At 39.0% G+C, this 55,796-nt stretch carries 68 protein-coding genes (1 of these 68 running past the window's edge); 28 read left to right on the top strand and 40 right to left on the bottom strand.

Annotated elements, in window-relative coordinates; genetic code table 11:
• From AC1DUW_RS03920 to AC1DUW_RS03890, 7 genes are all read right to left on the bottom strand, one after another.
• Positions 1–23, bottom strand: the start of a protein-coding gene (locus AC1DUW_RS03920; protein ID WP_053348768.1) for an STAS domain-containing protein. The gene continues 667 nt to the left of window position 1, outside the view; only the first 23 of its 690 coding nucleotides appear in the window; the start codon lies at positions 21–23; its stop codon lies off the left edge, out of view.
• A 21-nt stretch (positions 24–44) separates the two neighbouring features.
• Positions 45–200: a hypothetical protein gene (locus AC1DUW_RS03915; protein WP_161804977.1), complete on the bottom strand. Its 156-nt coding sequence runs from the start codon at positions 198–200 to the stop codon at positions 45–47.
• Positions 201–432: 232 nt separating this feature from the next.
• A complete protein-coding gene (locus AC1DUW_RS03910) occupies positions 433–684 on the bottom strand; it encodes a hypothetical protein (RefSeq protein WP_477642025.1) in 252 nt (83 codons plus the stop codon).
• A 110-nt stretch (positions 685–794) separates the two neighbouring features.
• Positions 795–1,133, bottom strand: a complete 339-nt coding sequence (locus tag AC1DUW_RS03905; RefSeq protein ID WP_056525653.1) for a hypothetical protein — start codon at positions 1,131–1,133, stop codon at positions 795–797.
• 89 nt (positions 1,134–1,222) lie between these two features.
• Positions 1,223–2,416: an MFS transporter gene (locus tag AC1DUW_RS03900; protein ID WP_053348766.1), complete on the bottom strand. Its 1,194-nt coding sequence runs from the start codon at positions 2,414–2,416 to the stop codon at positions 1,223–1,225.
• Positions 2,417–2,564: 148 nt separating this feature from the next.
• A complete protein-coding gene (locus tag AC1DUW_RS03895; RefSeq protein ID WP_053348765.1) occupies positions 2,565–3,887 on the bottom strand; it encodes an APC family permease in 1,323 nt (440 codons plus the stop codon).
• Between the two features lie 375 nt (positions 3,888–4,262).
• Positions 4,263–5,090 carry an undecaprenyl-diphosphate phosphatase gene (locus AC1DUW_RS03890; protein WP_053348764.1) on the bottom strand — a complete coding sequence of 276 codons (828 nt, stop codon included), beginning with the start codon at positions 5,088–5,090 and terminating at the stop codon, positions 4,263–4,265.
• A 151-nt stretch (positions 5,091–5,241) separates the two neighbouring features.
• Here AC1DUW_RS03890 and AC1DUW_RS03885 point away from each other — a divergent pair, with 151 nt between their 5' ends.
• Complete coding sequence (locus AC1DUW_RS03885; protein WP_477642024.1) at positions 5,242–5,985, top strand: glycerophosphodiester phosphodiesterase; 744 nt, start codon at positions 5,242–5,244, stop codon at positions 5,983–5,985.
• A gap of 63 nt (positions 5,986–6,048) precedes the next feature.
• Here the strand turns inward: AC1DUW_RS03885 and AC1DUW_RS03880 are convergent, their stop codons facing one another.
• On the bottom strand, positions 6,049–6,252 hold the full coding sequence (locus tag AC1DUW_RS03880) for an alpha/beta-type small acid-soluble spore protein (protein ID WP_053348762.1): 204 nt from the start codon (positions 6,250–6,252) through the stop codon (positions 6,049–6,051).
• 168 nt (positions 6,253–6,420) lie between these two features.
• On the opposite strand from AC1DUW_RS03880, the gene AC1DUW_RS03875 reads away from it, so the two are divergent.
• Both AC1DUW_RS03875 and AC1DUW_RS03870 read left to right on the top strand, forming a co-directional pair.
• On the top strand, positions 6,421–7,707 hold the full coding sequence (locus AC1DUW_RS03875) for a glycoside hydrolase family 18 protein (protein ID WP_053348761.1): 1,287 nt from the start codon (positions 6,421–6,423) through the stop codon (positions 7,705–7,707).
• 547 nt (positions 7,708–8,254) lie between these two features.
• Positions 8,255–9,247, top strand: coding sequence for a potassium channel family protein (locus AC1DUW_RS03870; protein WP_083450959.1), 993 nt, complete (start codon positions 8,255–8,257; stop codon positions 9,245–9,247).
• Here the strand turns inward: AC1DUW_RS03870 and AC1DUW_RS03865 are convergent.
• The 4 genes from AC1DUW_RS03865 to AC1DUW_RS03850 all read right to left on the bottom strand — a co-directional run bounded on the left by AC1DUW_RS03865 (position 9,244) and on the right by AC1DUW_RS03850 (position 12,859).
• A complete protein-coding gene (locus AC1DUW_RS03865) occupies positions 9,244–9,648 on the bottom strand; it encodes a YugN-like family protein (protein WP_053348760.1) in 405 nt (134 codons plus the stop codon). The two genes, AC1DUW_RS03870 and AC1DUW_RS03865, sit on opposite strands and share 4 nt — an antisense overlap.
• A 71-nt stretch (positions 9,649–9,719) precedes the next feature.
• The gene (locus AC1DUW_RS03860; RefSeq protein ID WP_162878698.1) at positions 9,720–9,866 is read right to left on the bottom strand and encodes a hypothetical protein; all 147 of its coding nucleotides are present in this window, start codon (positions 9,864–9,866) and stop codon (positions 9,720–9,722) included.
• 330 nt (positions 9,867–10,196) lie between these two features.
• Positions 10,197–11,543, bottom strand: coding sequence for a glucose-6-phosphate isomerase (locus tag AC1DUW_RS03855; protein WP_053348759.1), 1,347 nt, complete (start codon positions 11,541–11,543; stop codon positions 10,197–10,199).
• 152 nt (positions 11,544–11,695) lie between these two features.
• On the bottom strand, positions 11,696–12,859 hold the full coding sequence (locus AC1DUW_RS03850; protein WP_053348758.1) for an iron-containing alcohol dehydrogenase: 1,164 nt from the start codon (positions 12,857–12,859) through the stop codon (positions 11,696–11,698).
• Positions 12,860–13,069: 210 nt separating this feature from the next.
• Here AC1DUW_RS03850 and AC1DUW_RS03845 point away from each other — a divergent pair, with 210 nt between their 5' ends.
• Entirely contained in the window at positions 13,070–13,303 is a 234-nt protein-coding gene (locus AC1DUW_RS03845; RefSeq protein ID WP_053348757.1) for a DUF378 domain-containing protein, read from the top strand.
• A 480-nt stretch (positions 13,304–13,783) separates the two neighbouring features.
• Here AC1DUW_RS03845 and yugI read toward each other — a convergent pair whose 3' ends face one another.
• Positions 13,784–14,188, bottom strand: a complete 405-nt coding sequence (gene yugI / locus AC1DUW_RS03840; protein WP_053348756.1) for a S1 domain-containing post-transcriptional regulator GSP13 — start codon at positions 14,186–14,188, stop codon at positions 13,784–13,786.
• Between the two features lie 482 nt (positions 14,189–14,670).
• Between yugI and AC1DUW_RS03835 the strand changes: the two genes are divergently transcribed.
• Entirely contained in the window at positions 14,671–15,024 is a 354-nt protein-coding gene (locus tag AC1DUW_RS03835) for a helix-turn-helix domain-containing protein (protein WP_053348755.1), read from the top strand.
• A gap of 165 nt (positions 15,025–15,189) precedes the next feature.
• Here the strand turns inward: AC1DUW_RS03835 and AC1DUW_RS03830 are convergent, their stop codons facing one another.
• Positions 15,190–16,356, bottom strand: a complete 1,167-nt coding sequence (locus AC1DUW_RS03830; protein WP_053348754.1) for an aminotransferase — start codon at positions 16,354–16,356, stop codon at positions 15,190–15,192.
• Entirely contained in the window at positions 16,353–16,853 is a 501-nt protein-coding gene (locus AC1DUW_RS03825) for an Lrp/AsnC family transcriptional regulator (RefSeq protein WP_053348753.1), read from the bottom strand. The genes AC1DUW_RS03830 and AC1DUW_RS03825 overlap by 4 nt, the downstream gene beginning before the upstream one ends.
• A gap of 324 nt (positions 16,854–17,177) precedes the next feature.
• Here AC1DUW_RS03825 and AC1DUW_RS03820 point away from each other — a divergent pair, with 324 nt between their 5' ends.
• Entirely contained in the window at positions 17,178–18,023 is an 846-nt protein-coding gene (locus AC1DUW_RS03820) for an alpha/beta fold hydrolase (RefSeq protein WP_053348752.1), read from the top strand.
• Between the two features lie 39 nt (positions 18,024–18,062).
• Here AC1DUW_RS03820 and AC1DUW_RS03815 read toward each other — a convergent pair whose 3' ends face one another.
• On the bottom strand, positions 18,063–18,323 hold the full coding sequence (locus AC1DUW_RS03815; protein ID WP_053348751.1) for a DUF1871 family protein: 261 nt from the start codon (positions 18,321–18,323) through the stop codon (positions 18,063–18,065).
• A 103-nt stretch (positions 18,324–18,426) separates the two neighbouring features.
• On the opposite strand from AC1DUW_RS03815, the gene AC1DUW_RS03810 reads away from it, so the two are divergent.
• The gene (locus AC1DUW_RS03810) at positions 18,427–19,602 is read left to right on the top strand and encodes a MalY/PatB family protein (RefSeq protein WP_053348750.1); all 1,176 of its coding nucleotides are present in this window, start codon (positions 18,427–18,429) and stop codon (positions 19,600–19,602) included.
• A gap of 48 nt (positions 19,603–19,650) precedes the next feature.
• On the opposite strand, the gene AC1DUW_RS03805 is transcribed toward AC1DUW_RS03810, so the two are convergent.
• From AC1DUW_RS03805 to AC1DUW_RS03790, 4 genes are all read right to left on the bottom strand, one after another.
• Positions 19,651–20,406 (bottom strand): TraR/DksA C4-type zinc finger protein, encoded by a 756-nt coding sequence (locus tag AC1DUW_RS03805; RefSeq protein ID WP_053348749.1) that lies wholly within the window; start codon positions 20,404–20,406, stop codon positions 19,651–19,653.
• 317 nt (positions 20,407–20,723) lie between these two features.
• Positions 20,724–21,338 (bottom strand): PH domain-containing protein, encoded by a 615-nt coding sequence (locus AC1DUW_RS03800; RefSeq protein WP_053348748.1) that lies wholly within the window; start codon positions 21,336–21,338, stop codon positions 20,724–20,726.
• 43 nt (positions 21,339–21,381) lie between these two features.
• Positions 21,382–21,858, bottom strand: coding sequence for a GNAT family N-acetyltransferase (locus AC1DUW_RS03795; protein ID WP_053348747.1), 477 nt, complete (start codon positions 21,856–21,858; stop codon positions 21,382–21,384).
• 210 nt (positions 21,859–22,068) lie between these two features.
• Positions 22,069–22,293: a hypothetical protein gene (locus AC1DUW_RS03790; RefSeq protein ID WP_053348746.1), complete on the bottom strand. Its 225-nt coding sequence runs from the start codon at positions 22,291–22,293 to the stop codon at positions 22,069–22,071.
• Between the two features lie 421 nt (positions 22,294–22,714).
• Here AC1DUW_RS03790 and AC1DUW_RS03785 point away from each other — a divergent pair, with 421 nt between their 5' ends.
• Positions 22,715–23,275, top strand: a complete 561-nt coding sequence (locus tag AC1DUW_RS03785; RefSeq protein ID WP_053348745.1) for a TetR/AcrR family transcriptional regulator — start codon at positions 22,715–22,717, stop codon at positions 23,273–23,275.
• A gap of 179 nt (positions 23,276–23,454) precedes the next feature.
• The gene (locus AC1DUW_RS03780; RefSeq protein ID WP_053348744.1) at positions 23,455–23,964 is read left to right on the top strand and encodes a DUF2798 domain-containing protein; all 510 of its coding nucleotides are present in this window, start codon (positions 23,455–23,457) and stop codon (positions 23,962–23,964) included.
• A gap of 74 nt (positions 23,965–24,038) precedes the next feature.
• On the opposite strand, the gene AC1DUW_RS03775 is transcribed toward AC1DUW_RS03780, so the two are convergent.
• Positions 24,039–24,572: a peptidylprolyl isomerase gene (locus AC1DUW_RS03775; RefSeq protein ID WP_053348878.1), complete on the bottom strand. Its 534-nt coding sequence runs from the start codon at positions 24,570–24,572 to the stop codon at positions 24,039–24,041.
• Positions 24,573–24,807: 235 nt separating this feature from the next.
• On the opposite strand from AC1DUW_RS03775, the gene kapB reads away from it, so the two are divergent.
• A complete protein-coding gene (kapB, locus tag AC1DUW_RS03770) occupies positions 24,808–25,194 on the top strand; it encodes a kinase-associated lipoprotein KapB (RefSeq protein ID WP_053348743.1) in 387 nt (128 codons plus the stop codon).
• A 40-nt stretch (positions 25,195–25,234) separates the two neighbouring features.
• On the opposite strand, the gene kapD is transcribed toward kapB, so the two are convergent.
• A complete protein-coding gene (kapD, locus tag AC1DUW_RS03765) occupies positions 25,235–25,858 on the bottom strand; it encodes a 3'-5' exonuclease KapD (RefSeq protein ID WP_053348742.1) in 624 nt (207 codons plus the stop codon).
• Between the two features lie 411 nt (positions 25,859–26,269).
• Here kapD and AC1DUW_RS03760 point away from each other — a divergent pair, with 411 nt between their 5' ends.
• A complete protein-coding gene (locus AC1DUW_RS03760) occupies positions 26,270–27,091 on the top strand; it encodes a transglycosylase domain-containing protein (RefSeq protein WP_477642023.1) in 822 nt (273 codons plus the stop codon).
• A gap of 112 nt (positions 27,092–27,203) precedes the next feature.
• Here the strand turns inward: AC1DUW_RS03760 and AC1DUW_RS03755 are convergent, their stop codons facing one another.
• Positions 27,204–27,581 (bottom strand): hotdog family protein, encoded by a 378-nt coding sequence (locus AC1DUW_RS03755; protein WP_053348740.1) that lies wholly within the window; start codon positions 27,579–27,581, stop codon positions 27,204–27,206.
• A 202-nt stretch (positions 27,582–27,783) separates the two neighbouring features.
• Here AC1DUW_RS03755 and AC1DUW_RS03750 point away from each other — a divergent pair, with 202 nt between their 5' ends.
• The 8 genes from AC1DUW_RS03750 (at position 27,784) to mnhG (ending at position 34,254) form a co-directional block, all read left to right on the top strand.
• Positions 27,784–28,005 (top strand): hypothetical protein, encoded by a 222-nt coding sequence (locus AC1DUW_RS03750; protein WP_152952404.1) that lies wholly within the window; start codon positions 27,784–27,786, stop codon positions 28,003–28,005.
• A 520-nt stretch (positions 28,006–28,525) separates the two neighbouring features.
• On the top strand, positions 28,526–30,931 hold the full coding sequence (locus AC1DUW_RS03745) for a Na+/H+ antiporter subunit A (protein WP_477642022.1): 2,406 nt from the start codon (positions 28,526–28,528) through the stop codon (positions 30,929–30,931).
• Positions 30,928–31,350 carry a Na(+)/H(+) antiporter subunit B gene (locus AC1DUW_RS03740; RefSeq protein WP_053348737.1) on the top strand — a complete coding sequence of 141 codons (423 nt, stop codon included), beginning with the start codon at positions 30,928–30,930 and terminating at the stop codon, positions 31,348–31,350. Before AC1DUW_RS03745 ends, AC1DUW_RS03740 begins: the two co-directional genes overlap by 4 nt.
• Positions 31,350–31,691 (top strand): Na(+)/H(+) antiporter subunit C, encoded by a 342-nt coding sequence (locus tag AC1DUW_RS03735; protein WP_057215265.1) that lies wholly within the window; start codon positions 31,350–31,352, stop codon positions 31,689–31,691. Before AC1DUW_RS03740 ends, AC1DUW_RS03735 begins: the two co-directional genes overlap by 1 nt.
• On the top strand, positions 31,684–33,165 hold the full coding sequence (locus tag AC1DUW_RS03730) for a Na+/H+ antiporter subunit D (protein ID WP_377428456.1): 1,482 nt from the start codon (positions 31,684–31,686) through the stop codon (positions 33,163–33,165). The genes AC1DUW_RS03735 and AC1DUW_RS03730 overlap by 8 nt, the downstream gene beginning before the upstream one ends.
• A gap of 6 nt (positions 33,166–33,171) precedes the next feature.
• Positions 33,172–33,648, top strand: a complete 477-nt coding sequence (locus AC1DUW_RS03725; RefSeq protein WP_053348734.1) for a Na+/H+ antiporter subunit E — start codon at positions 33,172–33,174, stop codon at positions 33,646–33,648.
• A gap of 47 nt (positions 33,649–33,695) precedes the next feature.
• Positions 33,696–33,932: a Na(+)/H(+) antiporter subunit F1 gene (locus AC1DUW_RS03720; RefSeq protein ID WP_376110396.1), complete on the top strand. Its 237-nt coding sequence runs from the start codon at positions 33,696–33,698 to the stop codon at positions 33,930–33,932.
• A complete protein-coding gene (gene mnhG / locus AC1DUW_RS03715; protein WP_053348732.1) occupies positions 33,916–34,254 on the top strand; it encodes a monovalent cation/H(+) antiporter subunit G in 339 nt (112 codons plus the stop codon). The genes AC1DUW_RS03720 and mnhG overlap by 17 nt, the downstream gene beginning before the upstream one ends.
• Before the next feature lie 59 nt (positions 34,255–34,313).
• Here mnhG and AC1DUW_RS03710 read toward each other — a convergent pair whose 3' ends face one another.
• From AC1DUW_RS03710 to AC1DUW_RS03685, 6 genes are all read right to left on the bottom strand, one after another.
• The gene (locus AC1DUW_RS03710) at positions 34,314–35,033 is read right to left on the bottom strand and encodes an MOSC domain-containing protein (protein WP_053348731.1); all 720 of its coding nucleotides are present in this window, start codon (positions 35,031–35,033) and stop codon (positions 34,314–34,316) included.
• Between the two features lie 129 nt (positions 35,034–35,162).
• Entirely contained in the window at positions 35,163–35,561 is a 399-nt protein-coding gene (locus AC1DUW_RS03705) for a hotdog fold thioesterase (protein ID WP_053348730.1), read from the bottom strand.
• Between the two features lie 150 nt (positions 35,562–35,711).
• Entirely contained in the window at positions 35,712–36,275 is a 564-nt protein-coding gene (locus tag AC1DUW_RS03700) for a 5' nucleotidase, NT5C type (RefSeq protein ID WP_053348729.1), read from the bottom strand.
• 16 nt (positions 36,276–36,291) lie between these two features.
• Positions 36,292–37,386 carry an FAD-dependent monooxygenase gene (locus AC1DUW_RS03695; protein ID WP_053348728.1) on the bottom strand — a complete coding sequence of 365 codons (1,095 nt, stop codon included), beginning with the start codon at positions 37,384–37,386 and terminating at the stop codon, positions 36,292–36,294.
• Positions 37,387–37,410: 24 nt separating this feature from the next.
• Positions 37,411–38,505 (bottom strand): bifunctional diaminohydroxyphosphoribosylaminopyrimidine deaminase/5-amino-6-(5-phosphoribosylamino)uracil reductase RibD, encoded by a 1,095-nt coding sequence (gene ribD / locus AC1DUW_RS03690; RefSeq protein ID WP_053348727.1) that lies wholly within the window; start codon positions 38,503–38,505, stop codon positions 37,411–37,413.
• Positions 38,506–38,519: 14 nt separating this feature from the next.
• The gene (locus tag AC1DUW_RS03685; protein ID WP_053348726.1) at positions 38,520–39,269 is read right to left on the bottom strand and encodes a GTP cyclohydrolase II; all 750 of its coding nucleotides are present in this window, start codon (positions 39,267–39,269) and stop codon (positions 38,520–38,522) included.
• Positions 39,270–39,505: 236 nt separating this feature from the next.
• On the opposite strand from AC1DUW_RS03685, the gene AC1DUW_RS03680 reads away from it, so the two are divergent.
• On the top strand, positions 39,506–39,901 hold the full coding sequence (locus AC1DUW_RS03680; protein WP_477642021.1) for a YuzC family spore coat inner layer protein: 396 nt from the start codon (positions 39,506–39,508) through the stop codon (positions 39,899–39,901).
• 67 nt (positions 39,902–39,968) lie between these two features.
• Here AC1DUW_RS03680 and AC1DUW_RS03675 read toward each other — a convergent pair whose 3' ends face one another.
• Positions 39,969–41,465, bottom strand: coding sequence for a leucyl aminopeptidase (locus tag AC1DUW_RS03675; RefSeq protein ID WP_053348724.1), 1,497 nt, complete (start codon positions 41,463–41,465; stop codon positions 39,969–39,971).
• Positions 41,466–41,747: 282 nt separating this feature from the next.
• Here AC1DUW_RS03675 and AC1DUW_RS03670 point away from each other — a divergent pair, with 282 nt between their 5' ends.
• Together AC1DUW_RS03670 and AC1DUW_RS03665 are read left to right on the top strand one after the other, a co-directional pair.
• On the top strand, positions 41,748–42,230 hold the full coding sequence (locus AC1DUW_RS03670; RefSeq protein WP_053348723.1) for a divergent PAP2 family protein: 483 nt from the start codon (positions 41,748–41,750) through the stop codon (positions 42,228–42,230).
• A 9-nt stretch (positions 42,231–42,239) separates the two neighbouring features.
• Positions 42,240–43,028: a cobalamin-binding protein gene (locus AC1DUW_RS03665; RefSeq protein ID WP_477642020.1), complete on the top strand. Its 789-nt coding sequence runs from the start codon at positions 42,240–42,242 to the stop codon at positions 43,026–43,028.
• A gap of 123 nt (positions 43,029–43,151) precedes the next feature.
• Here the strand turns inward: AC1DUW_RS03665 and AC1DUW_RS03660 are convergent, their stop codons facing one another.
• The 4 genes from AC1DUW_RS03660 to AC1DUW_RS03645 form a co-directional block, all read right to left on the bottom strand.
• The gene (locus tag AC1DUW_RS03660) at positions 43,152–43,844 is read right to left on the bottom strand and encodes a 3D domain-containing protein (protein ID WP_477642019.1); all 693 of its coding nucleotides are present in this window, start codon (positions 43,842–43,844) and stop codon (positions 43,152–43,154) included.
• Positions 43,845–43,981: 137 nt separating this feature from the next.
• Entirely contained in the window at positions 43,982–44,299 is a 318-nt protein-coding gene (locus AC1DUW_RS03655; protein WP_053348720.1) for a YuiB family protein, read from the bottom strand.
• Positions 44,300–44,407: 108 nt separating this feature from the next.
• The gene (locus AC1DUW_RS03650) at positions 44,408–44,887 is read right to left on the bottom strand and encodes an NUDIX domain-containing protein (RefSeq protein ID WP_180320490.1); all 480 of its coding nucleotides are present in this window, start codon (positions 44,885–44,887) and stop codon (positions 44,408–44,410) included.
• Positions 44,888–45,265: 378 nt separating this feature from the next.
• Positions 45,266–46,483, bottom strand: a complete 1,218-nt coding sequence (locus tag AC1DUW_RS03645) for an NAD(P)/FAD-dependent oxidoreductase (protein ID WP_053348718.1) — start codon at positions 46,481–46,483, stop codon at positions 45,266–45,268.
• A gap of 487 nt (positions 46,484–46,970) precedes the next feature.
• Between AC1DUW_RS03645 and AC1DUW_RS03640 the strand changes: the two genes are divergently transcribed.
• From AC1DUW_RS03640 to AC1DUW_RS03630, 3 genes are all read left to right on the top strand, one after another.
• Positions 46,971–47,963 carry an NAD(P)/FAD-dependent oxidoreductase gene (locus AC1DUW_RS03640; protein ID WP_477642018.1) on the top strand — a complete coding sequence of 331 codons (993 nt, stop codon included), beginning with the start codon at positions 46,971–46,973 and terminating at the stop codon, positions 47,961–47,963.
• Between the two features lie 214 nt (positions 47,964–48,177).
• Entirely contained in the window at positions 48,178–48,549 is a 372-nt protein-coding gene (locus tag AC1DUW_RS03635; protein ID WP_477642028.1) for an NAD(P)H-binding protein, read from the top strand.
• Positions 48,550–48,551: 2 nt separating this feature from the next.
• Positions 48,552–48,752, top strand: coding sequence for a hypothetical protein (locus tag AC1DUW_RS03630; protein ID WP_477642017.1), 201 nt, complete (start codon positions 48,552–48,554; stop codon positions 48,750–48,752).
• A gap of 52 nt (positions 48,753–48,804) precedes the next feature.
• On the opposite strand, the gene AC1DUW_RS03625 is transcribed toward AC1DUW_RS03630, so the two are convergent.
• Positions 48,805–49,167: a HesB/IscA family protein gene (locus AC1DUW_RS03625; protein WP_053348714.1), complete on the bottom strand. Its 363-nt coding sequence runs from the start codon at positions 49,165–49,167 to the stop codon at positions 48,805–48,807.
• 222 nt (positions 49,168–49,389) lie between these two features.
• Here AC1DUW_RS03625 and AC1DUW_RS03620 point away from each other — a divergent pair, with 222 nt between their 5' ends.
• The gene (locus tag AC1DUW_RS03620; protein WP_152952403.1) at positions 49,390–49,545 is read left to right on the top strand and encodes a DUF2225 domain-containing protein; all 156 of its coding nucleotides are present in this window, start codon (positions 49,390–49,392) and stop codon (positions 49,543–49,545) included.
• A 159-nt stretch (positions 49,546–49,704) separates the two neighbouring features.
• Here AC1DUW_RS03620 and AC1DUW_RS03615 read toward each other — a convergent pair whose 3' ends face one another.
• Positions 49,705–49,941: a YuzB family protein gene (locus AC1DUW_RS03615; protein ID WP_053348713.1), complete on the bottom strand. Its 237-nt coding sequence runs from the start codon at positions 49,939–49,941 to the stop codon at positions 49,705–49,707.
• Between the two features lie 309 nt (positions 49,942–50,250).
• Between AC1DUW_RS03615 and AC1DUW_RS03610 the strand changes: the two genes are divergently transcribed.
• On the top strand, positions 50,251–51,318 hold the full coding sequence (locus AC1DUW_RS03610) for an NAD(P)/FAD-dependent oxidoreductase (protein WP_053348712.1): 1,068 nt from the start codon (positions 50,251–50,253) through the stop codon (positions 51,316–51,318).
• Between the two features lie 85 nt (positions 51,319–51,403).
• On the opposite strand, the gene AC1DUW_RS03605 is transcribed toward AC1DUW_RS03610, so the two are convergent.
• Positions 51,404–51,727 (bottom strand): YuzD family protein, encoded by a 324-nt coding sequence (locus AC1DUW_RS03605; RefSeq protein ID WP_053348711.1) that lies wholly within the window; start codon positions 51,725–51,727, stop codon positions 51,404–51,406.
• Positions 51,728–51,893: 166 nt separating this feature from the next.
• Between AC1DUW_RS03605 and AC1DUW_RS03600 the strand changes: the two genes are divergently transcribed.
• Positions 51,894–52,130: a NifU family protein gene (locus AC1DUW_RS03600; protein WP_053348710.1), complete on the top strand. Its 237-nt coding sequence runs from the start codon at positions 51,894–51,896 to the stop codon at positions 52,128–52,130.
• Between the two features lie 215 nt (positions 52,131–52,345).
• Here the strand turns inward: AC1DUW_RS03600 and thrB are convergent, their stop codons facing one another.
• From thrB to AC1DUW_RS03585, 3 genes are read right to left on the bottom strand one after another with little or no spacing between them, the layout of a single operon-like run.
• Positions 52,346–53,290 carry a homoserine kinase gene (thrB, locus tag AC1DUW_RS03595; protein WP_053348709.1) on the bottom strand — a complete coding sequence of 315 codons (945 nt, stop codon included), beginning with the start codon at positions 53,288–53,290 and terminating at the stop codon, positions 52,346–52,348.
• Positions 53,287–54,348: a threonine synthase gene (thrC, locus tag AC1DUW_RS03590; protein ID WP_053348708.1), complete on the bottom strand. Its 1,062-nt coding sequence runs from the start codon at positions 54,346–54,348 to the stop codon at positions 53,287–53,289. Before thrC ends, thrB begins: the two co-directional genes overlap by 4 nt.
• The gene (locus AC1DUW_RS03585) at positions 54,345–55,643 is read right to left on the bottom strand and encodes a homoserine dehydrogenase (protein WP_053348707.1); all 1,299 of its coding nucleotides are present in this window, start codon (positions 55,641–55,643) and stop codon (positions 54,345–54,347) included. Before AC1DUW_RS03585 ends, thrC begins: the two co-directional genes overlap by 4 nt.
• Positions 55,644–55,796 lie beyond the last annotated feature (153 nt).

Genomic DNA, 55,796 nt, shown 5'->3' with positions numbered 1-55,796 from the left:
CCCGTTTTTTTCATACTTTCCATTGCTTGAGCTTTTCCATGAATTTACGCATCTGCATGAATTTGAATAAGCTGAGCCCGTACCTCTTTACTGGCTTCCAAATTAAAAGGAGATTCCTCTTCTTCAAACAACTCAATATGTTCCACTAAAATATATTTGAATTTCTCTATTTTCTCACCAATCAATTTTAGTTCTTCCATGTAGGCCTCCCACACAGGGCTTTTTTCACATTTTATCAAATTATAATTGAAAAAAGAAATAATATCCTAAAATTACCAATATGATAAAAGACGTTTACCTGAGTCTTCAAAAGGGTATTACGATATATGACATGGAGGGAATCCGATGAAAAAAAATCAACAAGACTATGAATCTGAAAACATGAGTGATTTAGTCGAACTCATAAATAGTAAAAACAACAAGCGTAGAATCTTAGATATACTTCAGCGCAATAAAAAGGACAAAAGTAAAACTAAGAAAAAAAAATAAAAAACCCAGTCCATTATGGTCTGGGTTTTTAAATAGATTGGATAAAAAGCCAAACTTTAAACGTATGAATGGTTGCATCTCATCTATTTCACCTTCTAATGTGCGTGGATGTTCAGCAATAGCACTAATCTCTTCAATGGCCGCCGATTGTTCCCCTGTAGCAGTAAAAGCGTGTCGCGTCGCTGCTTCTTCCACAATTTTTTCGAAATTGGTTCGAAATTCATCAAAGTAAAAAAAGCTGATTTTGTTAGTTAAACAAAATCAGCTTTACCGTTATTTTATGTATTCTGTGTGATTGACGAGCACTACCTTTTTCTTCGAATTTCCTTTACTTGTTTCCCATCAGAAGTAATATAGACTGTTTCATCAATTTTATATGTTAAATAACGGTCACAATCAATTTCCAACGTTTTCCCATTGTTGAATTTCATTGCGCAATTGGATCCCTCTTCGGTTTCCGTCACATCAATGACTTCGTTCGTCTTAAAACCGACCGCCTTGCCATCGGAAAAATGTGGGTAGTATTTTTCTACAATCTCTACCTTTTCCAAACGACTTGGACTTGTTAAGTATACAACGAATAATATAATTAAAACGGCTACTAAGCCAATGAGAATTACAGCTTTTTGTTTCACTCTATCCACTACCCTCTTCTCTTATCAATCTATTATTCTTTATCCGTTTTCACTAGATTATATTCAGAAATTCGGCAAATATGATAGAAAAGATACTTTTATTGAGCGATTTTCACCTTTTCAACCATCATGGCACACACGGCAGCGAGAATGATTAGGATCGATACAGCTGAAATGACCCCGCTCCAGCCGAACTTCATCAGAAATAGTCCACCCGATGCCCCTACGACACTAGACCCTGCATAGTAAAACAAAAGGTATAAAGAGGAGGCTTGTGCCTTCTCACTTTTTTTAGCTAACCTTCCGACCCAACTGCTCGCAATTGAATGAGCTCCAAAAAAACCAAATGTAAAAAGTGCCAGGCCCATTATTTTTAATATAAGTGGGCCTAATAAGGTTAAAAGGGCACCCATTAACATGATGGCTATTCCGGAAAGTAGAACGAGCCTTCGACTAAATTGATCCGCCAGCTTTCCCATCCACGTTGAACTAAATGTCCCGACGAGATAGATGATAAAAATGAAACCAATCAATGTCTGTGATAAATGATACGGCGGTCCCATTAATGGTATACCTACAAAGTTATAAACAGTCACAAACGAGCCCATTAATAAGAATGCCATGCCGAATAAGAGTACTAGTCTAGTATTCCTTAAGTTGTTTATAAGTGAATTTTTAATTCTCGACAACGATATTTTATTGCGAACAGCATGCTGTGAAGGAGGAAGCATCCACCAAAAGGCTAGACTAATAATCAAACTCAAAGCCCCAAGACTACCTATCGCTATATTCCATGAGAAGTGATCAGTCAGCACTCCTACAATGAGCCTGCCCGCCAGTCCGCCGATACTCGAACCGCTCACGTAGATTCCCATCACATAGCCCAGACTTTTCGGATGAAATTCTTCACTGATATAGGCCATTGCTATCGCGGGGAAACCTGCTAGCACCGCTCCTTGAACCGCTCTGATTGCGATCAAGATGTATAGGTCGTCTTGAATAAAGCTGACACAAATAGATAACAATGCAGACAATGTGAGCGCTGTACCCATTATCTTTTTCCTATCGATATTTTCAGAGAAAAAGGAAACAAGCAATAAACAAATAGCAAGCGTCCCTGTAGCGAAAGATAGTGTCAGGCTTGCCACCGCTGGAGAGACTCCGAATTGTTTTGCGAATACCGGAATGACTGGTTGAGTACTATATAAATCGGCAAATGTTACAAAGCTTCCAAGAAATAAAGCCAAGATTGTCTTTCTGAATGATTTACCAGCAGGCTCAATATAATTCACTGTTGTTCAAACCTTTCAATATTAAACTTTCTCTTATGTTAATACTATCTGCCTGAGTTGTCTATTTCGCCATAAGTTGTTGAACGGAAAGATTTTAGATTCAAAAAAAAAACCCTTCACCGCAAGAGCGAAGGGTTTTCTTAAATCATTAATTTGATTGCTTCTCATTCCGCTCATTTTTTGTAAGCAACCAGTATACCGGCATACCCACGATCACAATAATTACCGAGTAAAGAGCATCTAACGGTGTATCAATTAATGTGCTCACAACAATATAAACTGCACCAGCAATCGCTATAATAGGAACTAGCGGATAAAAAGGTACTTTATACGTTTTTGCATCCGGGTCTTTTTTGCGTAAGATGAAGACCGCAAAGAAGGCAAGCCCATAAAAACTAAAGACAGAGAATATTGCCATATTGGTAAGTTTGTCGGGATTTGTTACGACCATCATGATAATTGCGATGACCACTTGTAAAATGGTTGCATTAATAGGTGTTTTAAACTTGGGAGATATTTTACTGATTTGTTTATGACCAGGCATCATTTTATTATCCGCCATTGCTAGTGTTATACGCGGAAAGGTTAGAAGTTTCCCGTTCAAACAACCGAAAATTGAAACCAATATTCCGATCGCTATTAATTTCCCACCCAATTCTCCAAAAAGAAGTGTGGCCGCAACGTTTGCTGCATTTGTTCCATTAGCTATAATTCCCTCTGCACCCAATACATGAAGCATAGCAAGGTTTACAGCTAAGTAGGCAACCATGACCACAAGAATTCCCGTAATAATCGCTCGTGGCAAATTTTTCTGTGGATTTTTCATTTCGCCTGCCATGAAGCCGACATTCATCCAGCCGTCATATGCCCAAAGTGTAGCCAAAATGGCACCGGCCATACTGATTTTCATTGAACTTTCACTATCTATATTGAATACAGGCATCTCACCTTGTGCAATTCCGAATACTGCAATGAAAATAATCGGAATCAATTTACCAACCGTCGATAATGCTTGTATCATACCGCCGTATTTCGTCCCTAACAGATTCATACCGGCTAAAAATACAATCGTTAGAATTCCTATAAACAATGTATAATCCGTAGAGATATTAAATAGCCCTACCACTAACAACCCAAAATATAAACTGAGTGCGCCCATAACTGCAGGACCATATACTAATGTTTGAACCCAGCCGCACAGAAATCCCCATACTTTTCCGTACACTTCCTCTAAATAGACATATAAACCACCCGTTTTAGGAATGCGTGTACTTACTTCAGCAATTGTCAATCCGCTAGCTAGTGTAATTAAACCACCAATCAACCAAGCTAATAAAGCCATTGTTGAATTACCACTTAACTCAAGCACGTCACCAGGCTTCATGAAAATACCAGAGCCGATAACTGTCCCAACTACAATAGATGTTCCAACCCAAAAGCCAATCGTTTTCTTCAATTGGTCATTCCCCATGATGTCCTCCCGACGTGTACACATGTACTTATTTTATACTAAAATTATATCATAAAAATTATTCGGGAATAGTTTATGCAATAGTTGGAATATTACATCATCGTCTGGAACTGTTGGTATTCCTGCACTGAGAGCGTTTTATTAAAATTTATTTATTTTTTTCTAATTCTGAATTAGACACCTTAAAACCGAATATTTTTTAAACATTTAGGAATTAAACGATTATTTATCGACTAATTACGAATTAAAAATTATTTTATTATAAAATCGTTCGCTACATTTAAAGAAAACTTTCTGTATTATTTTAAAAAAACACAAAAAAACCACCCCTTATAAAAGGGATGGATGTGATATTCCTTAAGCATTAAGTTGGTATTACCAAAAAATAAACATAAGCACAACTGCCACGACAATCCGATAGATGGCAAAAGGAGTCAATTTAACTTTATTGATTAAAACCAAGAAAAAGCGGATACAGAATAACGCAAAAATAAATGCGCTGATAAAGCCTGCGATAAAAAATGGCAGAACTTCGGGTGTGAAAATATCCCAATATTTTATAATTTTCAACAAACTGGCACCAGCCATGATTGGAACTGCCATGATAAAAGTGAAATCAGAAGCCGCCCGGTAGCTCATACCTAAAAGCACACCACCTGATATCGTTGAACCTGAGCGGGAAAATCCCGGCCATAGGGACAAACATTGAATTAACCCGACCCCAAGGGCTTGTTTATAAGTAATTTGATCAACCGTTTCTGCAGTCACCTTCGGACGGAATTTATCCGCAGCAATCATCAAAAATGCGCCCAAAATTAATCCAACGATAACCGTCTTCATTGTAAATAAATTTTCATCAATATAATCTTCAAACAATAAACCTAATACGGCAGCAGGTAACAAACCGACGATTATCTGCAATAGGTTGAGCTTTTGTCCCCCTGGAGCAGATGGGTTTTTCATTTTCCTTAAACCAAGCAAGTCCATGAATCGACCCCAGAAGAGAACGACTACAGCAAGAATCGATCCAAGCTGGATTACAACTTTAAATGCATTGGCCACTTCACTTCCAAAAAGCTCGTTCGATTTCAGCCATATGTCATCAACAATAATCATATGCCCTGTAGATGATACAGGAGCAAATTCAGTTAATCCTTCTACTAGTCCAAGGATAACCGCTACAAAGATTTCCCACATATTCATTATTTTCACCTCATAATTCGCACACCTATTTATGGAAATACCATTAGTATTGTACTAGTTGTTTAATATATTGTCTATTAAACATTGCTGAAAGAAATTTGGGGTACATGTATGATAGGTATAAAGATAAACTCTAAAAGGAGTGATGAACTTGAAAAACATCCAAATTTTCGCCCATAGAGGGTCCAAAGGAACACATCCTGAAAATACTATGGCCGCTTTTAAAGAGGCAGCACGAATCGGGGCTGAGGGAATTGAGTTTGACGTCCATCTTAGTTCAGATGGAGAAATGATCGTTATCCATGACGAAACACTTGACCGAACTACTTCTCTTTTAGGTTATGTAAAAGATTGTTCAGCACAAAAATTGAAAACAGCAGATGCCGGGAGCAAATTTTCCAAGGAATTCCTTGGGGAGCGGATTCCTTTTTTAATGGAGGTTTTCGACTGGGCAAGGGGAAATTCTTTATTGATGAATATCGAAATCAAAACGGATAAACTCGCTTACGAAGGAATTGAACAGAAGATCATTGATTTAATTCGGAAATATCGAATGGAAGATCGGGTGATCCTCTCTTCCTTCAACCATCAATCCATTGAAAAAGTGAAGATGCTTGCCCCAGAACTTGAACGTGCATTATTGTTCGAGGGACTTCCTGAAAACTTCGAAGAAATCTTACATGATAAAAAAGAATCGGGTTTTCATCCAGATAAAAATAGCCTGACTCCAGCAATTAGTGAAAAAGCGAAAAAACTTGGATATAAAATCCGCCCTTGGGTAGCCAATAATAAAGCTGACATTATCAGGCTCGCTGAAATGGATGTCGATGTGATTATGACGGACTTTCCTGAAAAGGCAATCAAGATCTTAAAAGCTTGGCAAACAAGCGACTAAAATAATGCGAAAGAGAAGGAGGACGATGCTCCTTCTCTTCCTAATCCATTTTTATTCAGTTAATTAACGAGAATATCCGCCTAATTGTTGTTCAGCCATTTGCACTAAACGTTTTGTAATTTCTCCACCAACAGATCCGTTAGCACGAGCAGTAGTGTCGGCACCTAAGTTTACGCCAAATTCACTAGCGATTTCATTCTTCATTTGTTGTAGAGCTTGCTCTGCACCAGCTACTACTAGTTGATTGCTGCTATTGTTGTTTGCCATGTGTTTTTCACCTCCTACTAATATTAATTAGCATTTTAAGCTTAAATTATTATTGCCAATTTATTGAATTATTTTATCTTTACGTTCCCTTCAATCCAAAGCTCTTTATCATGAATTTCTTTTTAGTCTCATAAACTGTTAGGAAACTTTCAGTAGGAGGGAAAAGAATTGCAAATTCATGTGGTTAGGCCAGGCCAGACGTTATTTGGCATCGCCCAGACGTATAGCGTAAGCGTTGACCGGCTCGTGGAAACAAATAAGATCCCTAACCCAAATAATCTTGTTACGGGGCAGGCCCTTGTCATTCCAATTGTCGGCAGTTATTATTTCGTGCAATCCGGCGATAGTTTATCTTCGATATCTAAAAAAGTTGGTGTCCCTGTTCAAGAATTGGCAAATATAAATGGTATTTCCGAAAATCAATCTTTATCCGTTGGATACCGTCTCTACATTCCTGCACGAAAGAAAAGGACAGCTGAATTTAATGGCTATGTCGAGCCACGTGGCACGACCGTCGCACCGGCCCTTGAGACAGCTGCAAGGGAAGCTGCGCCCTATTTAACCTATTTAGCTCCTTTCAGCTTTCAGGCGCTTCGTGACGGCTCCTTAAAGGAGCCATTGCTCAACAACTTTCCTACCATTGCCAAAGAAAATAAAAATGTATTAATGATGGTAATCACGAATCAGGAAAATGACCAATTCAGCGATGAGCTCGGGCAAATCATCTTAACGAATACTTCCATTCAGAATAAGTTCCTGAACAACATCGTTGCAACTGCGAAAAAATATGGTTTCCGGGATATCCACTTTGACTTTGAGTTTTTACGGCCGTCTGATAAAGAAGCCTATAATCAATTTCTCCGAAAAGCCAAGGAACGTTTCAAAAAAGAAGGATGGTTCATATCAACTGCGCTAGCTCCGAAAACAAGTGCAGAGCAAAAAGGACGCTGGTATGAAGCGCATGACTATAAAGCGCATGGTGAAATTGTCGACTTTGTTATCATCATGACATATGAATGGGGATATAGCGGCGGGCCCCCAATGGCTGTATCACCAATAGGCCCTGTCCGCGATGTTCTCGAATATGCCATCACGGATATTCCAGCCAACAAAATCCTGATGGGGCAAAATCTTTATGGCTATGATTGGACATTGCCCTTTGTGCAGGGTTCCATTGCCAAGGCCATCAGTCCACAGCAGGCCATCCAGATTGCAGCAACCAATAACGTATCAATCGAGTATGATGAAAAAGCGCAGGCTCCTCATTTTAGATATACAGACGTTGAGGATAAACAGCATGAGGTCTGGTTTGAAGATGCCCGATCTATTCAGGCAAAGTTTGATTTAATCAAAGAATTGAATCTAAGAGGTATGAGTTATTGGAAGCTCGGTCTAGCCTTCCCTCAAAACTGGCTTCTTATAAGCGATAACTTTAACGTACGAAGAAGGGTTTGAATCGCCAATAGTAAAACTTTCAGGAATATCGCGGAAAGTGCTTGCATATAATCTAACATCGAGCATAAAGTCCAGTTCCAGGATACGTGACTCATCTATAAAAGCCTTCCGTCGTTTAACGGAAGGCTTTTATCATTTTTCCTCCTTAATCACCTGCTGAAGCTTAGGTTTTTTACCTTTTTGATATCAGTCTCGACAAAATCAAGGAATCCATCAAGAAATTTTTTAGTTTGCATTATGAACCCTTGATCTAGAAGGTACTTTGGATCCGATGTCGACATATATAAATGAATTGGATACCTGTTCCATCCACATACACAATCGAATCATCCAGCTCGTTACCTATCACTTAACGCTTTTTATTTACTATTATCAAAAAACTTCATAATACCCAGGTTTTCACCCTCAGATTCTTCTATACTCCTTGTTACTATAATGACAATTTTTTTTTCATGAGAGGACTCATTCAAAATTTGTCCAGCCAAGCCTTATGAGCAAAACCTTTTTTGTCCATACTAAAAAGGACAGCTCGGGGGTGTGAAAAAACATGATTCGAATCAAACCATTCAATACCGTCTTTCCAAGAATTCCGCGTTTTATTAGATTGCTTACTATCATCGCGCTATTTTTACTCTCATTTGGTATTCTGATTCATCTAGTTGAGCCACGGAATTTCCCTACCCTACTTGATGGCATCTATTGGGCAATCGTAACTATGTCAACGGTAGGGTATGGAGATTACACTCCAATGACGAATATTGGAAAGATCATTGGAATATTTCTCATTTTGTCAGGTGCCGGCCTAGTCACTTCTTATTTTGCTTACATTGCTAAAATGTCTATCTCCACTGAACAGCAATATCTAACCGGGAAAAAGGAATTCTCTAGTGGAGGACATATTATCATCGTTGGCTGGAATGGCCGTTCTAAAAGAATCATCAGTGACATTCATGATAGTAAGCATCATCAAGCCATTGTCCTGATAGATGATACGTTACAAAAGCACCCGCTACCCAGAACAAATATCCACTTTGTACAAGGAAAAGCAACCTTAGATTCCGTTTTGCAACAAGCTAATATAAAACAAGCCATACGAGTTCTTATCACTGCTGATCTAAAGCAAAACGAACTTCAAACGGACATGTTCTCGATTTTAACCTTACTTGCGGTCAAAGGACTAAATCCGAATGTGTATTGTCTTGTGGAAATTTTAACGCAGGAACAAAAGGAAAATGCATTACGAGCTGGTGCAGATCGTATCGTAGAAACGAATAAGTTTGCGAGTGAATATATGCAGGATTGTTTATCGAAAGGAATGGAAGGAGAGTTTGAAGAGAAAATAGAAAAGTGGAGTTTGAACATTAAACAGCTGCCCACTCATATCGAATGGACAGGTTTGTCGTTCAAACAATTGAGCGGTAAGTTATTTGATAAAAACATTTTATTAGTCGGTATCATTTCAGGAGGCGAGACAATTATCAAGCCCCCTGCAGATATAATCATTCATCATAATGACACCCTACTAATCCTTGAAGATTAATGTATTAAAAGCTTTTCCAAATCATGGACTAGTGATTTTCCGTATGAGATATAGTTCTCCGGAAACTCCGCATCTGGATTTTCCGGTTCAGCAAACTGATTGAAGGAGGCTGCAATGTTACCTATATTTCCTTCATCGTCAGTACCATCCTCGTACTTATGAGCTAACAAAAACGGTTGTAAAAGTTCTACCATCACCCCATCCGTATCAAGAGACCCATCAACAGCCTTGAAAGGAATTCTTAAAAATTGATAACCATCACTGTCATCCATTTTATAATCAAAAGATCCATGGTCATAGTCCCAGCCTCCGCCTATCACATAGCCTTCTGGTTTTAACTTCGTCTCCAGATCAAATAAACCGAATGTTTTCCCTTCCAACTCAGAAGATATTTTAATCATTGTAAAAACCTCTTTCGCTAATTTTTTATTAGCATAACCAAAAAGCCTTTAAAAAAACCTGGGGATTACTACTATTCCTCCCTCGTTTGAGCATAGAGGAGATTAGCTTTGTCACTGATTTCCAAGCTATCCCCACTCTTTTTCGTAGTCTCTTCACCTTTATTGCTTCTTTTGTCTCGTCCATTTGCAATTGCTGTATTTGTCTCAATTTGCTGCATTTCTTGTTGCAGCTGCTGGACCTCATTGCTTCAGCCATTTCATCCGATAGGTAAGCTTCCTGAATATCTGCCTAGAGCTCACTCCTCTGTTTCTCAAGCACTTTGTTGGCACTTGCCAAGCTACCCGTAGCAGAACTTGTAGAACCTGGGTAACTGGAATTCGATGATACTTGCATCAATAATCCCTCACTTCTATTTTAATATTTTGATTACCATTATCAGGGATGTATTTTAACTTCCCCTTGATTTACATTTACTAAAATTAGATAAAAACAAAAAAGGTATCAGCTTGGACAGTGTTATCCAGCTTGATACCTTTTTTAATAATGATTATAGGCGCTGTTCGAGCTCCTCTTTTTTCTTTTCATAACCTGGTTTACCTAGAAGGGCAAACATGTTCACCTTATACGCTTCCACTCCAGGCTGATCAAATGGATTGACTCCTAGTAGGTAACCGCTCATCGCACAAGCTTTCTCGAAGAAATATACGAGATAGCCAAATGTATACGCATCTAGCTGCGGCACCGATAAAATCAGATTTGGAACACCACCGTCTGTATGAGCTAACAGCGTACCTTCGAAAGCTTTATTATTGACAAATTGCACCGTTTCTCCCGCCAAATAATTCAAACCATCCAAGTCATTGTCCGCTTCCTCAATTAAAATTTCATGACGGGCTTTTTCCACTTTGATGACCGTTTCAAAAAGATCGCGGCGTCCTTCCTGAACATACTGTCCTAATGAATGCAGGTCAGTTGAAAAGTTGGCGGATGCAGGGAAAATTCCTTTTTGGTCTTTCCCTTCACTCTCTCCGAATAACTGCTTCCACCACTCGGAAAAGTACTGAAGTCCAGGCTCATAGTTTATCAGCATTTCAATAGTCTTACCTTTATTGTATAGAACGTTGCGGACCACTGCATATTGGTATGCCTGATTATCAGCTAGCTCAGAAGAACTGAAGTCCACTCTTGCATGTTCGGCACCCTCCATGATTTGGTCGATATCTGCACCGCTCACTGCAATTGGAAGCAACCCTACTGCTGTTAATACTGAATAACGGCCACCAACATCGTCAGGAATAACGAAGGTTTGGAAGCCCTCTTCAGTTGCTACCGTTTTTAAAGCGCCCTTTTCTTTATCAGTGGTCGCATAAATCCGGCCTTTCGCTTCTTCGACACCATATTTTTGTTCGAGCAGTTTCCGGAAAATTCGGAACGCAAGAGCAGGTTCAGTTGTCGTGCCCGATTTTGAAATTACATTGATTGAGAAATCCTTATCCGCCAATAAATCCATAACATCTTGCATATATGTAGAGCTGATATTGTTACCGACAAATATAATTTGTGGTGTATTTCTTTTATCCGAAGGCAAAAGATTATAAAAACTATGTTGAAGCATCTCAATGGCAGCACGTGCCCCTAAGTAGGATCCGCCAATTCCGATAACCAATAACACATCTGAATCATCTTTTATTTTAGCGGCAGCTTTTTTAATCCTTGAGAATTCTTCCTTATCATAATTAGCAGGTAAATCAATCCAGCCAAGATACTCATTGCCCGCCCCTGTCTGTTCATGCAGAGAATGGTGTGCCACTTTTACAGCATCCTGTAAATAAGTCATTTCATGCTTTCCAAAAAACGGTAGAGCCTTTGAATAATCGAAATGTAAATGGGCCAAGCCAATTCCTCCTCTAATTTAAAGTTTCTCTTTCACTTTATCTGATGTATTAATCATAATCAAGAAATCGATAAAGTAAACATCAGATTATACCCTTGTTCAAGAAGTTCTCTCACCTTTTGTGGTGGGAGAACTCAGCTTTATAACTCGAATTATAACGATGCCCGTAAAATGGCATGAACATCTTCGCGATTCAACACTTTAAATTGGCCAAAATCTCCTCTGCTCATGGCTTTATCAGCCATGATCTCTAACTGCGAGTCGTCGATACCATAATCCGCAAGACGTGTCGGCGCCCCTAAGCTGCTCCAAAATGTACGAAGTCGTTCAATGCCCTCAAGCGCAGCTTCCTCATCCGTTTTACCTTTCGGATCTACATTAAATACGCGGACTGCAACCTGCTTGAAACGGTTGACATTTTCATGGAGCACATGTTTCATCCAATTTGGAAATAAGATAGCCAATCCTCCAGCATGGGGGATATCATATACCGCCGAAACTGCGTGTTCAATATTATGTGTAGCCCAATCACCGTTGTAACCAACCCCTAGAGATCCATTTAAGGCAAGGGTTCCCGCATATAATACCGTAGCCCGATGCTCATAATTCTCCAGGTCTTCCAATAGTTTTGGAGCCGTTTCGATGACCGTCAACAAGAGAGATTCACAAAAACGGTCCTGAAGAGGTGCATGGGTTTCTGGATGAAAATATGATTCAAACACATGTGACATCATATCAACCATCCCGTAGACCGTTTGATTTTTTGGAACTGAAAAAGTATTTACGGGATCTAAAATGGAGAATTGCGGATAAACTAAAGGACTTCCCCATCCGTATTTCTCTTTCGTTTCCCAATTTGTTATGACAGAACCTGGATTTGCTTCAGAACCAGTTGCAGCTAAAGTCAGCACTGTTCCAAACGGAAGGGCTTCATTCACTGGTGCCTTTTTAATTACGAGATCCCATGGGTCTCCCTTATATTTCGCACCTGCAACAATGGCCTTTGTAGCGTCAATAACGCTTCCTCCGCCAACTGCAAGTACAAAGTCGATTTGATGCTCTTTACAAAGCTCCACACCTTTACGGACTGTAGAAATGCGTGGATTCGGTTCAACTCCGGCAAGTTCATGTACTTCCGCATTAATCTCCCCTAATGCTGTGATTACCTTATCATACAGACCATTTTTCTTTATACTTCCACCGCCGTATACAAGTAACACTTTATCACCAAAGGGTGGAATTTCTGCTTTTAGACTTTCAAGCTGATTTTTCCCAAAAATTAATTTAGTAGGATTTTTATAAGTAAAATTCTCCAATGCATTCTCTCCTTTTATGACACATTGTCCTCTTTTTCAGGCCACGATATCCACCTCTTGGGCAATGGTGAGTTTTTTCTTTTCTTCATTATGCCGAAAGTTCCATATAAATACAAAGTATCCGTTCGGAAGTTTTGTCCGGATGTATATTTGCATGGTGAAAAAGCATGATAAATAAAGAACTACCTTATTAAAAAAGGAGGCTGTACAATGAGTGGAATACAAAGAACTGCACTTGTTTTTACAATTATCGGTGCCTTGAATTGGGGATTAATCGGGTTTTTCCAATTCGATTTAGTTGCTTCTATCTTCGGCGGACAAGATGCTGCATTGGCCCGTATCGTTTATGGAATAGTAGGAATTTCCGGTCTTATTAACCTTGGTCTTCTCTTCAAACCAAGTCCTGAAGTTTCAAGAGAGCCTGAAGCTAAACCAACTCGTTGAAAGTCTTAAGTCTATAGATAATTTGTTTGTCCTATAAACAAAGCCGGTCCATGATAACCTCATGCCCCGGCTTTATTTTAATTAATACTTTTTTTCAATGCGTAATCAATTTCTGGCTTATCAATTACATCGGAGGTACAAATCGAATGATGTTTTCGCATTTTCTTACAGCTTTACAGAGTTTATATCCGGCTTCAATTCTTCTTCAATCACAAGCAAACATTTTCCACCTAACTTAATTTATCAGCAATAAAAACCAGAGGAATTCATCTCTATATTCCGTATTGGAGAGCGACATGGCTGTCGTCGTCCGACCATGAAAGTTCCCGATAGAGGCAATTATTTTCACCGTTCAAACAGAGATAACCCGCACTTTGGCGAGTTGATGGTTTGAGTATGAAGGGTCGAAATGCTATATGAAATATAATGCTAATAAGCACAAAAAAACCGACTGATCAAATGATCTGTCGGTTAAAAAAATTATTTTTTGATTAGGTCTTCGCGTTGAGATTGCTCAATCCAAGCTTGAAGTTTGTCTTTCAAAGAGTTGAAGCCTTCAGTAGATTCGATGTGAGATGTTGCTTTAACAGATGCTTGGCGTTTTTTCGGAGCTTTTTTCGGAGCTTCAGTACGCTCAGGAGCTTCTTCTGTTGCGCGGATCGATAAGCCAATTTTTCCAGCACCTGAATCGATAGAAAGCACTTTAACTTTTACTTCATCGCCCACTTTTAAATGTTCGTTAATATCTTTTACGAATCCGTGAGTAATTTCAGAAATATGAACTAAACCTTGAGTTGAATCATCTAGAGCAACAAATGCACCGTATGGTTGAATACCAGTTACTTTGCCAGTAACTACCGCACCAATTTCGAATTTTTCAGACATGGTAACACTCCTATTTTATATATATTTTTTCGTCTTTTCACGCAATAAAAAATTATATCACATAATTGGAAAATAATCAAAGTTAAGTATATCATACTTTTTAGGTTTTTACTCAATAAAAATGTTTGTTTTTTGGAAATACTTATTATTATAAGATTGTTATTTATAACTTAACCTAAAAATATGCAATTAAACATGATTTCCTTTAACATATTCACTTATTTTTCTAAAGATTGTAATTTTAAAACACTACCTAGTGTTGAAGAGTTTGGTATTTCTTGATTCGCTACATCGTACCAATCATGATTATCCCCGTGTTTCTCAAGTCGATAAATCTAATGTAACATCCCAAATACGCCGCTTCGATATTTTCTCGATGTGGCGTTTTTTCACAAAACATACATATTCATTCACTTTACTTATACTATAATATGGTAAAATAATCATATAAAGAATATTTCCTGATAAAGGAGTGCTTGACAATGTCAAATATCGCGAAGAACATCCGTCAGTACCGAGAAGATCATAACCTCACTCAACAGGAACTGGCTTTAAAATTACGTATTGGCACCAAGAAAATTGAAATGTATGAATCAGGTGAGTCAGTCCCTGATACACAAACCATTTTGCGGCTTTCTACCGTTCTTGATATTCCAGCTTCAGAATTTTTAAAAGTTAGTCCAACAGTGAATGCCGCTGGTGTTGACGAGGAAATCGAAAAGCTAATTGAGGAGATCGGAACCGAAAAGGCAATACTTATCCTAAGAACAGCTAAAGATTTTAGTGAAGAACAAATTCTGAATGTTATGAATAAATTATATAACACACAAACTTAATTTAAAAAAACGCTGGTTGTACATGTATTTTTTTCCAAATTATCGGATATACTATGATTAACACTTTCTATGTTAATCCATTAGATTAACTCTTTTTTCTAATTCCCCCTATGGAAAAGGGATCCGTCGTAAGTAACGACAGATCCCTATTTTTTTTGCTTTTATTCAACTATGATTCTTCATGAAACGTTCCATTCTTTTCAGTGCTTCTTGAAGATGCTCCATGGAAGAAGCGTAAGAACAACGGATATGCCCTTCACCGCTTTCCCCAAATACATCTCCCGGCACAACAGCAACTAGTTCTTCCTTCAGAAGTCTTTCTGCAAATTCCATCGAAGTCATCCCTGTTTTTTCGATAGATGGAAAAGCATAAAAGGCCCCTCCTGGTTTATGGCAGTCCAGACCGATGTCATTGAACGATTTCACTATATAATTCCTTCTTCTTCGATAACTCCTTCGCATCTCTTCCACATCTTGCATCCCGTGCTTTAATGCTTCCAATGCAGCATGCTGCGCCATAGTTGGGGCACACATCATCGCATATTGGTGAAGCTTCAGCATTGCTTCAGAAATTTCTTTAGGCGCACATACAAATCCTAGACGCCATCCAGTCATCGCAAAACCTTTAGAAAATCCATTGATTACGATTGTACGTTCCATCATGCCATCAATAGCTGCAAAAGAAGTGAATACTTCATCATAAGCAAGCTCCGCATAGATTTCATCGGAAATAACTAGCAAATCATGTTTTTTAACGATATCAGCAAGCATCACTAATTCTGCCTGCTCAAGTTGAGTACCTGTAGGGTTATTCGGCGAACAAATTAAAACGGCCTTCGTTTTAGGAGTAATCGCCGCTTCAAGTTGTTCGGGTGTTAACTTAAAGTCATCATCCTTAGAGGTTTGAACCGTGACTGGGATTCCCCCTGCCATGGTCACTAGGGGTGCATAGGCGACAAAACAAGGTTCGACAACGATAACTTCTTCACCTGGATTCAAAATAGTTCTCAGCGTAATATCGAGCGCCTGGCTTGCTCCAACCGTTACAATAATTTGATCCTCAGGTCTATACGAAACATGGAACTGCTTCTCCATATATTTGCTGATCTCTGACCTTAATTCAAATAATCCGGCATTAGCTGTATATGAGGTATATCCTTCCTCCAATGAGTTGATAGCTGCTTCCCTTACTGCCCATGATGTAACGAAATCCGGTTCACCTACACCAAGTGAGACGACACCCTCCAAATTGGCAGCCAAGTCGAAGAAGCGGCGAATTCCTGATGGTTTTAGCTCTGCAATCGTCCTTGAAACATAACTCGTTTTAATCATGGTGACACCACTATCCGCTTATCTTCTTCAGTTTGATCAAATATAGTGCCGTCATGCTTGTATTTTTTCATTATAAAGTGAGTCGTAGTAGATATAACAGAATCAAGTGTCGAAAGTTTTTCTGATACAAAACTTGCCACTTCATTCATCGAACGTCCCTCAACGATGACGGAAAGATCATAGGCTCCAGACATTAAATAGACGGACTCTACTTCTTTAAACCGGTAAATTCGTTTTGCGACCTCATCGAAACCAACACCGCGTTTTGGTGTTACTTTTACATCAATCATCGCAGTGACACCATGGTATTCATCCACTTTTGCCCAGTTAATAACTGTTAAATAACGGACAATCACACGCATGTCTTCTAATTTCTTCAATGTTACTTCAATGTCCGCTTCTGATAACTCGGTCATTTTCGCCAAATCCTTAAGATCAATCCGGCTGTTATTTTCAATGATTCTCAAGACTTCCAATTCCTCTTCATTCAAGTGCATTGGAAAACCCCCCTTTTGGAATTCACTAATTTAGACGTGATGTTTGGCTGGCAGATAGTCTGATGAATTACCTTATTAGACTTTTATAAAATCAAGTACGACAATATAAATTAATAAGTCCTATTCTGTCAGGATAAACTTACACTATTATATCAAAATTGATTGAAAACCTGTTATAGTAATTGTCTTTTTTCATGGTTATTATTACAATTACTGTTATGCAACAGCATTAAAGAACAGAATTTTTGGATTTTCAGGGAAAATCTGTGATTGAGACAATATCTCTTTATTTAGATGAGAAATAATAATAGAGAAGGGGTTCATATGGAAGGTCATACAATTAAAGGCATTGAACAGGTGGGAAATATTGATATCTATTTTGAATATGATCAAATTAATGATTCCTTTCCGACCCTTGTTTTACTGCATGGGTTTTTATCATCCAGCTTCAGCTTCCGTAAATTAGTACCTTATTTAATCCAAGATTTCAATGTGATCTCGATAGATCTTCCTCCATTCGGTCAAAGCGGGAAAGCTTATCGATATACATATTCTTTCCAGAATATCGCCAAATCCGTTGTCCAGTTTTTAGAAGGCAAAAACATCAGGCAATTTAGTATCATCGGGCACTCTATGGGTGGCCAGGTTTCCTTGCAACTCATTAAATCACATCCGGACCTGGTCGAACATGCCATTCTCCTTGCCGGTTCAGGCTATCAGCCTAGCTATTCAGAAAAAATGAAGATGATTAGCTACCTGCCTTTCTTTTCGTTCGGAATAAAACGGTATCTACAAAAGTCGGGGATAGAAAAGAACTTGAAAAACGTTGTTCATAATCAAGCCATGATTGATGATGAAATGCGGCAAGGCTATCTAGAACCATTCATTAAGAATCATGATATATTTCGTGCGCTAGGAAGGATGCTACGCGATAAGGAAGTCGATTTATTAGAGGAGGACCTTTATTCGATTCAAACGCCTTGTCTGCTTGTTTGGGGGCGGCATGATAACGTAGTACCCCTGAAGATTGGTGAAAGGTTACATAGAGACCTTCCTAATTCAAAACTTGCCGTCTTAGAAAATTCAGGACATCTGCTTCCAGAGGAGAAGCCCGAAGAAGTGTATCACTTAATTAAGGAATTTTTAAGGACACCGACTATCCAAACATAAAAGAGGATGACCCTTATTTCGGGTCATCCTTCACTGTCTTTAGATCGAGCAGCTGGCATCATTCTTTATGATTAGCAGCTTCTTTGCAACATCCAGACATTTTTCCATTATAACGGGCGCATCAAATGCGAACTCATAGATAGATTTTATTTTTTTCGCCAGTTCCTGTGGGTTATCTATATCTCGGATTGCAACAACTGTATCCGCAATTTCCGGCTCATATAGTTCCCCGCCAATCTGGAAAGGGTCCCATTCTTGCAAAACGGCAACCAACGCTAAATTCATTTGCTGTGTATCCATATAATCATCACCTGCTCAATATATTCAGAGAACATGATATCATAGTATCATAACAACACGCTTTTCGCGAAGACGACAAATTTTTAAATCGGTGGTGGATATTTTGAAAGAGTCAATTTTTGAAGAACACATTAACAGGGAAAATACAGGATCAGTAAAATGGGATAAAAACTCGCTTAAATCACTGTATGGAAGAGAAGATGTACTGCCAATGTGGGTTGCCGATATGGATTTCCCTTCTCCTAAGGGCATTCAAAAAGCGTTAATTGAACGCCTGAATCATCCGATTTTCGGTTATACCGTCCCTTCCGAAACGGTTTTCACCGAAATTCAAAGCTGGCTTAGTGACCAGCACTCCTGGCCCATCACAAAGGAATGGATCTCATTTAGCTCTGGCGTCGTTTCAGCCATCGGTACAACTATCCAAGCATTCACGAACCCGGGTGATAAAATATTGGTACAATCACCCGTCTATACACCATTTTTTGATATGATCAAAAATAATGACCGTGAAGTGGTCAATAGTCCGCTTATCATAGAAGACGATCGCTTTAAGATTGATTTTACGGATTTTGAAGACAAGCTGAAAAGTGGAGTGAAACTATTCCTGTTTTGCAGCCCACATAATCCCGGCGGACGCGTCTGGACAAAAGACGAACTCCTGCGGATTGGCGAGCTCTGCGTAAAATATAATGTAATCATAGTCAGTGATGAGATTCACGCTGACTTATTCCATTCAACATCCAGACATTATCCCATCGCCTCACTTTCAGAACAATTATCGGACATAACAGTTACGTTAATGGCACCAAGTAAAACATTCAATATTGCCGGCATTCAAGCTTCATTCCTGATCACCAGTAATGAAAAACTGCAAAAGCAATTGCAAAAGGCTCAAACGAAACTGGCCTTTCATGGACTGAACATCCTAGCTTTAACAGCTATGGAAGCCGCGTATCGAGAAGGCTTACCCTGGCTGAAAGACATGATTGCTTACATCGAGGAGAATATAAAAGTGGCAGAGGAATTCATTGCTGCTGAAATTCCTGCACTGCATGTCATGCATCCGGATGCCTCTTACCTTTTATGGATTGACTGCCGTGATCTAGGATTGAACGACAAGGAAATTAAGGAACGACTGATCCATCAAGGGAAGCTCGCATTAGAGCCTGGTTCAAAATATGGCCCAGGTGGAGAAGGTTTCGTCCGGATGAATATTGGTTGTTCACGCAGTGTGCTGTTGGATGGGCTTAATCGATTAAAATTGGCTTTTTCATAAGAAATAACAAAGAACCAGGTTTGAAGCCTGGTTCTTTGCTTTTTTCTATTAGTCCTTCTCTTCTTCTACATATGGATCATGCTCATAACGAGGCAGATCCCCAATCGATGTTTGTATATTTTCTTCAATAAGTGTTTCCTTCAATTCTTGATACTGGGAGTTAGGATAGACCGTTATCTCCTTACCGTATATATCCACGCCAACAAAATTTTCATAATCTTCAACATACCCAATATTTTCTTCAGACTCGACATACATATCTTCATAATCGTTAGGAGGATAAGCAAAATCAGAAGGCGTTTCAGATGTTCCATAGCTAGCAACTTCCTGCCATGAATCCTCCGCATCGAATGCAACCGATTCGTCCCGCCCATCATAATCAAACCTTCCAAATGGAGGTCCCAACACTTCCTCTTCTACCGGCCGATTGTCAGAAGTTTCTTGAGATGGCGAATGTTCGACACAAAAGGTAGTCGTCGGGATAATGCTCAAACGGTCAAGAGGAATCTCTTTTGAACAAACTTCACATTTCCCATACTCTCCTGCATCAATTGCTTGAAGGGCTCGATTAATATCCCTAATTTCATCTCGGACATGCTCACCCAGCGCCAAATCTTTTTCACGCTCATATAATTCTGTTCCTTGATCACCAGGATGATTATCATAGCTCGATAACTCACCAGTCGAATCATCTTGACTTCTTCTTAAACCAAAGTCACCCGAGTCATTTAATTGCTTTTCCAACTCCTGCTTTGTGTGCTGCAATTGCTGTTGAAAGCTTTTTATTTGCTGATTAGATAGCATGTGCAACATCCTTTCATAATCGTTCTTTTCTCTAGTATTTCTATCTTTACTTCATTCCATAAAGGTACTTTTTACCTCAAGAATAAATCGGGAGAGAGAACAAAAACTAATAAAATTCAAAAAGATGGGCTTTTCATGTGATTTTCCAAAGAGGATTAATTAACATGATCGTTCCGGACAATTCGGTGAGATGCAGATGATGATGCAATATCCGTATCAAAGCGTAACCTTTCGTGTAAGTCTAAACAATAGGGGATCGTGGGGGGATTGGCTTAAATAAAATAAGGCGGACACATCATTCTGTGTTCGCCTCTTTTTTAATTATTGATATATTTTTCAAAAACATAGCCGAAATCTTTAATATGATACTTTTTCCGGCTGTCCATCAACCATTCAAAAGCAGCGGAATTAATATCCTTAAAACTCGCGGCCATTTGACTTCCTTCAGTCCGAACCTGGTTCAAAGTGGAAGAAGCAAGGTTTACACTTTGTTGGGCATATTGAAGGGCATACTCATTTTCATGACAAATTTCCGATATTTTAACAAGTGATTTGAACAAGTCCTTTAATTCTTCGATGAATTTTTTATGAACATCAATGGAAAAAGTTTTTGCCCCAATCGAAAATTTAATTTCTGCATCTAAATCCACGGTGCCTGCCGTTTCAAGGGTCACGTTGGAAATATTATGCTGGCTATAGCTATACCTTGTAAGTGTACGCTTTTTACTAATGGCACTTGTACCATCCAAATGGATAAACGCCTGATTCGTAAAACAGTATTCATCGGTTTTCGATTTAATCAGGAAATAAATTTTTTCCTCATCTTCGTGCATGATGTAATCATCTGCATCCACCTTGTCATAGTCGGCAGGCTTAATCACACTTCCGATATCACTGAGACCAAGTGCATCAGCCGCAATTTTCTTAAACAAATTCCATTCCTCCTCTATTCATACTCAGTTAAATTCTACCATATTATAAAAATTTCTCTAGTATTATCTCATCTCGTACCGGAATTCCATCAAAGCTGTAAAATGGGATTTCAGGCTTGATTTTCCTTGATTCTTCGACTGCATTTTTCACAATTTCTGAAATGACATAGCCACGCTTTTGGAAAAACTTCAATGCCTGTAAATTATCATTGGTTGTAATCGCTTTAATAGTATGGCAATTTTTTTCTTTTGCAATATTTTCTATCACATAAAGCAACGATGAGCCCACACCTTGCTTCTCGTGCTCACTATTCAAAGAAATGATCTGACATACCTGATTGGCCATTTTATATGTCCCTAATCCCGTGATTTTTTCATTCTCATCCATCACCCCAAATCCCTCAAGTTCTGCATAATGAAACAAGCCTCTAGAAAAAACGACTTGAGTCGTTTCCCAATGCTGCATGAAAAAACTCTTAACCGTATCTGCCGCAATCATTCTTTTAGCTACGATTTGCATAACAATTTACGCCCCCAAAAATTCTATCTATATCCTTATAGTATAAAATGCTTATGCTGATAAAGGAACAGTTTATTATGTATACAGGGACTTTACAACCTATTATCAAAATCGAATCCCATTCATAACGGGATAATTAATGTTCAAATTACCAATAGAATATAATAAAAAACTGCAATCTCTCATGAATGAGCTCGCAGCTTTTTTAGGTTAAGAAAGAGAATCATCCTTTATGCGTTGATTTCTTTTAGTGACTTCATCTTCAAATTGTTTTGTTTTCATTTCTTCTTTTTTTGAATATTTTATGATGGCTCGCATCGTAAAAACAGCTGCAATTAAAAAGATGAAACATGTTATACCTGCCGAGATATATTCAGTCTTGTCCTCTGGAAAGTAAAGAAACAAACCTAATAAAGTATGATTAAGAAAGTCCATCCGATACATCCTTCCTGATAGAAAATAACTTCTTTATGTCATTATAACAATTACCAGAACAATCCACTAGTGGGCCAAATCCACTAAAACTTAAAAAAACGAGAGGTATCAAACCCCTCGCTTCCCTTTGACGATTATTAAATGGTAATACCCTTGATGACTACGTCTACAGCTGGTTTATCTCCAGCCACTGCTCAACGTTAGCGATCATGTCGACAACATCCATTAAGTAAGGTGAAATAGAAGGATATTTTGAAGTGGTTTGAGGAAGGGTAGAAGGAAAAAGTTTTTTAGGGATACACCAATAATTGTGTATAAATCGTGAAAACCATTACTGTTAGAGAGTTAAAAATGTCTTGACTTATAAAATGTTATTTTGATATATTTAAAAACAGACCGGTTGGTATGGAGGGTGTTTATTATGGATACGAAATCGCGGATAATCGACATCGCGACAAGTCTTTTCCAGAAAAAAGGATATTTGGGAGTAGGATTAAACGAAATTTTAAAAGCATGTAACATTTCAAAAGGTTCGCTTTATCACCACTTTCCAAACGGAAAAGAAGAATTACTCATCGCTTGTCTTCATTCATTAAATGAAGCAATTACAACGCATATGGAAGAAATTTTTCAAAATTATCCGTCTACTCAAGCAGCTACACAAGCGATGATTGAGGAATTGATCGTTCAATATGATCGAGATGGGATGATTACTGGTTATACATTTAGCAGCATCGTTAGCGAAATGGGATCACTAAGTGAACCAGTCAGAAATGCCTGTGATCAATCTTTCACAAATATTCAAGAGATTTATTCGAACAAGTTAATAGCAGATGGTTTTTCGAAAGAAACAACTGATTCAATTTCTCTAATGATGACAGCTTCTATTGAAGGTGCTATTATGCTTTGTTTAACAAAAAAAACAAGTGATCCACTAAAAATGATTTCACAGGTATTACCAAATTTATTAAATTCGTATTAATAAGTGAATAAACAAATCTAAACAGGGTCTATAATGGCTCTCTTTTAGTAGCTGACTTGTTGGACTTTTTAGTGAATCCGTATTAAATATTGCCTTAGCATTTGTGATGTAAATGCTTTTAAAGCACTAAATCATGTATTGATACTATCTGAAATACTTTTTTTGAAAGGAAGAAAAAAATGAAACTAGAAACAAGATTACCTAGAAACGGTAAAGAAGGAGCGTTGTACGGCGGTATCATTTGTACGCTGACTGTTTTGTTGATGACAACACTAAGTATCATTCTAATTTCAGAAAAATTAGATGGGAATGTTGTATTACTGATACTTAAAACGTTACCGATTATGTGGATTATTGCGATGATTATGGAACCGGTAGTCATAGGTCCTATTGCAGAAAAATTAGTTGGGAAATTTACAGAACCAGCAGATAGCTTTAATGCAAAGATTTTATTTAGGATCTTATTCACTGTATTGGGAATGTCAGCGTGCATGACGCTTATTGGGGATATCGTAGGAAACGGTATTAGTTCAGAAATATTTAGTAGATTTTTAACGAATTGGCCAAGAAATTTCTTAATCGTACTTATAGCTGAGAGTTTAGTGATTCAACCAATTGCAAGATTTGCAATGGTAAAATTACATGCTTATCAAGATAAAAAAAATTATGCATCGATGTTGACAAAATAACATTGTTAAACGAAAGAAAGATTGGAACGCTAGTAAAAACGAGAGGCATCAAGCCCCTCGTTTGATTTTGACGATTATAAAATGGTAATACCCTTAATGACTACGTCAACAGCTGGTTTGTCTCCGGCAACTGTCTCTACGTTAGCAATCGTATCAACAACATCCATGCCTTCGATAACTTGTCCAAAGACAGAGTGTTTATGGTCAAGCCATGGTGTGCCGCCTTGTTCCATATAAGCGTTAATGATTTCTTCCGGATAACCGGCTTGCTTCATTTGTTCACCCATTCTGCTGTCTACGTGCTGTGCTTGAACAACGAAGAATTGGCTGCCATTTGTTCCTGGGCCTGCATTCGCCATGGAAAGAGCTCCTCGCAGATTGAATAATTGCATAGAGAACTCGTCTTCAAATGGAGCGCCCCAAATACTTTCACCACCCATTCCAGTTCCTGTAGGATCACCGCCTTGAAGCATGAAATCTTTGATGACACGATGGAATATAATCCCTTCATAGTAACCGTTTTCAGCATGTGTTAAGAAGTTTTCTACTGTTTTTGGAGCCAGTTCGGGAAACAGTTTAATTTTAATATCACCTTGCGTTGTTTGCATAATGACCGCTTTTTCATTTTCCAATACTTCGTTTGTTAATTGTGGAAAGTTTGTCACAGTTCATAACCTCTTTCTTTTTTAAATAAAATGGCTTACATCTCCATTTTCAACCTTCATTTGTACACTTTACACGATTTTTGTAAAAAAAGCATCTTTGCGAAATTAAACAAATTCGCTGTGAAAAATCGGTGTTCTTATGTATCATGAAGGAAGCTAAAAGAAAGGTGGATGAAAAATGTCCGAACAGGAATTTAACATTGGCGACAAGGTTACTGCCATATATAAAACAGGGAAATACATCGGCGAAATCAATGATATCAGGCCTACTTCATATCTTGTAAAAGTGTTGGCAGTTGTGAAGCATCCCATGCAGGGAGATCTTCATAACCCGAAGCAAACAGAAGTTTCCATGTTTCATCAACGTCGTGCACTTGCATTCCGCGAGAGAACCAATGTACCGAAGAATATGGTCAGGGTCTTTGAAGAGGAAATTCCTGAGTATAAGGAATCATTAAGAGAAGCTGTTGAGAATATGGCACGAACTTTAAGCGAAGTCCACACAGAATGGAATAATAAAAGCTTACAGTTACTTGAAGAGTTAGCAGCGGATTATTTCAAATAAAGCATGATAAAAGCCAAATCAGTAGTAATTGATTTGGCTTTTATAACGCTAAATGATTCAATACCTTCGATAAATCAATGCGATCGCCAATTGTCGTCGGTTCATGATTTTGCATATAACTCTTATCTTTCTCGACTAACTTAAAGATGTTATAGGTCGTAATCGCATCATCAAGGGCTCTGTGATGCTTGCCTGTCCCTTCTTTACCATAGGCCTGTACAGCCTTCCATAATCCGGTTTGATTTTGATCTCCGAAAAAGCGTTTGTATTCCAAGCAAAGATCCACTTGTTTCCCGGAAAAAGGAAACTTTAATCCTGATTTCTGACAGTTCTGCCGTAGTACCTTCATGTCCATATTTCCCCAAGTCACAATTGTCGATGGAGCTTGCTCATCTATTTTCTTCAATAAAGAAACCAACTCTTCAAATGAAATCCCCCGGTCCACCTGATTTTGGGTGATATTCAAGAATTTCTTACATCTTCCCGTTAAGGCTGGAAATTTCAACGGGTTAACAAAGGAAGAGAACTGTTCTTGGATTGTCTCATTTATAACTGAAACTAAACCGACCTCAATAATTTCCGGATAAAACCCTACTGGATTCGCTTTTCCTTCAGGCATCGTAAATTCAAAATCAATGAATATATATTGCTGTTGTTCCTCCATTTTTATGACCCCCTTCTTATTCCTGACATCTTCACACCAACCAAAATTTGGTTTTCAATATTCTCATGAGAATATTATAACAGAAGATTTAGAAAGTTTTTATTGGATTTTACTACCCTAGATATGCTGTGACACTGCGGCTGACGATTCCTAATTTCTTGTAAAACTCTTTATATTCTTCCTAAATTGGATTATGATGGATTCATAAATCGAAAGTACCATCCTTTATTCCCTATACTTTTCCATAAACATACTAAAAATATATTAGTTAGGAAGTTGAACTATGCGCACGTATCTTGGTTATATCACGATTTTCTCCTTATTTCCTGCTTTATCCATTTTCGTTTTTTTCCTATAAAGAGTGGTCTATAACCCAATCTGCCTATCATGTTCTCGACGAGAGAAGTCCTATTGAAAAAATCGAAATCAGAAATCATTGAGTTATATATGAACGCTATTTATTTCCATAATGGAGTTTACGGACCTTCCCAGTTTTATTTCAGTAAACCAACTGCGGTGTTATCAAAAGCCGAATTGTCATTCCTAGCAGCGATTCCTAATAATCCCGAACTCTATAATCCTCTTAAACATTTTGATAAAACGAAAAAGCGACAGGAACGGATTCTAAAGCAAATGGTCGCAGAAGGTAAATTAAAACAGAACGAGTATGAAAAGCTTATCAAAAATACGATTAAATTAGACTTGTCCACCTCGGTCGACTTATATCCCGATTATGTGACATATACTCATCAGGAATTGAAAAACCTGGTGACATCCTCTGAAGGTCTCACAAAGTCTTTGCAAAGTTCTGATGAAGCTACACGTCAGCAGGCGGAAGTCGAGCTGAATAAAAGGGGCGAAAAGCTTTTGAACTCCGGTGTAACCATCCATACCCCACTCGATACTAAGCTGCAAACCCTGTCCAAGACTGCTATACAGTCAAAAATCGGTGTCAATGATATCGAGGGAGCTATAGTGGTTATACAGCATCATACGCACGAGCTTGTCTCTTTGATTGGGGGAAAAGATTATAAAAAAAATTCTTTTAATCGGGCATACCAAAGTTATAGAAAGCCAGGATCAGCCATTAAGCCACTTCTTGATTATGCCCCCTATATTGAAGAAACAGATGCGGATATTACTCAACTTATAAGCGGAGCCAGCTATTTCCCGAAAAATTACAGCTGTGGCAGCTATGGAATGGTCACTTTAAAAATTGTGGTTTTAAAATAAAGTTTGATCAAAATGGATTCTTTTCCAGCAGATTTAAGTTTGGCATTTATAAAAAAGTTTGATCATTTGTAAATATGTTCTTCCACAATCGCTCCCTTTAGTTGAAGAAAGTTTAAAGAATTACGCCTGAAACATCCCCTTTCAATACTTCTTTTTTATTCTGATTTTCACATAAAAAAGATGCAATAAAAGCTGTTCTATTATTTTCTTGCCTTTCGTATTTTTCAATTTTAACTTTACAAATTATTGTATCTCCCGTAAAAACAGGTCTTAAAAACTCAAAATTCGTACTACGAGCCAGTACATTATTATCTCCAGCTATTTTTGTTGGCAGAGTCGCCGTTAATAACCCTTGAATTACAAGTCTTCCTTGTTCATCTGGGGTTATATGATGAATCCCCTCATCACCTGAAATCTCAGTAAATAATTCAACATCCCTTACTGTAAAAGTTCGTTCAAACGTAATTATATCTCCTGCTTTTAATGACATTTTAATCTCCCCCTGAATGTTTTATACTGTCTGGCTAAGAACAATGTGAATATTACATCAACACCAGACCTTTCAAGGTAATATATTCCATACAAATTCAAGAAACCCTTGTTCCACTAACTTGCTTCTATAGTTTAAGTACATTCCTTTACAATCTCCATCTAGGAAGGACAAACCAAAGAAGATATGGAACAGGGACACGGTGAGCAAGATGCGGCAGCTCCTCCATGAAGTAACCGTAAACGGGACGGCGCGTAAAGCATACTTTCCAACGGATTATATCGGTGGAAAAACCGGAACGACCAATGACGTTAAAGACATTTGGTTTGTCGGACTGACTGCAAACTACACAACAGGAGTTTGGATTGGAAAAGACACGCCATCCAATCTTCAATCAATTTATTCACGTACTCGCATGTGTTGATTTGGAAAGATATCAACCAAACACCAGAATAAAAAAACATTTTTCATTAAAAGAAGGTGCCCTCATTAGCCACCTTCTTTTTCTTACTGTATTGGCAAACTTGCAATAACGCTGATAAATCGCAAAGGAAAGGCTAAATAACAGTATTGCAATGATTGGGAAATAACTAAGTAAATAGTGTTTTTCATTTTTTCTCCATCTATGTATCTTTTATCCTATTATTATGCAAGATATTATTCAATTCGACAATGTATGGCATTTATTATTCCTTTAAAATTTCTTAGAAAATAAATTTTTTCAGGTCGATTTTCTCTCCTTTTCTACCTATATATAAATCTTTATTTCGGCATGCCATCTCTGCTCGTAAAGCCATGCAAACCCTGAAAAATTACGTTATACTTTTAAGCAAGACAAACATTTATTAATAAAAAACACATTCAACGAAGATATTCTAACGTCTAGGATTGCTGAAAAAATGCATAATAAGACGAATAACTTCGTTTAAAAGGGGGGGGAGTTTATGTCTTTGCTTCATTGGGCGGTACTATCACCGTTTCTATTAGCAATTATAGTACCGTTCTTATACAAACTATTTCGACAAATACATACAGGATGGTTTGTATTAATTTTACCTGTTCTACTTTTCACCTATTTTTCACGATTCATTTCATTGACCAAACAAGGAGAAGTAATTACGGAAAGAGCTACATGGATTCCTTCTCTCGGAATTCATGTTGATTTCTATCTAGATGGACTTGGACTTTTATTTGCACTGCTCATTACAGGAATTGGTTCACTCGTAATTTTGTATTCGATTTTTTATTTATCAAAAGTGAAAGAAAAGCTGAATCAGTTTTACGTCTTCCTCTTGCTTTTCATGGGTGCGATGCTTGGTGTTGTACTTTCTGATAACTTAATCGTCCTTTATTCCTTTTGGGAATTTACGAGTTTATCATCCTTTTTATTGATTGGATATTGGAACGAAAGGGAGCGCTCACGTTATGGAGCACAAAAATCCCTGCTTATCACCGTGTTCGGGGGCTTAAGCCTGCTTGGAGGAATCATCCTCCTTTCCATTATGGGGAACACATTCAGCATACGTGAATTGATTTCACAAAGCGGAGAGTTGATGGACCACCCGCTCTTCACTCCCGCACTTTTGCTCGTGTTACTTGGTGCCTTCACTAAATCCGCACAGTTTCCATTCCATATCTGGCTTCCTGATGCGATGGAAGCTCCGACAYCGGTCAGCGCTTACCTTCATTCCGCCACAATGGTCAAAGCGGGAATTTATCTGGTTGCCCGTTTAAGCCCAGTTTTCGCAGAATCTGGCGTTTGGTTCTGGTGCGTTTCGATTGCCGGCTTGATTACCCTATTCTGGGGTTCGTTCTCTGCAGTCAAGCAAACCGATTTAAAGGGGATTCTGGCATTCTCCACCATCAGTCAGCTCGGCTTGATCATGTCTCTATTGGGACTTGGAGCAGCCGCACTCCACTATGACACATTGGGTGAAAATATTTATTTGGCAGCCACAGTGGCAGCTGTTTTCCACTTAATCAATCATGCAACCTTTAAAGGCAGTCTATTCATGGTTGCTGGTATTATTGATCACGAAACTGGCACCCGGGATATCCGGAAGCTCGGCGGATTGATGCAGCTGATGCCAATCACATTTACCGTGGCCGTCATCGGTGCTTTTTCAATGGCAGGCCTTCCACCCTTCAATGGTTTCTTAAGTAAAGAAATGTTCTTGGCCAGTATGGTGAATGTATTAGAACTAGATATTTTTAATATGGAGACATGGGGGGTATTGTTCCCCGTTCTAGCTTGGGTTGCCAGCGTGTTCACATTTATTTACAGCATGATTGTCGTGCTCAAGCCCTTTACTGGCAAGCTTCAGCTCCATCTATTAGAAAAGAAGCCGCACGAGGCACCAATCGGCATGTTAATTTCTCCGATTATCCTTGCTACCTTGGTCATTGTTTTTGGAATTTTTCCAAATCTGCTGTCTTCGTCAATTATTAAACCGGCGGTAGCCAGCATACAGCCAAACTTAGTAGATTCGAATTTCCAAGTTCATATCGCTTTCTGGCATGGATTCTCACCAGAATTATGGATGACGATTGGCATCATTGTAATAGGGATAATTTTATACAAAACGTTTCCGAAATGGAAAAGGATTTATCAGTGGTTGCCTGAACGTTTTTCCTTGAACGCTCTGTATGATAATGGGCTAAATGCGCTCGAGCGCTCCGCTTCCTCTGTCATGAAATTTCTAATGACAGGCTCTATTCGGACCTATTTATTATCGATTTTCCTTTTCTTTATTCTATCATTGGGCTTTGCCCTCTATTGGAAGGATGCATTTAAATTAGATACAGGGAATTTTGCCCCGATTGGTTTATATGAAATGGTTTTAGCGGCGATTATCGTGATTGGCTCAATTTCCATTCTGTTTGCAAAATCCCGTTTAACATCCATTATCCTATTAGGAGCTGTTGGTTATACGGTTTCCCTATTTTTCGTCTTATTCCGAGCACCGGATTTAGCGTTAACTCAACTAGTCATCGAAACGATTTCAGTCGCTCTGTTTTTGCTCTGTTTCTTCCACTTACCGTTACTGGCAAGCAGAAAGGAAGAGCGGATGACCTTCAGATTGAATAACGCATTGATTTCTATTGGTGTAGGTACCATCGTCACATTGATTGCCTTATCAGCTCACAGCAATAAACTATTTGACTCTATATCAAGTTATTATCTTGAAAATGCTTACAAGGAAGCAGGCGGGAAAAACGTAGTAAATGTCATTCTAGTTGACTTCCGCGGACTTGATACGATGTTCGAAATCAGTGTTCTTTCTATTGCTGCGCTCGGGATCTTCGCGATGATTAAGTTGCGGCTGACAGGGAGGAAAGATAAATCATGAAACAAAATGACCTGATTCTTCAAACGGTGACGAAGGTAGCCGCCTTTGTTATCTTGCTTTTTGCGGTAGCCATCTTTTTAGGCGGCCATTATTCGCCAGGGGGAGGGTTTGTCGGCGGCTTAATGACTTCAGCAGCAATTGTCCTGCTTCTGCTCGCTTATGACATTAAAACCGTCACTAAGATCTTGCCGATTGACTATAAATTAATGATTGGTTCAGGCTTGTTCATCTCAAGCCTGACTGTTGCTGGTGGGTTAGTGTTCGGGGTTCCGCTCATGACCCATGTGTACCGATATATCGACCTACCTATTCTTGGACACATCTCGCTTCATACGGCAGTACTTTTTGATTTAGGTGTTTATCTTGTGGTTGTTGGTGTAACGATGACCATTATTCAAACGATTGGGGAGAGTGAATAATGGAACTTTTAATGGCCATTGTCATTGGAATTTTATTTATGAGTGCGACCTATTTAATGCTTTCAAAAAGCATTTTACGAATCATAATAGGAACTGGTTTACTCAGTCACGGTGCCCATCTTTTAATTTTGACGATGGGCGGTTTAAAAGGCGACTCGGTTCCATTGCTTAGCGATAAAGTGGCATCCTATGTTGACCCGCTTCCGCAAGCACTTATCTTAACTGCGATTGTCATCAGTTTCGGTGTCACCTCATTTTTACTGGTGCTTGCTTACCGAACCTATCAGGAGCTTGGAACTGATGATATGGAAGAAATGAGAGGTACGGAAGCAAATGAATAATCTAACTTTTATGCCTGTTTTATGGCCGCTTTTTACAGGCATTATCCTCATCTTCTTTGCAAAAAAAATCAAGCTCCAACGAGGGATTTCTCTATTTTCCTCCCTTATTGGAATCGTAATATCCCTTTATTTAGTGCTTTCCGTTAATAATCAAGGGATTTTGACACTCGGTGTCGGTAGCTGGGATGCTCCATTTGGGATTGTGATTGTCGCTGACATGCTTTCCTCGCTGCTAGTTCTAACCACGAATATCATTGGATTAGCTATATTGATTTACTCGTTTTACTCTATTGGTAAAGAACGTGAAACACACTATTATTATCCTGTATTTCAATTTTTACTGATTGGTGTTAACGGAGCATTCCTCACGGGAGATCTCTTTAATTTATTCGTTTTCTTTGAAGTCATGCTGATGGCTTCTTACGTGCTTCTCGTTCTTGGAGGAACGAAAATCCAGCTGAGAGAATCATTGAAGTATATTATCGTCAATGTACTATCATCTGCCTTTTTCGTCATCATGGTCGCATACCTGTATTCAGTTCTCGGCACCTTGAACATGGCACACCTCAGCCAGCGGATATCAGAGGTTAACCAGCCTGGGATCATCTCGGTGATCGCCATTGGTTTCTTAATCGTATTCGGTTTGAAGGGAGCTATTTTCCCGTTATTCCAATGGCTCCCTGGGTCCTATTATGCCCCACCTATCCCAGTGATGGCTCTATTTGGAGCGTTGCTGACCAAGGTCGGGATTTACGCTATTTTCAGGACCTATACACTTATGTTTTATCATGACCAAAATTTCACCCATACTTTTTTAGCGGTACTTGGTATCTTAACCATCATCATCGGTGTCATTGGTGCGATCGCCTATTGGGATGTTAAAAAAATTATCATTTACAATATCATCATTGCAGTTGGGGTTATCATTTTCGGAATCTCCTTGATGAATGAACAGGCCTTATCTGGTTCCATTCTTTACATCATTCATGACATGCTGATTAAGGCAGCACTCTTTCTGTTGGTTGGTATCATGATTAAAATCAGTGGATCAGATAATTTACGGAATATGGGTGGACTGATCAAGCAATACCCTGCCCTTGCCTGGACCTTTTTTATTGCAGCCATATCATTGGCAGGGATTCCTCCCTTCAGCGGATTCGCTGGCAAGCTGCTGATTCTTCAGGGAGCTGCAGAAAAAGAGGCCTACTTTGGAATGGCTGCAGTCTTAATATCAAGCTTAATGGTTTTATACTCGGTGATGAAGATTTTCATAAATGGCTTCTGGGGTACTCCAAAAGCAGATTATACCCTAGCTAAAAATACGGTTAATAAGATGCTAGTTCCTGCCGTTCTCCTGGTTGTCCTTTCCGTTTTATACGGAGTTGGAACAGAATCAATTTATCCTTTTATTTCACAAGCTGTTGACACATTAATGAATCCCGATATTTATATCGATGCGGTTTTAAAGGAGTAGTGCCTGATGTCCTTTCAAATTTTACTGAATGTGTTCCTGGCGGTTATCTGGATGTTTTTAAAAAATGAATTTAACGGGAGCACCTTTATCATCGGCTATGTATTAGGGCTCGGTATCATGTTTGTCTTCCGTCATTTTTTCACTGAGCGTTTTTACCTGAATCGGGTGAAAGCTGTCATTCAATTAACCCTGATTTTCGCCAGGGAGCTCATATTATCAAACGTTAGCGTCCTTAAGGTCGTGCTTAAGCCCAAACTGGATATGAGGCCTGGCATATTTGCATTCGAGACCGTGCTTACAAAAGATTGGGAAATTACGATACTATCAAATTTAATTACACTGACCCCCGGAACACTTGTCGTTGAAGTTTCAGAAGATAATCGAATTCTTTATATCCATGCGATGGATATCGCCGACAAAGAAGAAGCCGTAGACAGCATTAAAAATACATTTGAAAAAGCGATTATGGAGGTGAGCAAATAATGTTTGATCTTTTACTTAAAATCGCGTTGCTCGGTGTCTCCCTTTCCATGATTGGGTTTTTATATCGTTTAATTAAAGGACCATCCGTGCCGGACCGGGTCGTTGCACTTGATGCGATGGGTATAAACCTTATTGCAATCGTAGCGCTTGCCTCCATCGTTATGGATACAAGCGCTTATCTTGAAGCCATTCTGCTGCTCGGAATCCTATCATTTATCGGAACGGTCGCTTTCGCTAAATTCCTTGAGAAAGGGGAGATTATCGAAAATGATCGAAATCGTTGAAATCCTATCAGCTGGATTCATTTTAATTGGGGTATTTCTCTTTTTAGTCTCAGCTTTCGGTGTCATTCGACTGCCTGATGTCTATACAAGAAATCACGCTGCATCCAAAAGCTCAACACTCGGAATCATGTTCATCCTGATCGGCACATTGTTATATTTTTATTATAAGCATAGCCACTTCGATTTCCGTGTCGTGCTTGCAATTTTCTTTATCTTCATGACAAGCCCCGTAGCCGGACATTTAATCAACCGCTCCGCTTACCATTCCGGTGTTAAAATGTGGGATAAAAGTGTCCAGGATGATTTGAAGAAGAACCGATGATTCGTTATATCCATACCAAAAGAGCTGCCCTGTTGAAAGGGGCAGCTCTTTTGTATGTCTTAATCCTTTAAAAATACTTGATCTCCCAAACTGATTTCACCAGTTCGAATTACCGAGGCATACACGCCAAAATGATTTTTTCTTTCTTTGACTACTGTTTTTAAAAGAGATGGATCTCTTTTTGAATCGGTTGGATCGACTGTTATAATCATACAACGCTCACAATGCCTTTTAATTTCCAATTCAACATGATCTCCGATTTGAAGTCTCTTTCCGAACCACTTCTCTTCTAGAAAGGGTTTTTTGTTCATTAGTGACAGCACCAAATTGTGTCTAAATCTCCTGCCATCTACTTCTTTTCCCCAAAGCTCTGTCAATTTGGCAATCGAGGCGTCGCTCACAAGTAAGATGCTCTCTTCTTCAATCGCTCCTAGTGGAATATGTGCCGGTGAATACTCAACGAATGATGCCTCCTGTTTTAACAGCTGATCCATTTCTTCTTGAAAGGCTGTATCTCCCCAGGTTAACACGTTTCCTGAAGGAGTCTTCACTTGAATTTCCGGATAATGGTCCAGAGCTTCCTCTCCAGAAAAAACGGCTTGATAACGGACCATTTCAGGAACTTGAGTAATCGTTAAGAACTTTCCATTCTTATCTTTAAAGGCATGGCTGCGATCTCCATATAATCCATATCCCATAACCTTAGTTTTTTGTACCTGTTCCCCTGTAAACGATTTTACCGGGTGACGGGTTATCTCTTGTACATGACCAACCAGCATAAGAGAAAACTCCTTTCTAAACAATAAAGGCCTACAACATTACTATACTTAACCCAAGAAATGTAGAATCAAGAAAAGGAACTAGATTACAAAAACACTGCGTTATTTCTAAAATCAATTTCATTCATTTTACTCACTTTTTGGTAAATCAATTATTGCTAACGTACAGCGTGAGATGCAGATAAGTTGATCTTGATTATCCCTGATTTTCACATCCCATACCATTGTTGACTTCCCGCGATGGATTATGTTCCCTTCTGCGATAACATGACCAGAACGCACGCCTCTTACATGATTGGCATTGATTTCAAGACCAACTACCGCTTGTTTCGTACTATCAACAAGCTGTATTCCACCAACGCTTGCGACTGTTTCTGCAAGGGCTACAGATGCTCCTCCATGCAATAAACCAAGCGGCTGCCTTGTTCGTTCATCAACTGGCATCGTCGCAACGACTTTCCCATCACTTATTTCTTTCATTTCAATTCCAAGCGTACCGATCAGTGACCTTTCGATATTAATCTCCATCTCTATACCCCCACATTTTGTTTTTTTACTATCTAGATAATTTTACCTTTTCATTAAGTAATACAACAGAAAAACGCATAAAGATTATTATATATAAAAAGGATGACTCACGTTTAATCAAGTCATCCTTCATCCTATATTGATCGTGCGTTACTTTGAAAGAATCTCTTTCAGTTCAAACCAACTTGTCAATCTTGGAATATCCATTTCTCTGTTATAGGAGTTATCCATAGCATATACTTTCGTTGGAATATCCAATAATGTTTCCAAAACTGCCGGTTTATCATCAAAGTAATAATCCAATTCCAATTCGCGAATCGTTTCAATTTTTTCATGATCCCTCATACCGCAGTAAAAATGTTCGTCCTTAACTGGAAAGCCGTTTTCGATCAACCATTTTTTCGTCCGTTCACCATGCTCCGATTTTCTGGCGGTAATGTAGTATATCTCATGTCCTTCGCTTTCAAGCTCCTGTAACGTCTCTACTGCGCCCTCAAAGGCTGGACAGGATGAATAATAGACTTCTTCGGCAAGGCTGTTCCACATCTTTCCTCCTGCCTCTTTATCCAACCCGAAAGCTTCATGGATCTCTAGCGTTTTTAATGCCCTGAATTCCGTTAACTCTACATTCTTATTAAGCTTTTTATTATAGAGATGGAACGCAAACTCCCTCAAATTAATAAGAGTATCGTCTATATCAAAACCAAATTTCATATCCTTCACTCCTCATTCAAACATAAACGGCAAACTGTGATGCGAATGAAATTTCCTTGTCCACCTGAACGGCCTGTAATTTTTCAATCTCGGCTTTTCTTTTCGGCTCAGCCATTTTCAGACCAAAAAAGCTGGTATCCTGCTGCTTGATGCATTCTTGAATAAGATCAGCTAATATATCTGCATCCTTCATGGCACAATTAAGGCCAAACGCGCCTGTAGGTGTCATCGTATGGGCCGCATCGCCCAATAAAGCAACCCCATCTTTTGTCCACGTTTCACAATAGCTACTGTGAACATCCAATAAAATAAAATCCTGCCAGGAGTGAATATTTTCTCGCACCACACTCTTTAACTCTGGGAAGGCTAATATCAATTTTTCAATAAATGGCTCAAAGGGTTGTTTTCGCAGATGAGGATACGAACCATGTTCAATATTCCACCCGATTTGTATGAAACCTCCTGCCTGAGTGAAGAGAGCAAGCTGGGAATCATTGACCAAAGCCATCTTGATGGAAGGTTTCCATCCCTGTGGAGCAGGAATCTTAGCCCACAGCAAATCATAGCCATGGTTTTTAATTACCACAGGAATTTTCGCTTTCTTTCTAATAGTTGAAAATCTGCCGTCCGCGCCAATAATCAATGAGCTTTCCACTCTAATGTTGTTTTCTTCTTTTCGAGCTTCCACACCGGTAAATTGGCCCATTTCGTTCTGAATTAAGTCAGTCACCCGTGTGTTCATCATCAATTGAAAAGAATCGAGCTTTTCAGCTTCATTCAATATAGCAGTAAGCAGGTGATTCTGAGGGACATGGATGCCAAGGTTATCTTTAGTAACTTCGGGAAAAATCCTCTTAAATACTTGGCCGTCCTGCCAATATTCAATTTGCTCCATTCTAAGCAAGCCAAGCTCTTCCACATCCTCGAATAAGCCGTGCTTTTTAAGAATGCTTTCTCCTTCATCGTTTAAAAACTCACCCCGAAACTCTCTTGCTACTTCTGAATGCCTCTCAAGTAGAATGACTGATATGCCTTGTTTGGCCAATAGGTAGCCTAATAGCGCTCCTCCTGGTCCTGATCCGACAATACATACATCTGATTTAACCACCATGCTTTTTCACCTGTTGTCTATTTTTTATTTAGGATAAGCAATGATACAGATATCCTCTCCAGACATGTCCACACTAGAGATGGATACATCCATTGCTTCATCCATTGTATCTACATTGATTCCGCTAAATGGTGTAAGCGAGTTTCTCCCGCCTAATAGTTTAGGTGCGACATAGATCAAGTACTTATCGATGAGTCCTGCCCTTAGGAATGAGGCGTTTACTTCGCTTCCGCCCTCAAGTAAGACATCCGTTATTCCTTTTTTATATAGTTCTTCCATCAGAATTCTCAAATCCAAACCCGCATCTGTTCTTGGAACAATAATGAATTCAATTCCCTTTTCACTTAAGGCAGCAATTTTATCTACAGATGCATTTTCCTGCGTCACAATCACGGTTTTAGCATCCGATACCTGAACAACATTGGCATCTAATGGAACACGGAGTTCGCTGTCTAAAATAATTCGTATTGGGTTCTTCCCTCCACCTTCTGGAAGCCGAGTCGTTAAGGATGGGTTATCAGCCAATACAGTCCCAATACCGATGAGAATAGCATCGACTTCATCACGAAGAAGATGAACGGAATGGCGAGACTCTTCTCCTGTAATCCACTTAGAATGGCCTGTATGGGTCGCAAGCTTGCCATCGAGCGTCATCGCATATTTAGAAATGACAAATGGACGATTTGTTATCATATTGTGAATAAAACGCTCATTTAGTCTTTGGGCTTCCTTTTCTAAAACTCCGACTTCCACTTCAATTCCTGCATCCCGAAGAATTGAAATTCCTCTTCCTGCAACTTCAGGGTTTGGGTCTTGTGTAGCCACTACAACTCGACGTACACCTGATTCTTTTACTAAATTAGCACACGGAGGTGTCTTTCCATAATGAGAACATGGCTCAAGAGTGACGTAAAGAGTCGCATTTTTCGCATAATCCCCAGCCATTTTAAACGCATGAACCTCCGCATGCGGCTCACCCGCTTTACGATGGATCCCCGTTCCGGCAATGACACCATCTTTAACTATAACTGCCCCAACTACTGGATTCGGATTCGTCTTTCCTTTAGCACTGGCCGCTAAATCAAGCGCCAATTTCATGTAATATTGATCATTATTCATAGCCTCAACTCTCCTTACACAATTAAAGTAGGCTTCTTTTGCGGAATATGCCCAGACTTCTTAACCTTTGTATCCAGATAGAAACTATTATCGTCCGTCAAACCGCCCCAAAGCGGGATATGGTCTTTAGCCGCAAGTCCATGCTTTTTAAGAGCATTCAACTTTTTCGGGTTATTCGTAATCAAAGTTACTGGATTCTCACGCAGTTCTCTCAATACCCGAATGGCACCCTCATACGACCGTGTGTCGTCTTCAAATCCTAAAGCTTGATTCGCTTCAACAGTGTCATAACCTTCTTGTTGAAGCAAATATGCCAAGGATTTCGAGAACAAGCCTATCCCTCTTCCTTCATGGTCCGCAAGGTAAAAAATAGCGCCGCAACCATGGTCGGCTATCATCTTCATTGATTGGTGAAGCTGGTATCCGCAATCACAGCGTTTACTGCCAAAGATATCCCCTGTATGACAGATGCTATGCATACGGACTAGTGCATCCTCCGACTTCTGGAAATCACCGTACACCAATACAGAAGATTGCTGACCAAAAGCCAGATTGGCTTCTGAAAGCGACTCAAGTACTGTTTCCTTGTCGTTCTCAGTTCCATCTAACTGGAGCCATGTATACCATTGAAAAACAGTAGAGAAATCCCCTTGTTCAACTGGAAGATTCACCGGCCCCACAAGGCATAGATCATCTTTCCCTGGAGTTTTAATGATGTTCATTTTATCTATTAAAAGGTCTTTTGTTTGCTTGGTTATATTCATAATAACATCACCTATTTTATAATTTATAGTGAGCCTGCCCCTTACTTTAGGTAAGTAAGTATATTACTATACACTATACCTGTCAATGAATGAGTTTACAAATAATAGTGTGTGTTTGTTTCTAATTTTCAAGTAGGTTTTTCTCAAACCGCTATCATATCAGCTATCTATAATACATATTTTAACGTATAAAGAAAACGTGTCTATAGATAGACTCAGGAAAGGAAGGCAAGATTTTGGAGGATTTCCCTTATTTTTTATACGACCCTGACCTTTTTCCGATTTGTGACAAGACAGAGAATATGTATCGAAAATCCGAAGGACCAATGTTCCGCCCCTTCTCGGCCGCTACTCCAGCTCTGTTAGTTAAATCAGCAAAGTCTTCGCAATCTTTACTACTCGATGTAAAAAAACTCGTGGATACTATAGCCACATCCATGCCCTTCTCCACCAGGTTAATGACTGCTGCTCAAGAATCAAAAAAGACTGTCGTGATCGATATGATTCGAAAGACAGGCGTCAAAACCGTACCTGACATCATATATAGCCCTGATGGAATACGCTTTGATTTCCATTCGATAACAGGGGATGAAGCTCGTATCATCGTCAACTTGAAATGGAGTAATATGTAGGTAATGACCCATCTTTTCAAAAAACCGAAGCCCTTTTTTCGGCTTCGGTTCATTAATGTTCATTTGTTTACGATTCGAAAGTTTCAACTAACAGTGCGAGCGTACGTGCCATGACTCCAGTAGCCCCCGCTGTGCATAATTCGGAACTAATCGAGGTCGTGGATGTTCCGGCAATATCCAGATGCACCCATGGAGTTGCTTCGGCAAATTCACCTATAAAGGCACCGCCCATGATTGCATGTCCAGCTCCACCTGGTGAATTATTCAAATCCGCTATTTTACTGTTGCGCACCCGTTCTTTGTCTTTTTCGGTAATTGGCAGACGCCACATCGGCTCTCCCGCTTCCTCTGAGGCTTTAAGGACTTGCTCATAGAATTCCACGTTATTGGTCATTGCACCCGTCATATCCATACCTAGGGCCGTTATAACACCACCAGTTAAGGTTGCAACGTCAACAAGATATTCTGCACCATGATGTTTAGCGTACGTTATAGCATCCGCCAAAACAAGTCGTCCTTCCGCATCAGTATTCAATACCTCAATCGTTTTGCCGCTCATGGCAGTAATCACATCATCCGGCTTAAAGGCATCGCCGCTGATCATGTTATCAGTAGAAGGAATGACAGCTACGACATTTTGATCCGGTCCTAATTCACCTATAATTTCCATTGCACCTAAAACTGCTGCCGCTCCTCCCATATCCGTCTTCATTCCGACGATTCCAGCCTTCGTTTTCAATGAGTAGCCACCAGTATCAAAAGTGATGCCTTTTCCCACCAACCCGATAACATCTGTCCATTCTTCTTTGCCTTGATACTTAAGAACAATCATTTTCGGAGGTTCGACCGACCCTTGATTAACTGCAAGAAGGGCACCCATACCTAGCTTGAGCATGTCTTCTTTCTCAAGGATTTCTACTTCAAAACCATAACGTTCACCTAAAGTAGATGAATAGTCAGCTAGATCCTTTGATGTCAACAAATTCCCTGGTGTGTTAACCAATGTTCTGGCTGAATTCGTTGCTCTTCCAAAAATACGGCCAACATGAAGGGCAGCTCCAACTTCTTCGTTATCAAATTCACTATAGACCGTAATTGATTCAATATTTTTTTCAGCCTGATTCGACTTTTGTTTGTAGCCCGCAAACTTATAGGAAGCCAGCTCGAAAGCCTCAGAAAAGGCGTGGGCAGCATCTAGTGCATCCAAGTTTTCAGTCGTAAATGTATCCAAAGCTATCGAAAGCGTCGTAAGTTTTGATTTTGCAATTGTTTTACACGATTTACCCAGAGCTTCACGCAACGTTTCAAGGGTAAGCTCTTTATCCTTGCCCAACCCTACAAAGATCAATCTCTTTACACCTAATTTTCCTAATGTATGTATTTTTACAACTGATTTTTTCTTGAAAGAGATTTCACCTGCCTTCACTAATTCAGTAAGTTGACCGGATAATTTCTCATCGGCTTCTTTTCCTATACCGGTAAATTTTATGGGCCGGTCAAAAACGCCTATAATCAGGCATTCGTCGATTACATCTATATTCAAGGAACTTTTTACTGTAAACATTCTGATACCTCCTCCGTTCGATTATCTTTATTATAACGAAATCTTCCGAAATTTTCGAATAATGACACCAATGTTAATAATAATAAGAGATATAGTTTAGAATACCCACCTTTAGAGAAATAGTATAAGAAAGATCATATTTACTCTTACAAGCAGGTAATCGACAGGATTTGATGGAAAGTATAATAAGGACCAAATCGTCCGATGAAAGAAGCAAGATTACTCATTTACCTTTATATAGATTTCAACGTTATTTTATAATCAGAAAGAAGGCTGATACTTTTGGAATTATTTTTTAACTTCCCTTTAATCGCAGCATTAATTGCCATTTTCTTTGCTCAATTCATTAAAGTACCCATTCATTTTATCGCTTTTCGTAAAGTTGACTGGTCACTTCTTAACTCGACTGGCGGTATGCCAAGCTCCCACTCAGCGGCCGTGTCCGCTCTTACCGTAGCCGTGGGGATAGAAACCGGAATGGACTCCCCGGTCTTTGCCGTTGCTACCATATTCGCTGTCATCACGATGTTTGATGCGACTGGAGTAAGACGGCAGGCAGGAGAACAGGCGGCTGTCTTAAATCAACTCGTAACAGACTTTAATACGTTTGTCGAGCAAGCAAAGAATTGGCAGAAAAAAGCAGAGAAACAGAAACAGCAACAATTGAAGGAACTGCTAGGCCATAAACCTATTGAGGTCTTTTTCGGTGCCTTAACAGGAGTATTCATTGCACTTATTCTTCACTTTTTTATCTTTCAAGGGTAGGTGGTTAACATGAAAATAATCTCTCTTTGCCCAAGCAATACAGAGCTTTGCACATATTTGGGTATTGAAGAACAGCTGATTGCAATTGATGACTATTCAGATTGGCCTGAATCCATTCAGCATCTGCCAAAAGTCGGTCCGGATTTGTCGATAAATATCGAACTCGTAGAATCATTAAAGCCTGATTTGGTACTGGCTTCACTGAGTGTACCTGGCATGGAAAAAAATATTGAAGGACTAAAGGAAAGAAATCTCCCTTATATTATTTTCAACCCGCAATCGCTTGAAGATATCGCCCAGGACTTGCTGACACTTGGCAAGGCCATTCATGCTAAGGATATAGCAGAGGAACAGGCTGCCAAATTCCGGGCGACTATCTTGCAATATAAAACGATTGCCGACAAAATCGAAACAAAGCCATCCCTATATTGGGAATGGTGGCCTAATCCCCTATTCAGCCCTGGGGGGGTTAACTGGTTAACAGAGATCAGCCGACTGGCCGGTGGGTATAATCTTTTTGAAGAGATAGATATGGCAAGTATTCAGGTTCCTTCCGAAGAGGTCCAAACAAAGAATCCTGATCATATTTGTTTAGCCTGGGTCGGTGTTCCTTTACGAAAAGTAAAACCTGAGCTGGTCAAGAAACGGAAAGGGTGGGCAGAGATAAAGGCTGTCCGAGATAATAACATTCATATTATGGAGGAATTTTTATTCTGCAGGCCTTCTCCCCGTTTACTAGATGGATTATCAAAGCTGGCCATGACTCTTCACCCTGAGGCCTACAGCGGCATTAGGTAAGTTAATAAAGCATCTGCTATAACAAAAATTACATCAAAAAAGGCTGACTCCCAAGTTGAGTCAGCCTTTTTTTGAACTCCTGATTTCCGTCGATTGGAATTTTAATAGTCATCTAGTTAGCTTTTAAAAGGCAAAGGAAGAAACCTTTTTGTTTAATGCCTTTTCGGCAATTTTATGCTTAAAAACCTGCCTAACTTTGGTTTCATTCAACTTGTTTAATTGTTCTTCTGATAAATTTCCATTCCCTTTTTGCACAATATATACTTCTAGGGTTTTCTTTCCCCAGTTCTCATACACATCTTGTACCGTTTCGTAGTATAGATCGAGGTGATTTCCTTTAATCGCTCCACCCTTATCTGCTACTACTCCAAACCCATAACCAGGTATCCAAAGGATGGTGCCTAGCGGAAAAATAGTAAGATCAGCAGCAATGGTGGAAAACAAATCCCTCTTCACCTTCACCCCTGAATATGTAATCCCATAAGATGGACTTTCCGGATACTTTCCTGTCGACTCATACCCTGCTGTATATCCTGTTGCCAAAACCTCATGCTTAGGATATTTAGAGAGCTCGATTGCCTCTTCAATAGTTGCTGGACTATTGCTCATTGAAGCGGAGGCCACTAGTGTTGTGACATGGCTCCCTCTATGTACGGCTTTATATTCGAGACCAATCATTCTATTTTGTCTCACAGCATCCTCTAAAGGGTGAACTTCTGACGATGCTCCAAAAACATGATTTAAGGTTGATTCAATAGCTAAGATAAATAATATGATGATAGCAACCCTCAAAAATAATGTCTTTAATATCTTCATGTATATTTGTTTCACTCCTCTCACAAGGATATTTGTTCCCTTCCCCTAGTGAAAGTATTCATAAAACATAAAAACAATTATTTTTTTTTTGTACAAAAAATAAAAAAAGACTGCCGATAAATGACAGTCCTTCATATTTAAAACATTTGATATCCTTTATTTCTTAAAGTCTTAATAACGACTCCAGCTAAAATCGCTCCAAGTAATCCACTTGATAAAATTATAATATCCGCAGTATGCAAGGAAGTAAGGTTAGTCCCAAGCTGCGAAAAAGAAATCCCCGGATTTCTGAAATATTCGATTAGCTTAGTTTCATTAACAATGATGATGAAAACGATTGGAAATAAGATGACCATGATCCATGAAGAACGAAAGAGCATATTAAGCAAAAAGCCTATACCGAAAAATAATATAAAAAATAAGAGTATTGAGATAATTAAAACAGGCAATGGCATGTTATTCTAGACCCTCCTTTAAAGCAACACTTTTAGTTTACTGAAAACATAATTGGTACGTCAACGACTTAATACCAAATAATACCGAACAAACGATAATTAACCAAATCACATAAATAATTTATACGATGTATACCCAAATTGATTTCCCGGGTTTAACCCGTCCAGCATCGTCTGCATTCTTTCCTTTTTAAAGGCCAATAGTTGTTCTAATAATAAAGATTGCTTGCCTTCCTGTATGAGTAAATCAGGATCATAAAATTTAGCTTCATACAATTCATCCAATTGAGCGGTCACTTCAAAACTAAGCGGCTTAAGTAAAAACACTAACATATTATCACTTATTTCCCCTTTAATGACCCCGCTTCTTACTCCTACCATGCCTTCGATTTCTGTATGAATGCCTGTCTCCTCTAACACTTCTCTTATGACAGCTTTATCAACTGTTTCATCATTTTTGACAAAACCGGCAGGAAGAGACCACTGCCCCTTCAACCCGCCGTAACGTTTGTTGACGACCAGCCATTCACCCGTATCGGATATCACAAGACCAGACACAGCCAGCCAAACATTTTTGCAGCGTTCCACCAAATCCCACTTCCCTCTATTTAATTTCCACTATTAGTAGTGTAAACCCATTTTTCCCATAAAACCACAGAGAACGTACAAAAGTGAGACAGATACTATCCGTTCATTCAAGGGTTTGACTTAATCAATTTATTAGCATCTATTTGGGATGAATTCAATAATATGTCTGTAACGTACAAAACTTTATCAATCTATTCTATACCACTACTTATTTTTCATTGTGTTCCACATCTGAATGGCACATACTCCTCATCTCTCACAAAGTGAGTATCATTATTTCAAGAACACATACTTGCTAAAGATTGAGATGTTTCCATATAATAAAAAAAAAGCCATTCAGGGGAAATCCCCAAACGGCTTTCGGAATATATTTTAAAATTAAAGGACGTTGAATTTACCCTTTTTAGCAACTAGAGAGGCTCCACCAATCATTAATAACGCTCTATTATCAACCATTTTCTTCATAAATGAAGCGGTTTTTCCTGTAACTTTCTTGCCGAATACAACGCCAATCGCATTGTCATCACCAAGTGAACATACAGTTCCTTTGTTTTCGAATGTGAAAGTCTCAAGATCACTTTGGTTACGTACTAATTTAGTGAGGTTTTTCGCAATAACTTCACCTTGTTGCATAGCGATCTGTGCAGTAGGAGGATATGGACGATTAATTTCTTCGTTAATGATTAATGCACAGTCACCTACAATGAAGATATCGTCATGACCTGGTGCACGCATATCAAGGTTTACTTTAATACGTCCGCGCATTGCTTCAAAGCCAGAAGCTTCAATAACTGAGCTACCACGTACGCCAGCTGCCCATACTACAGTTCCTGCTTTGATTTCTTCTACTTCATCCTCGCCTTTTGCAACGATAATACCTTCAGGAGTAGCACCTTTAATCGGAGTACCGATTTTGAATTCCACACCTTTTTTCTCAAGATAAGACACAGCATAGTCCACTAATTCTGGATCGAAACCCGGAAGAACAGCTGGTGCTGCTTCTACACAGTACATACGAACTTTTTGGAAATCGATATCGTATTCTTTACAAAGTTCAGGGACACGGTTAGCTAATTCTCCAAGGAATTCGATACCCGTAAATCCTGCTCCACCAACAACGATTGTCAAGCGATCTTCATTTTTCTCAACTTCTGAGCTGTAAGTAGCAAATTGCAATTGAATATGATCACGGATTTTACGTGCAGTGTTTACGTTAGAGATAGAGAAAGCATATTCTTTTAACCCTTGGATTCCGAAAGTTTCAGATTCTGGTCCGAGTCCTACCACAAGGAAATCATAAGAAACTTCGTCGTTTTCAAGAATAACTTTTTTATCTTCTGTTTTAACTTCTAAAACAGAGTCTTGGATGAATTTAACTTTACTGCTGTTGATTACACTTTTGATTGGGTAACGCACACGATCGTGGTGAAGAGTTCCAGCGGATGCTTCATGTAGCCAGGTTGTTTCATAGTGGTAATCATTTTTGTTAACTAATACGATTTCTGCTTCATTTTGACCTAATGCTTTTTGTAAACGAGTAACGGTCATTAATCCACCATAACCTGCTCCTAAAACAACGATAGTTGGCTTTTTCAAAAGTATTCGTCCACCTTTACGATATTTTCTTGTGATGCTTCCCATAACTAAAATCTATTGACTATCTTATAATTTCCATTATAAAAAGCACTCTTATACACTTGTGACTTATTTCACGTACTATTTCAAAATTGTCATAAAAAGTTCATAAAAATTTTACAAAATGATGTCTAAGTAAATATTAGTCGTTTTCCTAACCTTTTTCAAGTAACAATCTGAATTTTTTCTTAATTAAAATACAGATAAAAAATGACACTAATTACTTAGTGGTTATGCAGTATTTTACTACTCTTTTTATAGCAGAAAGAGCACTTTTACCTACTTGACATAGGATAGCGAAGTACATTCTCATTCTAATTTATTTAGCACGCCTCTCTTATTGTCAAAACTTTCTCACTTTTCGAATCTTTCTCCGTTTTTTAAAACTTTATCTATGGTAAAATAAGAGAATAAATTTTAGCAAACCTAGTATATCGGAGGGATAACGTTGGAAGTTAATGAAAAAGTTTATGATATTACCATCATTGGCGGCGGCCCAGTCGGACTATTTACTGCATTTTATGGTGGCATGAGACAAGCATCCGTGAAAATCATTGAGAGTCTCCCACAATTAGGCGGGCAATTATCAGCCCTTTATCCTGAGAAATTCATTTATGATATCGCAGGTTTCCCTAAAGTACGCGCTCAGGAATTAGTCAATAATTTGAAAGAGCAAATGGCAAAATTTGAACAAACCGTAGTCTTAGAACAATCCGTTAAACAAGTAGAAAAGCAAGTCGATGGCGTATTCAAGCTAACGACTGATAAAGAAATTCATTATTCTAAAACTATTATTATTACAGCTGGGAATGGAGCATTCCAACCGCGCCGCATCGAAATTGAAGATGCAAAAAAATACGAGAGCAACAACCTGCACTATTTCATCGATGACCTTAATCATTTTGAAGGCAAAAAAGTGGTGGTCTTCGGAGGCGGGGATTCAGCAGTCGACTGGGCACTAATGCTTGAGCCTATCGCTGAGAAGGTAAGTATCGTTCACAGAAGAGATAAGTTCCGTGCCCACGAACATAGTGTAGAAAATCTTAAAAATTCAAAAGTTGAAGTAAAAACCCCTTACATACCTGCAGAATTGATTGGTACTGAAAATCAAATCCATACAGTGGTCCTTAAGGATACGAATGGTGAAGATACAGAAACTTTAGAAGTAGATGCAGTTATTGTCAACTACGGTTTCGTTTCTTCTCTGGGTCCCATTAAAGAATGGGGACTTAATATTCAGAAAAATAGCATCTTAGTGAACTCCAGAATGGAAACAAACATCCCCGGAATCTATGCTGCAGGAGATATTGCAACCTATGACGGCAAAGTCAAATTAATTGCAAGTGGTTTTGGCGAGGCTCCAACCGCTGTTAATCATGCTAAGCAATATATTGATCCAAAAGCAAAAGTCCAGCCTATGCACAGCTCCTCTATGTTTTAATAAACAAACTTTCAATACAACGCATGAACCGGCATAATCAAAGCCGGTTTTTTTATTGTCCCCATTTTCCGACTGTGGATAACTTTTTTTTCATGAATTATCCACAGTATTAACCTTGTTTTATAACGGGTAGAGAATATTAGTAAAAGAGAAAAAAGAATGCACATATGAATATTTTAATTGCAGGAGCTAACGGAACAACTGGAATGCATATATTATTGAAGAATTATCAAAAAATCCACAACTTACAGTGTATGGATTGATCCGGAAAGAAGAACAAGCTCGGACACCCTATACTTGCAGATTAGGGGGTAATGTGGATAAAGCAGTGGATAACATGAAAGCGATCATATTTACAGCCGGACCCAGACCAAAAACAGGACCCGATAAAACGACAGCTGTGGATAAGAATAGGGCAATTAAACTAATTGATGCTTCTAAGATGAAAGGTATCAATCTTTTTGTAATGATAAGCTCTGATGGTTCTGATAATCCACAACAAGCTCGCCACTATCTCGAGGCAAAACATGATGCGGATGAACATTTAAAAGCAAGTGGAATGACTTACACCATTGTCCGTCAGTAGCATTGACCAATGACAAAGCTGTGGGCAAAATCACAGCTGAGGAAAAAGTCGACCATCCCCACAAATCAATTCCAAGAGCCGACGTTGCTACAGTTCTTGCTCATTCTGTCACATTTAATAAAACATTTGAGATTTCCAGCGGCAACCTTCCAATCAAGGAAGCTCCACAATATATAAAGTATCGCTTAATTAATAAGCATTAAAAAGGTGAGCACTTTAAAAAGTGCTCACCTTTTTTTCAACAATCAAGATTTCTTAGCAATTCTCCGGTGTACCAGCGTTCTTTGCTGTTTTGAAAGAAGACCCACAACCGCATGACGCGATAGCATTTGGGTTTTCAATTGTAAACCCTCCACCCATCATCGTTTGTTTATAATCAATCACTGTTCCATTCAATATATCTGCATCCTCTTTATCCACAAGGATCTTAATTTCAAACTGTTCCAGCTGGTCATCTTTCTCTCCGGGCTCTTGTTCGAAGCCCATTCCGTAGGATAATCCACTGCAGCCTCCGCCTTTAACAGCCACTCTTAAAAAGGAACCTTCTTCACCATTTTGCTTCATCATTTCTTTTATCTGAAAAGCAGCAGCTTCCGTTATTTGAACAACTTCACTCACAATAAATCCCTCCTTCTTCTGATATGTGAGATAGACAATTTCTCCTTATAGTATATACCAAAGAATTTCACCCGCTCAATTTTCCAGCTCGAAAAAATTAATCTTCCATCTCCTATTTTACCAACATTTAATAAAAATTAGGTTATTATAAGGTATGTAGGTATAATGAACCGAGCAAATAGCCTTGATCTTAAAAGGGCCTCTATATGACAAAAGCATGGAATGTCTTCTGTCGAAAAAACATCAACTACAAAAAGGGTACGCTCTCGATTTGTTAAAGTAGCCAAATATGATACAGATTTTTGTCCCATTTATGCTGATTCCACTATCAACGCCCTCTTCTATAATATTTTTGTTTACCCTCACTGGTATTTTTAAGGTCATTATTCAAATGGCTAAGGACCTCTGGCAGGAAATCAAAGAAGAATCGTGTACAATCAGTGTCGCTCCGCTCAATGGATAATGAATCTTTTCCTATTTTATAACAATCAAAAAGACTACCCCAAAAGGAATAGCCTTTTTGATTGTTATTGATGATTAAAACATTTGATACTCATCAATAAACTTATATATTTTTTCTACCAGTTCATCCGTTGTATCCCCAAAAATCACTTCACCATTTACAAGTGCGTATAAGTTACTGGAACATCTACCACAATGACCCAGACAACCATATTCAATAATATCTAAATTAGGATCGCGTTCTAATCTTTCCAAAGCCTCTTGAGCACCACTGGCTAGATTGCTTACACAAAATTCAATAATCGGATACATTGTTTCACCTCATCGTTATTAACAATTCATCTTATTACATCTTCCATATACAGTCAATATTTACGCACAAAATATAAGCCGATTTTAAGATACCAGTTGTGATTTCCCTTTATATTCGTTATACTTTTGTCGGGGTATGTAAAACAAGAAAATCATTTATTTATTTTTATTCTTATTAAATTGGGGCATATATATTTAATTAAATTTTAAAGGGATTCATTTGGGGGAATCCTATAGTAGGACATTTACTTTTACAAGTGAAATAATTAACAAATTTTTCAAGAGATCAAATAAAGGGGAAAAAAACATATGAAGAATTTAGTCATACTTGGTGGTGGCTATGGTGGTATGCGCATGTTGCAAAGATTGCTGCCTAATCAGCTTCCTGAAAATGTGAGCATCACGCTTATCGACCGTAATCCTTATCACTGCTTAAAAACGGAATATTATGCTTTAGCAGCAGGTACCATTCCTGATCAGCACATCCGTGTTGCATTTCCAGAACATCCTCGCTTGAAGAACGTATACGGAGAAGTACTTTCCATCGATATGGAAAATAAACAAGTTATTTTAGAAAATCAAGAGCCTGTTGTTTATGATGATTTAGTTATTGGCCTTGGCTGCGAAGATAAATACCACAATATTCCTGGTGCAGACACACATACTTATAGTATCCAAACCATTGATAAATCACGTCGCACATATTCAGCATTGAATAATTTAGGTGCTGGTGCAACTGTATCAATAATTGGTGGAGGACTTAGCGGTGTTGAGTTAGCCAGCGAATTGATTGAGAGTCGTTCTGATTTAAATGTTAAGCTATTTGACCGTGGACCACATATTCTATCTGCATTCCCAGAAAGATTAAGTACCTTTGTCGAATCTTGGTTTGATAAACATACAATTGAAATTATTCATCATTCTAATATAACCAAAGTTGAACCAAACCTTCTTTATAATGGCGATGAAGCCGTTCAAAGTGACGTCATCGTCTGGACAGCTGGCATTCAGCCAAGTAAAATAATCCGCGATATGGATATTGAAAAAGACGGTCAAGGTAGAGCAGTACTGACGCCTCAGCATTTCCTTCCATCTAATGATAGCATCTTTGTAGTCGGCGACTGTGCTAGCCTGCCGCATGCACCAAGTGCCCAATTAGCGGAATCACAAGCTGAACAAATCGTCCAAGTCCTTGTAAAAAAATGGGCAAATGAACCACTTCCAGAAAGCTTCCCTACCATGAAATTAAAAGGGACATTGGGTTCCCTTGGGAAGAAACAAGGTTTCGGTCTTGTGGCAAATCGTCCTATTACTGGAAGAGTAGCACGCCTGATGAAATCAGGAATTCTATGGATGTATAAATACCATAACGGTTGATTCAAGATTTCATAAACTGACCCAAGAAGTTGCGACAAGCTTCCAAACGGGTCAGTTTTTTTATTTTCTTTCCATTATATATCCCTTAAGCTTTATATCCGTATTTCTCCATCACTTCCACCACTTTTTTAAGGCGCACATTTCCTTCTGCAACGATTTCATCCTCAATGATGACAAGCGGATAAAATAAATCTTCTTCAATCATCTTTGCTACAAAGCTTTTTTGCTTAATATTTTCTGGAGGATTAAACATATCGATATATGAAATTTTAAAGTTCTGCTCAGGAAACTTTCTCGTTAAAGCAGCTTCTAGCCACTCACACGTATCTTTCGAAGAGGGAAGATTTACACAACTTGCACAAACCTGTTCCGCCCCATATACTTCTATCTCAATTTCTTTCTTTACCATACTCTTCCTCCTTTATTTTAGTTTTTTAGCTTCATTTCGATAACTTTTTAAAACCATTCACCTGTTCCTAGCTTACTTGAATAAGATAGATTATTTTTCCGCAAGCTACAGTTGGATTTTTTACTATCTTCGCATTATAATATGATTAGGAAAGGAGTCGATTGCAATGTCTGACCAAACAATGGAAGCCCAAGTTCAAGATGTTCTAGATAAGCTTCGTCCGTTTCTTCTTCGTGATGGCGGTGACTGTGAACTAGTTGACGTAGAAGATGGAATTGTAAAATTACGATTACTAGGAGCTTGCGGAAGCTGTCCAAGTTCGACCATTACGCTAAAAGCTGGGATTGAGCGTGCTCTTCTTGAAGAAGTTCCCGGCGTAGTGGAAGTAGAACAAGTTTTCTAATAGCCTTTATAATAACGTATAACGTATATTAGCTAGAGTATCACTTCAGCTAATATACGTTCAACCATTTTAGATACACACAGCCAAGAACCTTTTTTGCCTGTTATAGAAATAAAGCTGACTCCTCTTTCGGTCCTATCAATTGAATTGATACGGCTTTTGAAGGGGTCAGCTTTTTTTATAATTAAAGAGTAAGTATATGAAGCAGGTATGGCTCACGATTTAATAAAGTTCAATTCCTTCTTTTCTTCCTCTGATAAGATCGCTGTATGGCTGCCATCGTTATCAATTTGCAACTCTTTCACTTGAAAGTCCGGAAAGATTTCTGTCAAACTTGAAATCACACTGCCTGCTTTTTCGGCAGAGACCAAGCACAGAACAGTGGGACCTGCACCACTTAGTGCAGTACCATACGCACCTTCATTAAGAACAACCTCTTCTATTTGTGCTAAATGAGGCACTAGCCCAGCCCTATATGGTTGATGAAAACGATCATTTTGCATCATTTTACCGACAAGATTCCAATCATTCGACAAGATTCCAGCAAGCAAAACATTGGCTGCCGCACTTCCGTTTATCGCTTCTTTATAGGGAAGCGAATTTGGAAGAACATTTCTTGAATCCTCTGTAAGCAATTCAAAATCAGGAATGACTGCAATTACCTTAACGCCCTCAATTGGAAACGAAAGGACATCTGTTCTTTCCTCTGTATGCAATCCTACAACCAATCCACCGTAAACTGAGGCCCCTGCATTATCAGGGTGCCCTTCAAAGAGAGAGGCATGTCTATTCTTTTCCTCATCAGATAAATGGAGTTCACCTACCAGGTTTGCTAATTCAATACCTGCTACAATGGCAGATGCACTGCTTCCGAGGCCCCTGGCAAGTGGGATTTCACTTGAAACATAAAGGCGACATGGGGAAAGTTCTTTTCCATAAGAAGCTGCCGTTTTCTTGGCAATTTGAACAATATAATTACTATCATCCCCAGGGAAAACAGACATTTCCTCAGACAGCGGGATAACTTCCCAATGGTCTGATAAAGATCCGTGTACTTCTAAGTAAAGTCCTAGGGCCAGGCCGATTGAATCGAACCCTGGTCCTAAATTGGCCGTACTCGCTGGTACACGGATCAAGAACATCTCAGAATCTGCACTCATGCCTGTTTCACACCTTGCAGATGTTCTAAAATAATCTCTTCATCCATTGGCAGTAACGTTGGTTGAATTGTACTTGTATCAACTGCCACATTCGGATCTTTCAAGCCATTCCCTGTTAGCACCGCTACAATCTTGCTTCCCTTTTTAATTTCACCGCTTTTTAATTGTTTATAAATACCTGCAATAGATGCACATGATGCTGGTTCAGCAAATACTCCTTCTTTTTTCGCAAGGAAATGATAAGCTTCCAGTATTTCTTCGTCGGTCACCTCATCAATTTTACCGTTAGATTCGCTTGCTGCTTCCACAGCGAATTTCCAGCTTGCAGGGTTACCAATACGGATAGCTGTTGCAATTGTTTCAGGATTTTCAATGATAGTGTCCCGAACAATCGCAGCGGCGCCTTCCGCCTCGAACCCTCTCATTTCAGGGAGTCCCGTTTGTTTCATCTCATTATATTCTTTAAACCCTTTCCAGTAAGCAGTAATATTCCCTGCATTTCCAACTGGAAGCGCCAAAATATCAGGTGCCGTGCCTAGGGCGTCACAGATTTCGAACGCGGCCGTCTTCTGGCCTTCAATCCTAAATGGGTTTACCGAGTTCACAAGAGTAATTGGTGAACTCTCACTAAGTGAACGAACGATATTTAATGCTTGGTCAAAATTTCCTTCAATCGAGATAACCTCAGCTCCGTACATAACAGCTTGAGCAAGCTTACCCATTGCAATTTTCCCCTCTGGAATAACGACGATACAGCGTAGGTTAGCACGCGCTGCATAAGCTGCTGCAGCTGCTGATGTATTCCCAGTAGACGCACAGATGATTGTGTCACTGCCCGCCTCGATTGCTTTGGCAACAGCCATGACCATTCCGCGGTCTTTAAACGAACCCGTCGGATTCGCTCCTTCATATTTTACATGCAGGTCGATTCCCCACTCTTCAGATAAACGGTTTAGTTTAATTAAAGGTGTGTTTCCTTCTAATAGGGAAAGTGCAGGTGTATTTTCATTTACAGGTAAAAATTCTTTATATTCACTAATTAGTCCTTGCCAGCTCATTTGATGTTCTCTCCTTCAACTCGGTATGTGCTTTTGACTTCTCTTACCATATTGTAATCATGTAATTTCTGCTTTATTTGTTCAAATGCTGCCAAAGAGGCTGTATGTGTAACCAGTACGATTTCGGAAGATTCTTTTTCATCCAGCGGCAGTTGAAGGATTTTGTCGAATCCAACCCCATGCTCTGCAAATAAATTCGTGATTCTAGCTAAAACGCCCACTTCATCCTGTACATGCAACCGGATAAAGAACTTAGCAAAAATCTCAGTAGCATCTTTTAATTGTTTCGGGTACTGCGGTGAAACAGCACTTCGCCCATTAACACCTAGTCTCATATTCTTGATGACCGTTACCATATCTGAAACAACAGCAGTCGCGGTCGGCAGGCTACCAGCCCCTGGTCCGTAAAACATCGTTTCTCCTACAGCTTCCCCATAAACATATACCGCATTATATTCATTATTTACCGATGCTAATGGATGTGCTTCTGGAAGCAAGGCTGGTTGGACGCTTACTTCAACCCTATCTCCAGCTCTAGAAGCCACTCCAATCAATTTCATTGTATAGCCCAGCTTTTTACTGTATCTCAAATCCTCTTCAGAAATCTCAGTAATCCCCTGTACCTCAACATCATGTAAGCCAATATTCATTGAGAAACCAAGAGTCGATAGGATCGCCATTTTTCGGGCCGCATCCAATCCCCCTACATCAGCTGTTGGATCAGATTCTGCAAATCCTAGCTCTTGTGCTTCCTTTAATACGTCTTCATAGGGTCTGCCTTCTTTGCTCATTTTCGTTAAAATGAAGTTCGTCGTTCCATTGACAATTCCCATCATTTTTGTGATTCGGTCAGAAGATAATCCATCAACAAGACCTCGCAAAATCGGTATTCCCCCTGCAACACTTGCTTCATAGAACAAATCACATTGATTCTCAGTGGCCAATTCCAGCAGTTCCGGACCATATAAGGCCATCAGATCTTTATTAGCCGTTACGATATGCTTTTTATTGTTCAACGCTTCTATTAAATAGTTGCGTGTTTCTTCAATTCCGCCCATAACTTCAATAACTACATCAATCTCAGGATTCGAAAGAATATCCTCTGGATTGGAAGTTAACATACTTTTATCAATATCAACAAGGCGCTCCTTCGTCGTATCCTTGACAAGTATCTTATTAATTGATATTGAACAACCTACTTGATGCATGAGCTTGTCCTGATGACTTTCGATAATTTGTACGACTCCTGATCCGACTGTACCTAACCCCAATAACCCGATCGAGATGGTTTTCATATTTGGTTCCCCCTTAAAAACTGTTTACCTGAAGAAAACATTTGTATTTGTATAGTAGACATTATATGTTTTTTTTATTTAATTATCAATAGTTAGAAAATACAGTCTTCAAGATTTTTTTCTTCTATCCCTTGAAAGAGTAAGATCGAATAC

Source organism: Peribacillus sp. P4_C12, from assembly GCF_056402095.1.
Note: the sequence above shows the minus strand (reverse complement) of the source record. Positions and strands in the feature narration are given on the sequence as shown.

Coding starts and splice junctions, on each gene's coding strand:
- AC1DUW_RS03830 (WP_053348754.1), bottom strand. CDS start 16,356: ATGATTAAAACGAGTTATGTTTCAAGGACGATTGCAGAGCTAAAACCA.
- AC1DUW_RS03675 (WP_053348724.1), bottom strand. CDS start 41,465: ATGTTTACAGTAAAAAGTTCCTTGAATATAGATGTAATCGACGAATGC.
- yugI (WP_053348756.1), bottom strand. CDS start 14,188: ATGTCTGAAAAATTCGAAATTGGTGCGGTAGTTACTGGCAAAGTAACT.
- AC1DUW_RS03615 (WP_053348713.1), bottom strand. CDS start 49,941: ATGTATCCGATTATTGAATTTTGTGTAAGCAATCTAGCCAGTGGTGCT.
- AC1DUW_RS03815 (WP_053348751.1), bottom strand. CDS start 18,323: ATGGATACACAGCAAATGAATTTAGCGTTGGTTGCCGTTTTGCAAGAA.
- AC1DUW_RS03605 (WP_053348711.1), bottom strand. CDS start 51,727: ATGGTAAAGAAAGAAATTGAGATAGAAGTATATGGGGCGGAACAGGTT.
- AC1DUW_RS03660 (WP_477642019.1), bottom strand. CDS start 43,844: ATGAAGATATTAAAGACATTATTTTTGAGGGTTGCTATCATCATATTA.
- AC1DUW_RS03865 (WP_053348760.1), bottom strand. CDS start 9,648: ATGATTAAAATATCTTCTGAGTTGGAAGGGAAAACATTCGGTTTATTT.
- AC1DUW_RS03835 (WP_053348755.1), top strand. CDS start 14,671: ATGTCAAATATCGCGAAGAACATCCGTCAGTACCGAGAAGATCATAAC.
- thrC (WP_053348708.1), bottom strand. CDS start 54,348: ATGAGCTGGCAAGGACTAATTAGTGAATATAAAGAATTTTTACCTGTA.
- kapB (WP_053348743.1), top strand. CDS start 24,808: ATGTCCGAACAGGAATTTAACATTGGCGACAAGGTTACTGCCATATAT.
- AC1DUW_RS03700 (WP_053348729.1), bottom strand. CDS start 36,275: ATGAAATTTGGTTTTGATATAGACGATACTCTTATTAATTTGAGGGAG.
- mnhG (WP_053348732.1), top strand. CDS start 33,916: ATGATCGAAATCGTTGAAATCCTATCAGCTGGATTCATTTTAATTGGG.
- AC1DUW_RS03785 (WP_053348745.1), top strand. CDS start 22,715: ATGGATACGAAATCGCGGATAATCGACATCGCGACAAGTCTTTTCCAG.
- AC1DUW_RS03795 (WP_053348747.1), bottom strand. CDS start 21,858: ATGCAAATCGTAGCTAAAAGAATGATTGCGGCAGATACGGTTAAGAGT.
- AC1DUW_RS03845 (WP_053348757.1), top strand. CDS start 13,070: ATGAGTGGAATACAAAGAACTGCACTTGTTTTTACAATTATCGGTGCC.
- kapD (WP_053348742.1), bottom strand. CDS start 25,858: ATGGAGGAACAACAGCAATATATATTCATTGATTTTGAATTTACGATG.
- AC1DUW_RS03695 (WP_053348728.1), bottom strand. CDS start 37,386: ATGGTGGTTAAATCAGATGTATGTATTGTCGGATCAGGACCAGGAGGA.
- AC1DUW_RS03665 (WP_477642020.1), top strand. CDS start 42,240: ATGAAAATAATCTCTCTTTGCCCAAGCAATACAGAGCTTTGCACATAT.
- AC1DUW_RS03880 (WP_053348762.1), bottom strand. CDS start 6,252: ATGGCAAACAACAATAGCAGCAATCAACTAGTAGTAGCTGGTGCAGAG.
- AC1DUW_RS03805 (WP_053348749.1), bottom strand. CDS start 20,406: ATGCTATCTAATCAGCAAATAAAAAGCTTTCAACAGCAATTGCAGCAC.
- ribD (WP_053348727.1), bottom strand. CDS start 38,505: ATGAATAATGATCAATATTACATGAAATTGGCGCTTGATTTAGCGGCC.
- AC1DUW_RS03705 (WP_053348730.1), bottom strand. CDS start 35,561: ATGGAGATTAATATCGAAAGGTCACTGATCGGTACGCTTGGAATTGAA.
- AC1DUW_RS03775 (WP_053348878.1), bottom strand. CDS start 24,572: ATGCAAACAACGCAAGGTGATATTAAAATTAAACTGTTTCCCGAACTG.
- AC1DUW_RS03720 (WP_376110396.1), top strand. CDS start 33,696: ATGATTGGGTTTTTATATCGTTTAATTAAAGGACCATCCGTGCCGGAC.
- AC1DUW_RS03740 (WP_053348737.1), top strand. CDS start 30,928: ATGAAACAAAATGACCTGATTCTTCAAACGGTGACGAAGGTAGCCGCC.
- AC1DUW_RS03620 (WP_152952403.1), top strand. CDS start 49,390: ATGTCTTCTGTCGAAAAAACATCAACTACAAAAAGGGTACGCTCTCGA.
- AC1DUW_RS03655 (WP_053348720.1), bottom strand. CDS start 44,299: ATGCCATTGCCTGTTTTAATTATCTCAATACTCTTATTTTTTATATTA.
- AC1DUW_RS03895 (WP_053348765.1), bottom strand. CDS start 3,887: ATGGGGAATGACCAATTGAAGAAAACGATTGGCTTTTGGGTTGGAACA.
- AC1DUW_RS03780 (WP_053348744.1), top strand. CDS start 23,455: ATGAAACTAGAAACAAGATTACCTAGAAACGGTAAAGAAGGAGCGTTG.
- AC1DUW_RS03790 (WP_053348746.1), bottom strand. CDS start 22,293: ATGGACTTTCTTAATCATACTTTATTAGGTTTGTTTCTTTACTTTCCA.
- AC1DUW_RS03735 (WP_057215265.1), top strand. CDS start 31,350: ATGGAACTTTTAATGGCCATTGTCATTGGAATTTTATTTATGAGTGCG.
- AC1DUW_RS03610 (WP_053348712.1), top strand. CDS start 50,251: ATGAAGAATTTAGTCATACTTGGTGGTGGCTATGGTGGTATGCGCATG.
- AC1DUW_RS03585 (WP_053348707.1), bottom strand. CDS start 55,643: ATGAAAACCATCTCGATCGGGTTATTGGGGTTAGGTACAGTCGGATCA.
- AC1DUW_RS03915 (WP_161804977.1), bottom strand. CDS start 200: ATGGAAGAACTAAAATTGATTGGTGAGAAAATAGAGAAATTCAAATAT.
- AC1DUW_RS03685 (WP_053348726.1), bottom strand. CDS start 39,269: ATGAATATAACCAAGCAAACAAAAGACCTTTTAATAGATAAAATGAAC.
- thrB (WP_053348709.1), bottom strand. CDS start 53,290: ATGAGTGCAGATTCTGAGATGTTCTTGATCCGTGTACCAGCGAGTACG.
- AC1DUW_RS03870 (WP_083450959.1), top strand. CDS start 8,255: ATGATTCGAATCAAACCATTCAATACCGTCTTTCCAAGAATTCCGCGT.
- AC1DUW_RS03860 (WP_162878698.1), bottom strand. CDS start 9,866: ATGCAGCAAATTGAGACAAATACAGCAATTGCAAATGGACGAGACAAA.
- AC1DUW_RS03755 (WP_053348740.1), bottom strand. CDS start 27,581: ATGTCATTAAAAGCAGGAGATATAATTACGTTTGAACGAACTTTTACA.
- AC1DUW_RS03710 (WP_053348731.1), bottom strand. CDS start 35,033: ATGCTGGTTGGTCATGTACAAGAGATAACCCGTCACCCGGTAAAATCG.
- AC1DUW_RS03890 (WP_053348764.1), bottom strand. CDS start 5,090: ATGAATATGTGGGAAATCTTTGTAGCGGTTATCCTTGGACTAGTAGAA.
- AC1DUW_RS03825 (WP_053348753.1), bottom strand. CDS start 16,853: ATGCACTTGAATGAAGAGGAATTGGAAGTCTTGAGAATCATTGAAAAT.
- AC1DUW_RS03820 (WP_053348752.1), top strand. CDS start 17,178: ATGGAAGGTCATACAATTAAAGGCATTGAACAGGTGGGAAATATTGAT.
- AC1DUW_RS03725 (WP_053348734.1), top strand. CDS start 33,172: ATGTCCTTTCAAATTTTACTGAATGTGTTCCTGGCGGTTATCTGGATG.
- AC1DUW_RS03730 (WP_377428456.1), top strand. CDS start 31,684: ATGAATAATCTAACTTTTATGCCTGTTTTATGGCCGCTTTTTACAGGC.
- AC1DUW_RS03600 (WP_053348710.1), top strand. CDS start 51,894: ATGTCTGACCAAACAATGGAAGCCCAAGTTCAAGATGTTCTAGATAAG.